The organism is Chryseobacterium sp. C2(2020) (assembly GCF_014218915.1).
GTDB lineage: Bacteria > Bacteroidota > Bacteroidia > Flavobacteriales > Weeksellaceae > Chryseobacterium > Chryseobacterium mucoviscidosis.
Window position 1 is genome coordinate 173,015 of sequence record NZ_JACLCT010000003.1, and the last position, 46,231, is coordinate 219,245.

At 35.4% G+C, this 46,231-nt stretch carries 47 protein-coding genes (1 of these 47 only partly in view); 19 read left to right on the forward strand and 28 right to left on the reverse strand.

The annotated features are described in order from the left end of the window. Together hemH and H6W52_RS03170 are read right to left on the reverse strand one after the other, a co-directional pair. Positions 1 to 82, reverse strand: partial view of a ferrochelatase gene (gene hemH / locus H6W52_RS03165; RefSeq protein WP_116097456.1) — the beginning only. 941 nt of this gene lie to the left of the window's left edge; 82 of the gene's 1,023 nt are visible here — the first part of the coding sequence; the start codon lies at positions 80 to 82; its stop codon lies beyond the left edge, outside the window. Between the two features lie 62 nt (positions 83 to 144). Beyond that, on the reverse strand, positions 145 to 1,023 hold the full coding sequence (locus H6W52_RS03170; RefSeq protein ID WP_116097458.1) for a NifU family protein: 879 nt from the start codon (positions 1,021 to 1,023) through the stop codon (positions 145 to 147). 153 nt (positions 1,024 to 1,176) lie between these two features. Between H6W52_RS03170 and H6W52_RS03175 the strand changes: the two genes are divergently transcribed. Continuing rightward, positions 1,177 to 1,713: a gamma carbonic anhydrase family protein gene (locus H6W52_RS03175; RefSeq protein ID WP_076391009.1), complete on the forward strand. Its 537-nt coding sequence runs from the start codon at positions 1,177 to 1,179 to the stop codon at positions 1,711 to 1,713. A gap of 150 nt (positions 1,714 to 1,863) precedes the next feature. Here H6W52_RS03175 and H6W52_RS03180 read toward each other — a convergent pair whose 3' ends face one another. Next, a complete protein-coding gene (locus tag H6W52_RS03180; RefSeq protein ID WP_116097590.1) occupies positions 1,864 to 2,304 on the reverse strand; it encodes a hypothetical protein in 441 nt (146 codons plus the stop codon). A gap of 82 nt (positions 2,305 to 2,386) precedes the next feature. Here H6W52_RS03180 and H6W52_RS03185 point away from each other — a divergent pair, with 82 nt between their 5' ends. Together H6W52_RS03185 and H6W52_RS03190 are read left to right on the forward strand one after the other, a co-directional pair. After that, positions 2,387 to 4,513, forward strand: a complete 2,127-nt coding sequence (locus tag H6W52_RS03185) for a helix-turn-helix domain-containing protein (RefSeq protein WP_116097460.1) — start codon at positions 2,387 to 2,389, stop codon at positions 4,511 to 4,513. A gap of 131 nt (positions 4,514 to 4,644) precedes the next feature. Continuing rightward, complete coding sequence (locus H6W52_RS03190; protein ID WP_116097462.1) at positions 4,645 to 5,013, forward strand: hypothetical protein; 369 nt, start codon at positions 4,645 to 4,647, stop codon at positions 5,011 to 5,013. A gap of 2 nt (positions 5,014 to 5,015) precedes the next feature. On the opposite strand, the gene H6W52_RS03195 is transcribed toward H6W52_RS03190, so the two are convergent. The 3 genes from H6W52_RS03195 to H6W52_RS03205 form a co-directional block, all read right to left on the reverse strand. Further along, complete coding sequence (locus H6W52_RS03195) at positions 5,016 to 5,705, reverse strand: endonuclease/exonuclease/phosphatase family protein (RefSeq protein WP_157967238.1); 690 nt, start codon at positions 5,703 to 5,705, stop codon at positions 5,016 to 5,018. Continuing rightward, positions 5,702 to 6,157 (reverse strand): hypothetical protein, encoded by a 456-nt coding sequence (locus H6W52_RS03200; protein ID WP_185144402.1) that lies wholly within the window; start codon positions 6,155 to 6,157, stop codon positions 5,702 to 5,704. The genes H6W52_RS03195 and H6W52_RS03200 overlap by 4 nt, the downstream gene beginning before the upstream one ends. A gap of 70 nt (positions 6,158 to 6,227) precedes the next feature. Continuing rightward, positions 6,228 to 6,497: a hypothetical protein gene (locus tag H6W52_RS03205; protein WP_116097466.1), complete on the reverse strand. Its 270-nt coding sequence runs from the start codon at positions 6,495 to 6,497 to the stop codon at positions 6,228 to 6,230. A gap of 416 nt (positions 6,498 to 6,913) precedes the next feature. Between H6W52_RS03205 and H6W52_RS03210 the strand changes: the two genes are divergently transcribed. Both H6W52_RS03210 and ribB read left to right on the forward strand, forming a co-directional pair. Continuing rightward, the gene (locus H6W52_RS03210) at positions 6,914 to 7,918 is read left to right on the forward strand and encodes an LLM class flavin-dependent oxidoreductase (protein WP_116097468.1); all 1,005 of its coding nucleotides are present in this window, start codon (positions 6,914 to 6,916) and stop codon (positions 7,916 to 7,918) included. A gap of 68 nt (positions 7,919 to 7,986) precedes the next feature. Then, the gene (gene ribB / locus H6W52_RS03215; RefSeq protein ID WP_087712355.1) at positions 7,987 to 9,108 is read left to right on the forward strand and encodes a 3,4-dihydroxy-2-butanone-4-phosphate synthase; all 1,122 of its coding nucleotides are present in this window, start codon (positions 7,987 to 7,989) and stop codon (positions 9,106 to 9,108) included. A 114-nt stretch (positions 9,109 to 9,222) separates the two neighbouring features. Here ribB and fmt read toward each other — a convergent pair whose 3' ends face one another. The 5 genes from fmt to folK all read right to left on the reverse strand — a co-directional run bounded on the left by fmt (position 9,223) and on the right by folK (position 15,304). After that, positions 9,223 to 10,170, reverse strand: coding sequence for a methionyl-tRNA formyltransferase (gene fmt / locus H6W52_RS03220; RefSeq protein WP_116097470.1), 948 nt, complete (start codon positions 10,168 to 10,170; stop codon positions 9,223 to 9,225). Between the two features lie 98 nt (positions 10,171 to 10,268). Beyond that, on the reverse strand, positions 10,269 to 12,170 hold the full coding sequence (locus H6W52_RS03225; RefSeq protein WP_116097472.1) for an ATP-dependent DNA helicase RecQ: 1,902 nt from the start codon (positions 12,168 to 12,170) through the stop codon (positions 10,269 to 10,271). 79 nt (positions 12,171 to 12,249) lie between these two features. Next, positions 12,250 to 13,710, reverse strand: coding sequence for an OmpA family protein (locus H6W52_RS03230; protein WP_116097474.1), 1,461 nt, complete (start codon positions 13,708 to 13,710; stop codon positions 12,250 to 12,252). Between the two features lie 41 nt (positions 13,711 to 13,751). Beyond that, the gene (locus H6W52_RS03235) at positions 13,752 to 14,867 is read right to left on the reverse strand and encodes an outer membrane beta-barrel protein (protein WP_087712359.1); all 1,116 of its coding nucleotides are present in this window, start codon (positions 14,865 to 14,867) and stop codon (positions 13,752 to 13,754) included. A gap of 17 nt (positions 14,868 to 14,884) precedes the next feature. After that, on the reverse strand, positions 14,885 to 15,304 hold the full coding sequence (gene folK, locus H6W52_RS03240; RefSeq protein ID WP_116097476.1) for a 2-amino-4-hydroxy-6-hydroxymethyldihydropteridine diphosphokinase: 420 nt from the start codon (positions 15,302 to 15,304) through the stop codon (positions 14,885 to 14,887). Positions 15,305 to 15,323: 19 nt separating this feature from the next. Between folK and sppA the strand changes: the two genes are divergently transcribed. After that, positions 15,324 to 17,081 carry a signal peptide peptidase SppA gene (gene sppA / locus H6W52_RS03245; RefSeq protein WP_116097478.1) on the forward strand — a complete coding sequence of 586 codons (1,758 nt, stop codon included), beginning with the start codon at positions 15,324 to 15,326 and terminating at the stop codon, positions 17,079 to 17,081. Between the two features lie 78 nt (positions 17,082 to 17,159). Here the strand turns inward: sppA and H6W52_RS03250 are convergent, their stop codons facing one another. The 6 genes from H6W52_RS03250 to lnt form a co-directional block, all read right to left on the reverse strand. Further along, on the reverse strand, positions 17,160 to 17,429 hold the full coding sequence (locus H6W52_RS03250; RefSeq protein ID WP_076390923.1) for a GlsB/YeaQ/YmgE family stress response membrane protein: 270 nt from the start codon (positions 17,427 to 17,429) through the stop codon (positions 17,160 to 17,162). Between the two features lie 63 nt (positions 17,430 to 17,492). Continuing rightward, entirely contained in the window at positions 17,493 to 18,446 is a 954-nt protein-coding gene (ftsY, locus tag H6W52_RS03255) for a signal recognition particle-docking protein FtsY (RefSeq protein ID WP_087712363.1), read from the reverse strand. Positions 18,447 to 18,636: 190 nt separating this feature from the next. Further along, on the reverse strand, positions 18,637 to 18,786 hold the full coding sequence (locus H6W52_RS03260) for a DUF4295 family protein (protein ID WP_087712364.1): 150 nt from the start codon (positions 18,784 to 18,786) through the stop codon (positions 18,637 to 18,639). 20 nt (positions 18,787 to 18,806) lie between these two features. Beyond that, the gene (rpmG, locus tag H6W52_RS03265; RefSeq protein WP_027379950.1) at positions 18,807 to 18,989 is read right to left on the reverse strand and encodes a 50S ribosomal protein L33; all 183 of its coding nucleotides are present in this window, start codon (positions 18,987 to 18,989) and stop codon (positions 18,807 to 18,809) included. Between the two features lie 3 nt (positions 18,990 to 18,992). Beyond that, positions 18,993 to 19,235 (reverse strand): 50S ribosomal protein L28, encoded by a 243-nt coding sequence (gene rpmB / locus H6W52_RS03270; RefSeq protein ID WP_002976757.1) that lies wholly within the window; start codon positions 19,233 to 19,235, stop codon positions 18,993 to 18,995. A 190-nt stretch (positions 19,236 to 19,425) separates the two neighbouring features. Next, entirely contained in the window at positions 19,426 to 21,060 is a 1,635-nt protein-coding gene (gene lnt / locus H6W52_RS03275; protein WP_116097480.1) for an apolipoprotein N-acyltransferase, read from the reverse strand. Between the two features lie 55 nt (positions 21,061 to 21,115). Here lnt and H6W52_RS03280 point away from each other — a divergent pair, with 55 nt between their 5' ends. Beyond that, on the forward strand, positions 21,116 to 21,538 hold the full coding sequence (locus tag H6W52_RS03280) for a VanZ family protein (RefSeq protein ID WP_116097482.1): 423 nt from the start codon (positions 21,116 to 21,118) through the stop codon (positions 21,536 to 21,538). Between the two features lie 131 nt (positions 21,539 to 21,669). On the opposite strand, the gene proC is transcribed toward H6W52_RS03280, so the two are convergent. Genes proC through H6W52_RS03310 form a run of 6 tightly spaced genes read right to left on the reverse strand, consistent with a single transcriptional unit; the run spans position 21,670 to position 25,878 of the window. After that, the gene (proC, locus tag H6W52_RS03285; protein WP_116097484.1) at positions 21,670 to 22,473 is read right to left on the reverse strand and encodes a pyrroline-5-carboxylate reductase; all 804 of its coding nucleotides are present in this window, start codon (positions 22,471 to 22,473) and stop codon (positions 21,670 to 21,672) included. Positions 22,474 to 22,526: 53 nt separating this feature from the next. Beyond that, positions 22,527 to 22,796: a hypothetical protein gene (locus H6W52_RS03290; RefSeq protein WP_116097486.1), complete on the reverse strand. Its 270-nt coding sequence runs from the start codon at positions 22,794 to 22,796 to the stop codon at positions 22,527 to 22,529. Between the two features lie 5 nt (positions 22,797 to 22,801). Beyond that, on the reverse strand, positions 22,802 to 23,098 hold the full coding sequence (locus tag H6W52_RS03295) for a hypothetical protein (protein ID WP_116097488.1): 297 nt from the start codon (positions 23,096 to 23,098) through the stop codon (positions 22,802 to 22,804). 60 nt (positions 23,099 to 23,158) lie between these two features. Continuing rightward, the gene (murB, locus tag H6W52_RS03300; protein WP_116097490.1) at positions 23,159 to 24,172 is read right to left on the reverse strand and encodes a UDP-N-acetylmuramate dehydrogenase; all 1,014 of its coding nucleotides are present in this window, start codon (positions 24,170 to 24,172) and stop codon (positions 23,159 to 23,161) included. Positions 24,173 to 24,176: 4 nt separating this feature from the next. Beyond that, positions 24,177 to 24,656, reverse strand: a complete 480-nt coding sequence (locus H6W52_RS03305) for a hypothetical protein (RefSeq protein ID WP_116097492.1) — start codon at positions 24,654 to 24,656, stop codon at positions 24,177 to 24,179. Positions 24,657 to 24,672: 16 nt separating this feature from the next. Further along, positions 24,673 to 25,878: a pyridoxal phosphate-dependent aminotransferase gene (locus H6W52_RS03310; protein WP_076390929.1), complete on the reverse strand. Its 1,206-nt coding sequence runs from the start codon at positions 25,876 to 25,878 to the stop codon at positions 24,673 to 24,675. A gap of 199 nt (positions 25,879 to 26,077) precedes the next feature. On the opposite strand from H6W52_RS03310, the gene H6W52_RS03315 reads away from it, so the two are divergent. Both H6W52_RS03315 and H6W52_RS03320 read left to right on the forward strand, forming a co-directional pair. Next, positions 26,078 to 27,262, forward strand: a complete 1,185-nt coding sequence (locus H6W52_RS03315) for a hypothetical protein (RefSeq protein ID WP_116097494.1) — start codon at positions 26,078 to 26,080, stop codon at positions 27,260 to 27,262. 10 nt (positions 27,263 to 27,272) lie between these two features. Beyond that, the gene (locus tag H6W52_RS03320; protein WP_116097496.1) at positions 27,273 to 28,697 is read left to right on the forward strand and encodes a hypothetical protein; all 1,425 of its coding nucleotides are present in this window, start codon (positions 27,273 to 27,275) and stop codon (positions 28,695 to 28,697) included. 409 nt (positions 28,698 to 29,106) lie between these two features. On the opposite strand, the gene H6W52_RS03325 is transcribed toward H6W52_RS03320, so the two are convergent. Further along, on the reverse strand, positions 29,107 to 30,654 hold the full coding sequence (locus H6W52_RS03325; protein WP_116097498.1) for a T9SS type A sorting domain-containing protein: 1,548 nt from the start codon (positions 30,652 to 30,654) through the stop codon (positions 29,107 to 29,109). A 770-nt stretch (positions 30,655 to 31,424) separates the two neighbouring features. Here H6W52_RS03325 and H6W52_RS03330 point away from each other — a divergent pair. The 3 genes from H6W52_RS03330 to H6W52_RS03340 all read left to right on the forward strand — a co-directional run bounded on the left by H6W52_RS03330 (position 31,425) and on the right by H6W52_RS03340 (position 33,074). Next, positions 31,425 to 31,883: a DUF1801 domain-containing protein gene (locus H6W52_RS03330; RefSeq protein ID WP_116097502.1), complete on the forward strand. Its 459-nt coding sequence runs from the start codon at positions 31,425 to 31,427 to the stop codon at positions 31,881 to 31,883. Further along, entirely contained in the window at positions 31,858 to 32,523 is a 666-nt protein-coding gene (locus tag H6W52_RS03335) for a YiiX/YebB-like N1pC/P60 family cysteine hydrolase (protein ID WP_116097504.1), read from the forward strand. The genes H6W52_RS03330 and H6W52_RS03335 overlap by 26 nt, the downstream gene beginning before the upstream one ends. Before the next feature lie 239 nt (positions 32,524 to 32,762). After that, the gene (locus H6W52_RS03340) at positions 32,763 to 33,074 is read left to right on the forward strand and encodes an NIL domain-containing protein (protein WP_116097506.1); all 312 of its coding nucleotides are present in this window, start codon (positions 32,763 to 32,765) and stop codon (positions 33,072 to 33,074) included. A 360-nt stretch (positions 33,075 to 33,434) separates the two neighbouring features. On the opposite strand, the gene murA is transcribed toward H6W52_RS03340, so the two are convergent. Next, positions 33,435 to 34,742 carry a UDP-N-acetylglucosamine 1-carboxyvinyltransferase gene (murA, locus tag H6W52_RS03345; RefSeq protein WP_116097508.1) on the reverse strand — a complete coding sequence of 436 codons (1,308 nt, stop codon included), beginning with the start codon at positions 34,740 to 34,742 and terminating at the stop codon, positions 33,435 to 33,437. A gap of 2 nt (positions 34,743 to 34,744) precedes the next feature. Beyond that, positions 34,745 to 35,413 (reverse strand): DUF4290 domain-containing protein, encoded by a 669-nt coding sequence (locus H6W52_RS03350; protein ID WP_076390937.1) that lies wholly within the window; start codon positions 35,411 to 35,413, stop codon positions 34,745 to 34,747. A gap of 190 nt (positions 35,414 to 35,603) precedes the next feature. Between H6W52_RS03350 and H6W52_RS03355 the strand changes: the two genes are divergently transcribed. Continuing rightward, on the forward strand, positions 35,604 to 37,040 hold the full coding sequence (locus H6W52_RS03355; RefSeq protein ID WP_116097510.1) for an alpha-amylase: 1,437 nt from the start codon (positions 35,604 to 35,606) through the stop codon (positions 37,038 to 37,040). Between the two features lie 83 nt (positions 37,041 to 37,123). On the opposite strand, the gene H6W52_RS03360 is transcribed toward H6W52_RS03355, so the two are convergent. Further along, the gene (locus H6W52_RS03360; RefSeq protein ID WP_116097512.1) at positions 37,124 to 37,537 is read right to left on the reverse strand and encodes a thiol-disulfide oxidoreductase DCC family protein; all 414 of its coding nucleotides are present in this window, start codon (positions 37,535 to 37,537) and stop codon (positions 37,124 to 37,126) included. 11 nt (positions 37,538 to 37,548) lie between these two features. Beyond that, positions 37,549 to 38,010, reverse strand: a complete 462-nt coding sequence (locus H6W52_RS03365; protein ID WP_087712380.1) for a heme-binding domain-containing protein — start codon at positions 38,008 to 38,010, stop codon at positions 37,549 to 37,551. Positions 38,011 to 38,343: 333 nt separating this feature from the next. On the opposite strand from H6W52_RS03365, the gene katG reads away from it, so the two are divergent. The 6 genes from katG (at position 38,344) to H6W52_RS03395 (ending at position 46,074) form a co-directional block, all read left to right on the forward strand. Then, positions 38,344 to 40,623, forward strand: coding sequence for a catalase/peroxidase HPI (gene katG, locus H6W52_RS03370; protein WP_116097514.1), 2,280 nt, complete (start codon positions 38,344 to 38,346; stop codon positions 40,621 to 40,623). A gap of 134 nt (positions 40,624 to 40,757) precedes the next feature. Next, positions 40,758 to 41,360 carry a hypothetical protein gene (locus H6W52_RS03375; RefSeq protein WP_116097516.1) on the forward strand — a complete coding sequence of 201 codons (603 nt, stop codon included), beginning with the start codon at positions 40,758 to 40,760 and terminating at the stop codon, positions 41,358 to 41,360. Positions 41,361 to 41,609: 249 nt separating this feature from the next. Continuing rightward, the gene (locus tag H6W52_RS03380) at positions 41,610 to 43,085 is read left to right on the forward strand and encodes a tyrosine-type recombinase/integrase (RefSeq protein WP_185216455.1); all 1,476 of its coding nucleotides are present in this window, start codon (positions 41,610 to 41,612) and stop codon (positions 43,083 to 43,085) included. Between the two features lie 13 nt (positions 43,086 to 43,098). Then, positions 43,099 to 44,103: a hypothetical protein gene (locus tag H6W52_RS03385; RefSeq protein ID WP_185216457.1), complete on the forward strand. Its 1,005-nt coding sequence runs from the start codon at positions 43,099 to 43,101 to the stop codon at positions 44,101 to 44,103. Between the two features lie 92 nt (positions 44,104 to 44,195). Beyond that, complete coding sequence (locus tag H6W52_RS03390) at positions 44,196 to 44,489, forward strand: helix-turn-helix transcriptional regulator (protein WP_185216459.1); 294 nt, start codon at positions 44,196 to 44,198, stop codon at positions 44,487 to 44,489. Positions 44,490 to 44,718: 229 nt separating this feature from the next. Beyond that, positions 44,719 to 46,074, forward strand: a complete 1,356-nt coding sequence (locus H6W52_RS03395) for a VapE domain-containing protein (protein WP_228457508.1) — start codon at positions 44,719 to 44,721, stop codon at positions 46,072 to 46,074. Positions 46,075 to 46,231 lie beyond the last annotated feature (157 nt).

Here is a 46,231-nt window from a genome sequence, read left to right on the forward strand (position 1 = left end):
GGAATTCGTCCAGATATTCTCTTACATCATTTACTGCCGTAGATTTCGGCGAACCAAGATTTACTAATAAAATTCCTTTCATAAAATATAAATAATGAGCAATGGGTAACGAGTAATTAAAATATTACTGATTGCTTATGTTTTTTATCCGTTTACAGCTTCTACTTTTTCTACTAAATCCGGAACAAACTGTTTTAAAATATTTTCAATTCCGCCTTTTAGTGTAGCTGTTGAGCTTGGACATCCTGAACAGGCACCCTGTAAAAGCATTTTTGCGGTTTTGTTTTCTTTGTCATATTCCATTAAAGAAATTTTTCCGCCGTCGTTTTCTACTGCAGGAGCTACATATTCATTTAAAATATCTGAGATTTTCTGTTCGTCGTCTGTATATTCTCTGTTGATGATTTTTTCAACAGGATTTTCATGCTTCTGGGCTTCAATATTTGAAATTTCGCCTCCGTTTTGCAGGTATTCTGCAATTAACGCACGAACCGTCATCATTACCTGATGCCATTCTACAGAATTATCTCTCGTAACTGCCACAAAATTATCGGAAATAAAAACTTCCTTCGCAAAATCAAATTCATTGAAAATTGCCTGAGCTAAAGGAATACCTTCCGCCGCGTCTCTTGATTTTACCTCTACAAAACCTTCAAGCAGTAATTTGTTCGAAACAAATTTCATTACATTCGGGTTCGGAGTCATTTCCGCATAGATCTGGTACATTTCTTTCTTCTTCTGAAGATAAATTCTCGGATTTGCAAGCAATTCGTCCTCAATTATATTTTTAAGGCTTTCTGCCACGTGTTCCCATTCTACCGTATCCTGTTTTGCAACTGCCACAAAATTTGCCGTAATGAAAATTCTTTCCACAAACGGATAATTGAAAAGCTCCTGAGCAATCGGAATTTCTGAAATATCTGAATCTCTGTCCAACTCCAAAGATCCCGGAATGAGGTTGTAATCTGCTACAAATTTCATCACTTTCGGGTTTTCGGTTGGCTCTATAAGTATCGTACGCATTTTTTCTTTAAATTTGAGATACAAAAATACGCAATTAGAAATAAGAAGCCGGAAGTTGGGAGTTAGATTTTTGCTATCACTGTAATTTACAATCTATGATTTCAATCGAGCATTTTCAACTTGGCGCATTATAAAATTTTCAAAATAAAAAATATGGCACTTATAAAAGAACTTTTAGGGAAAGCCCCACAAATAGGAGAAAATACATTTTTAGCAGAAACAGCAACAATCATTGGTGATGTTACCATGGGAAAAGACTGCAGCATTTGGTATAATGCGGTGATTAGAGGAGATGTTCATTACATCAAAATGGGGAATAAAGTAAATGTTCAGGACAATGCAATGTTACACTGTACATATCAGAAACATCCTCTGAATATAGGAAACAATGTATCCATCGGTCATAATGCTATTGTTCACGGATGTACCATTAAAGACAATGTGCTTATCGGAATGGGAGCAATTGTAATGGACGACTGTCTTGTGGAAGAAAACTCGATCATTGGAGCAGGATCTGTGGTAACGCAGGGAACACATGTGAAATCAGGAGAAGTTTGGGGCGGTGTTCCGGCAAGAAAAATCAAAGATATCAATTCGCAGCTTCTGGAAGGAGAAGTGAACAGAATTGCAGATAATTACGTGAAATATTCTTCATGGTATAAAGAAAACGTGAAAAACGTTGAAGGATAAACTTTAATTTGATGGTGAATGGTGAATTTTGCTTCGCAAGTAAATTTTTCACAGTAAATTTAAATTCATAAAAATAAAAAGCATTGCTGAAAATCCAGTAATGCTTTTTTGTCCTTAGTGAAATTCCTGATAGAATTTTATAATAGTTTTTTAATAAATCAGTTCGGCTTTACCTTTTATACATTTAATTGCCGTTGGAGGATTTACCATCATACAGTCCGACATAATTCCGTATTTCTGGTTAAATGCTTTTACTTTTTCAGTATAATCATCAATTCTGCTTAGAATACTTTTCTCCATTTTTTTAGGATAGGCAATGTACAGTTGAGGTCCGCCGCAGGATTTTGCGCCCATCGGAGCGAAAGCCCATTCAGTTGCATCGGTACATTTTTCTTTCGTAACTTCAGATTCAATCGAAACCCGAATTCTGTCGAGCTGTGCCTGATCGTATTTCTGGCTGCTTTCATCGGCAGGTCTTTCTGCGATATCCTGAGGAAGATTGGCATTTGCTTCTTTTGCGGTTCCGCAGGAAACAAATAGCACCGAAAAGCTTAATAATACGACAGAAATATAAGAAAGAGGTTTTAGCATAATTACTTTTTTCTGTTTCAAAATTTTCAAAACTTATGCCAAGATAAGGATTTTAAGTTTCATTTCCGTAATTTTGACGACGATGAACAATCATTTTTTTGACTTAATAGAACATACCAACCGAAGCGTATTTTTAACGGGAAAAGCAGGAACAGGAAAGACGACTTTCCTCAACGATTTTGTAAAACGTACCAGAAAAAAACACATCGTTGTTGCTCCTACAGGAATTGCAGCCATTAATGCAGGTGGTGTAACCATTCATTCTATGTTTGGACTGCCGCTGAGAACGTTTTTACCGACCACGGAAAGAATTGATACCAGTCTGGCAAATAATATTGCAGACCTGATGCCTCATTTTAAATACAGAAAAGATAAGCTTAAACTTCTGCGTGAAGTAGAAGTGATTATCATTGATGAGGTTTCCATGCTTCGATCAGATGTTCTGGATATGATGGATTTTTCTCTGAGGTTTATCCGTAGAAATAATCAGCGTTTTGGAGGGGTTCAGATGTTGTTCATCGGGGATTTGTATCAGCTTCCGCCGGTTGTGAGAGATGAGCATATTCTTAAAATGTACTACAATTCGCCTTTCTTTTTTGATAGCCATGCGATTAAGGAAATCCCTTTGATTACCATAGAACTTACCAAAGTTTACCGTCAGTCGGATGAAGATTTTCTTGCCATTCTGAATGCCATCCGTGACGGAGATACTGCGAATATAGATTTTGAAAGGCTAAATGAAAGATATGATCCGGATTTTAATTCCGGGGACGAACCTTATGTTTATCTCTGTTCGCACAATAAAATGGCAGATGATATCAATCAGGAAAAGCTCGACGAAATAAAAGTATCGTCCAAAACCTACGAAGCGAAACTTTTTGGTGAATTTAAAGAGAACCAGTTCCCGAATGAACAGTTTTTAGACCTGAAAATCGGAGCGCAGATCATGTTTATCCGAAATGATATTTCAGGAGAAAAAAGATATTTCAACGGAAAACTGGGCGAAATTTCTGCGTTGGACGAAAATGAAATTAAAGTAATTCTGGATGGAAGCGAAAGGGAAATTACCGTAAAACGTGAAGTCTGGGAACAGAAAAAATATTTTCTGGATACCGATAAAAATATCAAAGAAGAAGTTTTGGGGAGTTTCGAACAGTTTCCGATAAAATTAGCATGGGCGGTTACCATTCATAAAAGTCAGGGTTTAACCTTTGACCGCGTGATTATTGATGCCGGAAAGAGTTTTACAGCAGGGCAGGTGTATGTTGCTTTATCGCGTTGCCGTACTTTGGAAGGGATTGTTCTGAAATCTAAAATTACGCCTGAAGTTATTTTCAAAGATAACAGAATCCTTCATTTTCATTCTGATACAGTTGCCAATGATCAGGTAGAAGGGATTTTAAATAACGAAAAATACGATTACAGCATCAGGAAAGTGCTTCGTGCGGTCGATTCTCAATGGCTTTTAAAAGAAGTTGAAGACTGGAACAATCTTTCAATCGTTACGAAAAGTCTGGATCATCTTAAGACGAAACAATTATATAACCAGTTAAAACCTGAAATCGTTAATCTCGGAAAGATTTTCGAAAAACTGGAAAGGGTTATTTCCCAAAAGGTGAACAATTTCATTGAGCAGAAAGAAGAATGGTCTGAAATTGAAAGCAAAACCAAAGGCGCGGTGAATTTCTTTTTTACCGCAATCAGAGATAAGGTTTTCAGTCCGCTGAAAGATTTTTATGCTGAAATTAAAGGAACAAAAGGTCTGAAACAGTATAACGAAGATTTCCGGGTTTGGCTGGAAGATATTGAGGAATATTTAAACAGTTTAAAGGAAATTCACTTGCTGGAAACCAAGCTTCTGGACGAGATCAACAACAAGGAAGTGAGCATGAAAGTCGCAAAAGTTCCGTCTCAGGTTCTCACGTTCCAGTTGTTTGAGCAGGGAAAAACCATCGGGGAAATCGCTCTGGAAAGAGGTTTGGTGAAAGAAACCGTGATCGGTCATCTCGCGAAATTTGCAGAACAGGGATTGCTCGATATTTCAAGAGTGGTCACTTCAGATAAAATAAAAGCCTTTGAAGATATTTTCTACAAAGATCCCAAAGAAACTTTAACGGAGTGGAAAAATGTTCTCCCGAGTGATTTTGAATTTAATGAAATCCGGATTCTGATCAATCATTTTAATTACCTGAAGGAGAAAAATCAATAAAATATTGCTGATGTATCAGCCACAAACCTCACAGGTTTTTAAAACCTGTGAGGTTTTTTTATCATAATTTTTTTTTTGAAGAATAAATTCAGATGAATTTTTGTATTTTTAGGTCTTAAATCCTCATCACAATGAAATATCTGTTTACTTTTTTGTTTGCGTTTTTACTGAATGCAGATCACGATTCTAAATTCAATTATGATCTCCTCATTGGTTCATGGTCGCAGAAATCCATTGCGAACAGCAATTCTACCGGAATATTCACCTTTAAAAAAGACAGTACGGCAAGTCTTGAAATGATCGATCAGGCTTCCAACGGAATGATTGGCGGAATGACCGGTCCTTATAAAATTGAAAGAACCAAAGGAAATCTGAAAATTACGTTACTGGGAAAAGAAAAGACATTTGAAATTCAGGAACTGAGCAAAGATGTTTTGGTAATTCAGAATAAAATAGAAGGTAAGGAAAAACAGATTTTTAAACGGTACATTGATAAATAGCTTTAATTTAAGATTGTCATAAAAACGCCTTTATGATCACTCACCACATTTTTATCCACAAAAATTCTGCATTCTGTATTGGGTGAAAAGCTTTTCGGAATTACAATATGATCAATATTTTCTTCAATTTCTGAAGTTACAGGAATGATGTTCAGTTCATCAAAAAGATTTTTTAAAGCTTCTGTTGTTTTTAAATTAATTGAAAATTGTTCCTCTCCTTTTCGGAAGGATGTATTAAAATCGCCAACGATAAAAATATTTTTGTTCTCTGCATAAATTTTTCGACAGTCGTGAATGGTATTCTGCAATTCTATATCCACAAAAGGTTTTCGGTTAAACCAAGTTCCGATAATGGTGCAGTAGAATACGATCTTTCCCAATTCTGTTTTAAATTCCAAAGCGAGATTGGTTTTATCATCCGTCACAGCATATTTTTTCGAATAGGGAATTTTAGAGTACAAAACTGTCCGGAAAGCTTTTTCTCCTTTTAAATATTCCGAATAATTGAGATTTTCATAAACGGTGTTCTCAGGAATCGGCGAACAGAGATATTTATACGGGAAATTTTGAAGATCAAGATTGACGGCTTCCGTGAGAATAAGGAAATCTAAATCAAACTGATTGAGAAATTCCGCGGTTCCTGAAGAATTCTTTTTTCTTGCCCAATCGATGTTGAGGGTTGCAATTTTCAATATTCCCTGTTTAAAATTAATTTCCGTTGATTGTTGTCATAATAACTTGCATAACGACTTGTATCTTTGAAGAATATTTCTTCATTTTCTATTTCATTAAATCTTTGCTTATCGGTCTTTATAAAATCAATCAGCGTAAATGTATTTTCATCTAAAACAGTGAAATCAACAAGTTTTAAATATTCAGGAACAGATTTTCTGTCGATCATAATCTTTCCGCCGCCAAGTTGATGTCTGTCCTGTCCATTTTTCTTCACTCCGGAAACCCAATATTCTTCGCCCGTTTCAATATCAAAATGATTGCCCGAAATGCCGGGAATTTTAAGTTTTTTAAGAGCCTTATTATTGAAATATACCGTTTGTCCGGATTTTGAAAATTCAACCCAACCAATCCACGCAGATCCGTGATGACCGGAAGATTTGTTTTCGATATATCTTATTTTTGATTTCATGTTTCAATTACTGATCTTATCTTTTTAATTTCTCAAAGTCATATAAAGTAATGAAATCAATTTTATGACCTCATATTTCATTCATTTTCGCCTTGGGAAAAACTCCTGAAATAGAGGTGTTTTCAAATTCATCCTTGAAATAATATTTTATATCTGCTTTATAGATTAAAGATGTTTTTACATTGCTTTTTAAAGATAAAAGAGATTTCCAGTCTTTATCTTCCTTCCCTTCGTTATAGTAAGCTCCTGTGAAAAAAACTTCAATCGTATTTTCTTTAATATCTTTTGAGAAAATATTCTTCTCCTTACTTAAAGGATAATATTCTTTGTAAGGTTCCATGCTCAAAACGCGGTATTCATATTTATTGCCCTTTTCTTTCAGTTCTAAAATAATTTTTGAACCTAAAGGAAAAGTAAATGTTCCATATTCAGTGGGAAATACAGTAGGAATATTCAGATTTTTTTGAGAAATATTTTTCCTGTAAAAATTAAAATGATAATAAGAAATAAAAGTTTTTTCATGGTTAAATTTTGAATTGAAATCAATACCAAATATACAAAAAGTGATTATTCAAAAAAGCGATTTAATATTAGCCTGATTCCCCATAGTTTTTCCCTGAACCTCACCATTAATCCTATCGATTACAAAAAGTAACTAATGCAGTTTATTAGTCTTATCTTTGTGGTGTAAAAATTTAAAATAATGAAATCGACAAAAGTTTTATAAATGCTTTTGTCTAAACAAAATATCCCGATATGAAAAATTTTGAAATATCAGTATTGGATCTTGCCCCTGTAAAGCAGGGAAAAACTGTTCATGATACTTTTCAGGACAGTTTATCTTTAGCCAGCCATGCTGAACATTTAGATTATAAAAGATTCTGGCTTGCCGAACATCACAATATGGAAAGCATTGCCAGTTCTGCAACCTCCGTTCTGATTGGTTTTATCGCCAACGGAACAAAAAAAATAAGAGTAGGTTCCGGAGGAATTATGCTTCCGAACCACAGTTCATTAGTCATTGCCGAACAATTCGGAACCCTTGAATCTCTTTTTCCCGGAAGGATCGATCTTGGTTTGGGAAGAGCTCCGGGAACGGATGGTTTAACCGCTCAGGCTTTGGGAAGAAATCCTGCAATGATCAATCAGCAGTTTCCAAGACAGATTTTAGAATTACAGAAGTATTTTTCCAAAGAAAACCGTGATGCTTTGGTTCGTGCAATTCCGGGAGAGGGACTGGATATTCCGATGTATATTTTAGGTTCGAGTACAGACAGTGCTTTTTTGGCAGCAGAATTGGGACTTCCGTATGCTTTTGCGGGGCATTTTGCGCCGGAGCAGATGGAAATGGCTTTCAATATTTACAGAGAACATTTTGAACATTCAAAATATTTAGATAAACCTTACATCATTGCCTGTGTCAACGGAGTTGCAGCAGAAACTTCGGAGGAAGCTCATAAAATGTCCACAACATTGTTTCAAGCTTTTATTAATATTATCCGAAACGACAGAAAGCCTTTTTCACCGCCGATTGACGATATGGATGACATCTGGTCGCCCATGGAAAAATCTATGGTTTTGCAGAAACTGAGATATACTTTTATCGGAAATCAGAGTGAAATTGAAGAGAAGCTGAAAAGTTTTCAGGAAAAATTCAATGTGGATGAACTGATGATTAATTCCCACATTTACGATCATCAGAAAAGACTGGAATCATACAGTATTTTCAGAAAAGCCAGAAACTCCGTATTTACCGAATAATAAAGAATTTATAATATTGGGAGATGCATATTTTTATAAGTATCTTTGCACAAATTTAAAAAGTAAAAATGTCTGATATTAAGTTAAATACTATTCCAGAGGCAATAGAAGACCTTAAAAATGGTAAAATAATCATAGTAGTGGATGATGAAGACAGAGAAAATGAAGGCGATTTTCTTTGTGCGGCAGAGCTTACAACACCGGAAATTATCAACTTTATGGCGCTTCACGGAAGAGGGCTTATCTGTATGCCGCTTCCTGAAAAAAGATGTGATGAGCTTGGTCTTGAAGTAATGGTAAGCCGAAGCAGCGATCCGAAAGAAACCGCTTTCACGGTGTCTGTAGACCTTTTAGGAAACGGAACTTCTACCGGAATTTCTGCAAGCGACAGAGCAAAAACCATTCTGGCTTTGATGGATGAAAAATCCAAGCCGACAGATTTTATGCGTCCCGGTCATATTTTCCCATTGAGAGCAAGAAAAGGAGGTGTTCTGAAAAGAGCAGGACACACAGAAGCTGCGATAGATTTAACTTGTCTTGCCGGTCTTAAAGAAGGAGGGGTAATCTGTGAAATCATGAATGAAGACGGTTCTATGTCGCGTTTGCCGGAGCTTTATGCTTTTGCACAGAAACACGATATGAAAATTGTTTCCATTGAAGATCTAATTCATTATCAGCTTAAAAAAGGAAATCTTATTGAGAGAATTGAAGAAAGAAAAGTAAAAACGGCTTACGGAGATTACGATTTCTTCGCTTTCAGAGAAACTTCCAACGATCAGATCCATTTTGCTTTAACCAAAGGTTCTTGGACGGTTGATGAGCCTGTTTTGGTAAGAGTTCAGTCATCAGATTCTTATTTTGATGTGTTAACGAGATTAAATAACGGCGAAAAACCTCAGTTGGAAAAAGTAACCTCAATGGTTAACGAAGCAGGAAAAGGAGCCATTGTTTTCATTAATAATGTTTCAAGCTCTGAAAATACATTAAGAAAGCTTCAGCAGTTCCTGAATTATCAGGACGGACAACAGCAACACCCGACTTTGGCATTCAACTACAGAGATTACGGTATCGGAACTCAAATTCTGAAAAATCTCGGAATTAATAAATTTAAAGTAATCACCCAGAATCCTAATGTAAAACCGCAGGTTGGCGGATATGACGTTGAGGTAACTGAAATGGTACAACTATAATGATGAATAGTCAATTGTGAGTAAACTTTGTTGTCAATTTTTTTGATACATTTTCAATTCACTTGCTAAGCAAATTGACAATTCACATTTCACATAAAAAAATGGCTTGAGAAATCAAGCCATTTTTATTTCGTCGAAATTCCTGAAACCGTTCAGAAAATCTTTGATGTTCATTCTCTTTTTTCCTTCAAGCTGTAGTTCTGATGGAAAATATTCGCCGTCTTTGGTAAAAATCTTAAATCCGTTTTTAGAAATTTCCAGACTTCCGGCTGTTTTTCCATGATCCGAAATTTCAAATTTTCCACCAAAAATTTTAAGTCCTTTTTCTTCTTCGCCTATTTTTAAAGTGGTGAATGCCGCAGGATAAGGAGACATTCCCAAAATAAACTGATGAATTTCTTTCGAATTTTTCGTCCAGTCGATTCTTGTATCTTCTTTAAAAATTTTAAAGGCATTTTTCGGATGCTCAACTTCCGGCTGCGGCTTTTCGGTGATTGAATTTTCTGCCAATCCGTTTAATGTTCTTACCACGAGTTCAGAGCCCATTTCCATGAGTCTGTCGTGAAGGCTTCCTGCGTTTTCGTCCGGTAAAATAGGAAGTTCTTCCTGAAGCAGAATATTTCCTTCATCAATTTTTTCATTGATAAAAAAGGTTGTAGCTCCGGATTTTTCTTCTCCGTTGATAATTGCGTAATTGATGGGTGCTGCTCCTCTGTAATCGGGAAGTAAGGAAGCATGAAGATTGAATGTTCCCATTTTAGGCATTTCAAACAAAACTTTCGGCATCATTCTGAAAGCAACCACCACAAAAACATCGGCTTCCAGTTTTCTCAATTCCTCTAAAAATTCAGGATTTCTCAGTTTTTCCGGCTGAAAAACAGGAAGATTATGTTCTACGGCAAAAACTTTTACCGGAGACTGATTGATTTTCTGTCCGCGTCCGCTCGCTTTGTCCGCAACCGTTACAACGCCTACAACTGCGTGATGAGAATGATGAATCGCTTCCAGAGATGCTTTGGCAAACTCCGGAGTTCCTAAAAATACAACTTTCAATGATTTCATACTGCAAAGATAAGGTCTTTGAGGAAGGATTGAAAGATTTGATTTTAAAATTGAGAGTTAAGATCAGAAAAATGTAATGCTGATCTTACTGAAGTATCTTACGCCAAAGCATACGTTCTGAAGTTCAGCATTTTTACTTTTCCGGTATCCAGTAGAAAAATTAAATTTTCCAGAATATTCTCTTTTGAATGATAGCTGAGCTGGATAGAAAGTTCTTCAATCGTTGCCGGTCTTTTACTCAGCAAATTGAGGATTTGGTGTGAAATATTTTTCCCGAAAATCGACTGTTTGTTTCGTTCACATACCGAACATTGCCCGCAGTTTTTAGCGTTTTTTTCACCGAAATAGTTGAGAATGAGCTTCATTTTACAGTATTTATCATCTTCGATGTAAAATTTCATCTCTTCCCACTTCTGGATTTTATTTTTCTGAATATGTTCAAAAAGTTTCCAGTAAATGGATCCGTTTAATCTTTCGTCTCTTGGTTTTAAAAATTTAATGCTCGATAAAGCACCGTCAATATATTCCACATAGCCTTTTTGCTGAAGTTCTTTTAATCGTTCTTTGATTAATTCTACACTGGATCCGATTTTTCCGCTTACCTGCTGTTCACTGAACATCACTTTATGTGTAGTAATTCCGGAAATCGTACGAAGCATCAGTTCTAAAAAATAAGCCTCTTTTCTGGGCAACTGATCAATTTCATGGGCTTCCATCAATAACTGAAGCGATGAAAGACTTTTATGTTCGTTGAAATAAATTATTTCCTGATTGTGAAGAAAATTGAGAACATTTCTGATCTTCGCATTCGAAAGTTTCGTGAAATTATAAATTCCATTGATATTCAGTTGAAAAACTTTTTCCGGAAGCTCAAATTCGGCAACCTGAAAAATAGAGTAGAGGTAGGTAACGATTTTTAGAAATTCAGCTTTATTGGGAATCTGATTCTTTAAAATCTGATCAAAATTTAAAATTTCCTGCTTATTCCAAAGCAGAAATGCGAAACTTTCTTTTCCGTCTCTTCCGGAACGCCCGATTTCCTGATAATAATTTTCAATGGAAGGAGCAGGAGAGTAGTGAAGTACAAAGCGTACATTGTCTTTATCAATTCCCATCCCGAATGCATTGGTGGAAATTAAGACATGATTATTACTTCTGTTCCAGATTTCCTGTTTTGTATTTTTTTCTTTCGTGGATAAACCAGCGTGAAAATAATCTACATTTTTAAGCTGATTTTTTTTCAGAAATTCACTGAGGAGTTCGGCTTCTTTTCTTGTTCTCACATAAACAATTCCTGCTTCATTCGAGAATTTTAAAATATCATATACTTTCTGAAATTTATCCGAAACTTCTTCCATGAAAATTTTGATGTTGTCTCTTTTAAAACTTTTCTGAAAAACCTGCGGATTTTTTAGTTCCAGTTTTAATTTTATTTCCTCCAAAACTTTTGGCGTAGCAGTTGCCGTTAAAGCCAGACATGGAATTTTAGGATTATTTTTTCTGAATTCTTTGATATTCTGATAACTCGGGCGGAAATCCTGTCCCCATTCTGAGATACAGTGCGCTTCATCTACTGCGATGAAAGACAGTTCGATTTCTTCAATATTCTGGAGAAATTGTTTGTTGGTGATTCGTTCAGGAGAGACATACAGCATTTTTGTCAGTCCTTCTTTGCATCGGTCATAGATATTTTCAGCATCATATTCATCCAGTTCCGAAGACATATATTCTGCTTCGATTCCTCTTGATTTCAATTGGTTAACCTGATCTTTCATCAATGCCAATAAAGGAGAAATGACCAGACAGGTTCCTTCTTTTAATAAAGCGGGAAGCTGATAACAAAGAGATTTTCCGGCTCCTGTAGGCAACAGGACAAGAGTATCTTTTTCATTAATGACAGAATCTATAATTGCTTCCTGAGAATCGCGAAAACCATCATACCCCCAAAAATGTTTCAGGGTTTTAAATTTTAGCTCTTGAAAATCTTGCTGAGAAATCATAGGATAAAAGTAATAAAAGTATTCTGACAAAAAAAGCCACGCAATGCATGGCTTTTATATATTTAATAATAAATTTTTATTATTTAGCTTCGAAGTAAACTCTTCTGTTTGCTCTGTTTTTCCATTCAGGACATTTAGTAGCAGGGTCGCATTCAGGATATTTAAGGTCTTTTTCACCTCTACCTACTGCGTTAAGCTTACCGGACTGAACTCCGTTTTTAATTAAATAATCTTTTACGTTGTTCGCTCTTCTTTCAGAAAGTTTTTGGTTGTATGCATCAGAAGCTCTTGTATCTGTTGCTCCAACTACTGTGTAAGATCCATTAGAAGAATTAATATAATTTACGGCGTTGTTAAGAATTGGAGTGTTAGAAGGTAAAATTCTGTCTGAATTCAGATCAAATTCGATTCCATCTAATTTTGTTTCTTTTTCATCAACTGGTCCAACCGGAGTAGGAGCTGTTGTAGGGCAACCTTGGTTTTCTACTGGTCCCGGAACGGTTACACACTTATCGTATAGATCAATAACACCGTCTAAGTCAGTATCAAGAGCTACACCCGCACCGTCCACTCTTGCTCCTGCAGGAGTATCAAGCTGTCTGTCCCAATCGTCGCAAACACCGTCGTTATCAAGATCTCCTTTCTTACAAACTTCGATATCCTGATTTTTGTTAGCCAAAACATCTAATTTATAGTAGATCTCCTGAAGTGGATCGTGCCACATTAAGTGAGATTCGTGTTTTCCAAGTTTTAAAGAAACCCCTAAAGTAGCGTTGAAGAAGTTATCAGAAACCTGCTCTTCACGTTGGTTGATCGTGCTGTATTTGTCTCCTCCACCGTCAAATTCATCATCACCGGTAACGGCATACATTACTCTACCTTCGATATCGATTCTTCTGTTTACTTTAAATTTCACACCGGCACCTGCCTGAGCAAACATAGATCCAAGTTGGAACGGCTTGATTTCCGTTGCCAATCTTTGTCCTTTATCATCTTTCTGATAAGCTCTGTAGGCTAAAGTTCCGATACCTGCATATCCATGCAAAGCCCATCTGTAAGGAGAATGGTTATCCACTCTTCTGAATAGGTTTGAGAAGTTAATGTCTCCTAATAATGAGATTGCATCATATTGCGTTCTTGCAGCTACACGTTGATACGCTGAAGCGTCAGAAGGCGCAGAATCTTTTGTATTAAACCATCCCTGTCTCGTTTCTCCTCTGTCGTATTGTAAATTAAGACCAAAAGCGTGAGTAATGGCTTTATCAATACTTACATATGCAGAATAACCAAAAAGGTTTTTACCGTTTCCGCTTTTTATAGATGTTAAGTCTGCAGATTGAACTAATGGTACACCAGCACCGAAAGAGATTGCCCAATCGTTAAATCTTTTAGATTTATTGGTAAACGGGGAAACATTTGCAGAGCCCGAAGAAAACGTATTTGGATATTGCCCGTTTGAAACTACTGCAGTTGAGTCCTGTGCAAAGGCAACTGTAGGAACAGTAAGTGCTAATGCAACAATTGCTAAACTTAATTTCATAGTGTATTTTTTATTTAGTTAATTAAATGATTTAGTTATAATTATTTGGCTGTAGTAGGACAACCTTGATTTTCTACCGGTCCGGGAACCGTTACACACTTATCGTATAAATCGATTACGCCATCCAGATCCATATCTAAAGCAACTCCGGCTCCGTCTACTCTTGCTCCTGCAGGAGTATCAAGCTGTCTGTCCCAATCGTCGCATACTCCGTCGTTATCAAGATCACCTTTTTCACATACTACGAGTTCCGTGCTTTTGTTTTCCAGAACATTGGTTCTGTAATATGCTTCCTGTAAAGGATCGTGCCAAGCCAGATGAGAATTGTGTTTTCCTAGTTTGAAAGAAACACCTAAGTTCACTGTCCATGCATTATCAGATCTTCTTTTATCAAGCATATTATACTTTGATACTTTAGAAGTAACATCGTAATCTGCAGGACCTGCATTACCACCACCGTCGAATTCGTCGTCTCCACTGATGATGTACATCGTTCTCGCTTCAATGTCGATAAGTTTTGAAACTTTATATTTCAAACCTGCACCAAGCTGATAATAAATTGAGTTGATGTCTAACTTTTGGTTAATGAATAATGGAATTCTTGCAGGAGTAGTGCTCCATCTGAATTCATTATTATCATATAAAGAAGTATTGAAATTCATTAAACCAACACCGGCATAACCATGCAATGCCCATCTGTAAGGAGAATGATTGTCTACTCTTCTTAAAAGATTAGAAAAGTTTACATCTCCCATTAAAGCAATCTGGTTATATTTCGTTTTGGCTTCTGCCACTCCGGCAGCTACGCCTGCAGCTCCTTCAAGCTGTCCTCTCTGATTTGTTTCTCCTCTCTGATAAATAAGGCTGATTCCTACAACATGGGTAATCTGTTTGTCTAAACTCACATATGAATTGTAGCCCCAGTTGATTTTTTTATCTGTAATAGACTTCAGATCGGAGTGAACCATAAATGCAGCACCCCCACCTACTGATACAGACCAGTCGTTGAATCTTTTTGCTTTTGTGTCGAAAGGTTGAACATTGGCAGAACCTGAAGAAAATGTATTGGGATACTTATCATTTGAAGTAACAGCTATACTATCTTGTGCATAAGCAGCAATAGGCAACGTAGCCAATAATAATAAACCTAATTTCATACAATATGTTTTATGTTTTATTTGATAAAATTTCTTAATAATGTTTTTGAAAATTCTCTTTCAAAAAGATGCTTTTTGTGAGGGATCTCCAATCTTTCTGAGACAAATTTTAGTTCATTATAGGTAACGATATCTATGTCTATTACTCTATCAGAATATCCTCCTGAAGCTTTAGAATCGTTAGCTCTTCCCATTTCTTTTTCAATACTTTTAACAAAATCAAGCAGTTGAATCGGCGAAAGACGAGTAAACATTATCAGTGCAATATTACAAAAAATATTAGAACTGGCAAATTCTACGGGCTCGGATATTAAAAATTCACTTAATTTTAATATTTCATTTCCACCATTTTGCAGTTTTTTTATAGCGGTTTCAAGATTTTTTTTTTGATCTCCAAGATTACTTCCGAGTAACAAAACGACTTTATGTTGCGACATATTGTAAAATGATTGATTTATGAAAAGCTTTTTTAAAAATGTACTGGCAAATATAGTGGCTATTGTCATTTTAGGCGCTGTGTTTTTCTTCTTTTTTATCATCATGCTGGTGTTCAGCGCAATGGGAAGTGAGAAATCTGTGGTTGTAAAGAAAAATTCTGTCCTTACGATTAATTTAAAAACTAATATAATAGACAGTCCTACAGAAGAGCAGAAAGGACTTTTTAATATTAGTGAACAGACAAAAAATGTGTTGATTTATGATGCTATTGAAGCCATCGAAAAAGCAAAAACCGATGATAATATTAAAGGAATAAGCATTGAAGCCGATTATTTAAATGCAGGAATTACTCAGATTGACGATCTCAGAAATGCTATTCAGGATTTTAAAAAGAGCGGAAAATTTGTGTATGCTTATGGAAATACGGTTTCTCAGGCAGCTTATTATTTAGGATCGGTTGCAGATCAGTATTATCTTAATCCTTCGGGAATGATCGAGCTTAAAGGTTTGGCAACGGAAGTCGCTTTTTATAAAGATTTTGCCGACAAATACGGAATCGGGATTGAAGTTATCCGTCACGGAAAATTTAAATCTGCGGTTGAACCTTTTTTAAGAAATGATATTTCTCCGGAAAATAAAGAGCAATTAAGCACACTTTTAAATGATATCTGGAAAAACACTTCTTCAAGAATGGCGGTTTCAAGAAAAATAGATACGGCACAGTTCAGAACGGTGGTCGACAGTTTGTATGGAATGATTCCTGATTTAAGTTTAAAATATAAACTGGCGGACAAATTAATTCAGAAAACAGAATACGATCAATTAATTAAATCGAAGTTAAATTTATCAGGAGACGATAAGTTAAATAAAATTTCTTTAGGTAAATATATTGCTTCTTATTCTGATGATGAAAAATCGGGAGACAGAGTAGCGGTTTTGTATGCTTCAGGTTCCATTAACGGAGGAGACGATTATAATGATATCCATTCCGAGAAATACATTAAATACATCAAGGAACTTCAGGATAACGATAAAGTAAAGGCGGTTGTTTTCAGAATTAATTCTCCGGGAGGAAGCGCAAATGCTTCGGATGAGATTTTATTCGAATTGCAGCAGTTGAAAAAGAAAAAACCATTAATAGTATCTTTTGGAGATTATGCTGCTTCGGGAGGGTATTATATTGCAATGGCTGCAGATAAGATTTATTCTGAACCAAACACGCTTACGGGTTCTATCGGAGTTTTCGGAGTGATTCCTTATTTCAAGGATATTGCGAATAAAAACGGAATCCGTTCCGATATTGTTTCTACGAATGCGAATTCTCAATATTATTCTTCTTTAAACGGAGTTACGCCTTACGGAGTAAGCTTAATTACCAGAAGTGTGGAAGGAACTTATAAAAGATTCGTGCATTTTGTAACGCAGAACAGAAAACAGACTTTCGAACAGATCGACAGTGTAGGTGGAGGAAGAGTATGGAGCGGAACCAGAGCTAAACAGATTGGTCTTGTAGATGAATTGGGAACATTGAATGATGCCGTGAAATTTGCTGCTCAGAAAGCCGGTTTAAAGTCTTACGGAGTTTCTTCTTATCCTAAAAGCATGACGCCTTTCGAGCAGATTTTTAAAGATCTTAATGAAGAAGATATCTCTGCAAGAGTGGTAAAAAACAAAATTGGAAAAGCAAATTATGAACTTTTAGAGCAGATCGTGGAAGAAAGAAAACTACAGTCTGAAGTGAAAATGGAAATGCCTTACCAGATTAAAATCAACTAACTAAATTATATATTGTACAAAGAAACGGCGGATTTGAATTTCAAATCCGCCGTTTTAATTTTTTATGGCTAATCAAACTTAGCTTTTCTTCGTAAGCATTCCGTAAATCCACAGAACGATTAAAGCACCTCCCACTGAAAAAATAATGGGCCAGAAGTGAAACATTCTTTCATCGCTTGCTCCGCCGCCGCCAAATATGGCATTGGCAATAAACCCGCCGACAAAAGCTCCGATGATTCCTAAAATACAGGTCATTAGCCAACCCATATTTTGTTTGCCAGGCATTATCATTTTAGCCAAAGCACCTACAACCAGTCCGAAAATAATCCAAAGAATAAATGTGAACATAATAATTATTTTTTTAAAATTAGTGTTAATAGATACAGCTAATTTATAAAAAAATATGAGCTGTTATCTTTTTTTGAAAAATGAATCTACAAACTCCGTACCATTAAACAACTGCAGGTCCTGCATCTTTTCTCCGACACCTATATATTTCACAGGAATCTGGAACTGATCTGAAATCCCGATCACAACTCCTCCTTTCGCTGTTCCGTCAAGTTTGGTTACCGCTAAAGCATTAACTTCCGTAGCGGCTGTAAACTGTTTTGCCTGTTCAAAAGCATTCTGACCGGTAGAACCGTCAAGAACCAGTAAAATCTCATGAGGCGCATCCGGAATCACCTTCTGCATTACTCTCTTGATTTTAGAAAGTTCATTCATCAAATTAATCTTATTATGAAGTCTTCCTGCCGTATCAATGATAACCACATCTGCATTTTGGGCAACCGCGCTCTGTACCGTGTCAAATGCTACGGAAGCCGGATCTGAACCCATTTCCTGCTTTACAATAGGAACTCCGACTCTCTGGCTCCAGATTACCAGTTGATCCACCGCAGCGGCTCTGAATGTATCTGCCGCTCCTAAAACCACCTTTTTCCCTTCTGAAGTAAACTGATGTGCCAGTTTTCCGATAGTGGTTGTTTTTCCTACCCCGTTTACCCCGACAACCATAATGACGTAAGGCTTTTTGGAAGTGTCGATATTTCCTGTTCCGGCGTGAGGATTTTCAAGCAGAAGACCTGAGATTTCTTCACGAAGGATTTTATCAAGTTCGTTTACACCAACGTATTTGTCTCTTGCAACACGTTCTTCTATTCTTTCTATAATTTTGATGGTGGTAGATGCGCCGACGTCGGATGCAATGAGTACTTCTTCAAGATCATCAAGAACTTCATCATCTACTTTGCTTTTGCCGACTACGGCTTTCGTCATTTTTTCAAAGAAACCCTGGCTGGATTTTTCCAATCCTTTATCTAACGTTTCTTTTTCTTCTTTTTTAAAAATATTCTTAAACCAACTCATCTTATGAATTATGGAATTTTAATGTTTATGATGGAAGTAGGGGGAGACCAGAAGTTTAAAACCTGATTTTTAAGTTTTATGATGAACTTCCGGCATCCAGCTTCCGACTTCCAGATTAGATTAAAAGCAAAGATAACAAAAAAACTACCCAAAATATGAGTAGTTTTTTATATTGTAAATAAAGTGCAGATTATTTTTTCAAATAACCGTCAACTTCGTCTGCATTCATTACTTTTTCTTCGAAAACGTAAGCTCCTGATTTTGGAGACTTCACCATTTTCACCACTTTGGTCATTTTTTTAGACCCGGTTTGTAGGGTTGCTACTACTTTCTTTGCCATGGTAAATTATATTTTATAAATTACTTGATTTCTTTGTGAACTGTAACTTTCTTAAGAACAGGATTGTATTTTTTCAATTCCAATCTCTCTGTAGTGTTCTTTTTATTTTTAGTAGAAATGTATCTTGACATTCCCGGCATACCGCTCTCTTTGTGCTCTGTACATTCAAGGATTACTTGAACTCTATTTCCTTTTTTTGCCATGATTTAGTTCTTTTTTATCAATCCGTTTCTAGTAGCTCTTTCAATAGCTTCCTCGATTCCAATCTTGTTAATCACTCTCAATCCATGAGCTGATACTTTCAGTGTTACGTGCTTATCTTGCTCCGGAAGGTAAAATTTCTTCTCTAATAAGTTAATTTCAAAACGACGCTTCGTTTTGTTATTAGCGTGAGAAACGTTGTTACCAACCATTGCACGCTTTCCTGTTATTTGGCAAATTCTTGACATATCTCGATGTTCTTATTTGTACTATAATATTTGAGTGTGCAAAATAACGAAGAATTTTTCAGATAGACAAATCTTTTACAAAATTATTTATAAATAATATACAGATTATTAATCCCGATTTCTGGTAATATCACTCACAGCACGCACTGGCTTTAAGAATGATCTGTTTTATATTTCGGAAATAATAATTTTAAGCCTTTTGTGTCTTTCTCTGAAACCAGCGGATTAAAAAATAAAACAGCAGAAATCCTAAAGCAAAAATGGAGAATCTTGACAGAAGATCTCCTGATCTCGTATAAAAAGTCATCCCGTCATACAGGTTTATTTTAGAAAATAAAGCGGTTTTATCGCCGTAAAAAGTATCTTCCATGATTTCCCCTTTCGCATTAATATGAGCGGAAATTCCGCTGTTTGCAGCTCTTGCGATTTCTCTTCGGGTTTCAATAGCTCTTAATTTTGCGTAGGAAAGAAGCTGTTTATGCCCTTCTGTAACGCCCCACCATGAATCGTTGGTCATGATGGCTAAAAAATTCGCCCCTTTTTTTACATACTCTCCCGTAAATTCACCATAAATGCTTTCATAACAGATGATCGGAGCCATTTTTCCTTTGTTGAAAGGATTTGAAAAAGCAACCCTTTCTTTATCGGTTCCCAGAGAAGCAACCGTTCCGCCCAGATTAATCATTGCATCGCCCAGAAGTGGCTTTAAATAGTTCATATAAGGGAAGATTTCCACGCCCGGAACCAGCTTTCCTTTGTGGTAGACTTCTACCTTCTGATTCGGAATAACCTGCACCGCCGAATTAAAACTTTCCACCCAAAGTCCCGTATGAATCTGGTAAGCTTCTTTCGGTAGATTTTTTTCACTTGTAAAAAAACGATGCGAAGAAATTCCTGTTGCGAAAACCGAACCCGGATGTTGGGCTAAAAACCCTTTAAGATTATTTAAAATAACACTCTTTTCAAAAGCGGTTTCCGAAATAGAACCTCTTCCCGGAAGCGCAGTTTCGGGCGCAATGTAATAATCTATTTTTGTTTTAGAATTTCTTTCTGCAAGGCTTAGAAGATCGTTTTCAATCGTTAAGCTGTCCTGCGTGTATTTTTCTGCATACGGATCCAGATCAGGCTGAAGCATCAGAACATTAACGCTTCCGATGGGTTTTTCATCAAAATTATTATATTTTACCACAGAAATAATCATCGGAATAATGATTAAAGCGGCAACAATGGAGGTGTTTTTAATAAGTTCTTTTCTTTTTCTCCCTGCTTCCCAAATTCTTACAGTGTAGAAAATCAATACATTAATGAGCAGGATCCAGAAACTTCCGCCGGTTGCTCCTAAAGTATCGTACCATTGGATAAGTTTAGGATAATCGGAAAAAACATTTCCAAGATTCAGCCATGGCCATGTTAATTCCCAGCCTAAATGGAACTTTTCAAAGCTCATCCAGATCGCAATCAGAAATCCTAAACCCCAATAGGTTCCCTGTGCATTTTTGTACCAGTGATAGCATTGGAAAACCAATGAATACAGGAAAGAATTGACCAATACCGGAAATACAACCGCCATCATAGAATGGCTTCCGTCCGGATTTTTTGAACCATAAAGCCATCCTGTTGTTACCACATTCCAAATCACAAAACAAAGGTAGGAAAGTCCGAAAACGACCCAGCTTTTTCTGCTGTAATCTGAAAATTTAGATACTCCGTGTTCCATCATCAAAAGCGGAACCAGCGCAAAAAATATAAAAAACGGAACGCCGTAAGTAGGCCACGAAACGGACAAAAGCATCGCTGAAATGAGCGTAAGTAAAACGTATTTCATTAAATTGATTTAACATACAAATTTAATGTTTTTGAAATGAATAAATTTGCAAACGATGTTAAAGAAATTTTATAAAATCATTATTGTTCCTTATACGCTGTTTTTGCTGTGCCTCATGTTTTTCGGGATGGGCAGAACGCAGATGGAAGATAATCTGTTAACCATAGAGCCGATATTTTCTACCATCAATTTCATTAAAGGATGTATTTCCTGGAAAGAAATCGTGACCATTGTTGTCGGAAATGTGGTGATGTTTATTCCTTTCGGATTTCTCGGCTGGATTTTTCCCAGACTTCAGGATTTACAGAATCTCCTTTTTACGTTTATTTCGGCAATTACCATTGTGGAAGCGATTCAGTACTTTTCCAGAATGGGAATTTTTGAGGTGGATGATATTATTCTGAATACTTTTGGCGTATTTCTAGGCTTTTTAATGAAGAATTTTATCGAAAAACGATTTCCAAACTGGATGGTTTGAAATATTTAAGAATACATCACTGGAAATAGTTTTAGTCCAATTTAATAATAAGAAATAAAATCGGCTTTAGCCAAAACTTAGTATAAATTCAGGCTGAAGTCGATTTTTATTTATCCTCTGAAAAAGTCTGATTATCCATTCAGTTCCTTCGCACGTTTTTCTGCACTCAGAATTCCGCCCTTCAGAATTTCCTTTAAATTATTTTCATTGAAGGATTTCAGGGCAGCTTCAGTGGTTCCGCCTTTGGAAGCCACATCTTTAATGAGTTCTTCCAGACTTTTATCCGAATTGTTGATTAAATGATACGCTCCCAACATCGTCTGTTTCACAAAAAGCTGGGAAAGATTTTCCTCGATTCCCATTTCTACACCCGCTTTTATCATCGCATCGATGATGTAGTAAAAATAAGCAGGTCCGCTTCCCGAAAGCGCCGTAACACTGTCCAACAATTCTTCATTTTCCAGATAAACAGATCTTCCGGTAGAATTTAATAGTCTCTCGATACTAATTAACTGGCTGAAAGAAATTCCTTCCGCAGAAGTGTAGCCTGTAATTCCCATTCCGAGAAGAGTAGGAGAGTTGGGCATGGCTCTTACAACCAATGGATGATTTAATAATTTCTGAATTTTCTCGATTTTAATTCCTGCCATAATCGATAAAACCATCTGGTTTTCTTTTAGCTGAAACCGGAAATTTTCCGCTACGTGCTGAAAATCCTGAGGTTTTACGGCAATGATAATTAAATCTGCATCTAAATCTTTCACTTCATCAAAAGTAGAGATCTTAGACTTTGGAAATTCTTCCGAGATTTTAGAAAATTTAGACTGGTTTCTTGTAATTAAATGAAGGTTTTCAGGCTTTATCAGTTCATATTTCAGAAAAGACTTTGAAAAAGATAAGCCCATATTTCCGGCTCCGAGAATTGCTATTTTCATATTTGTGTGTTTTTAAATAATCAGTTCAATTTATTTTTTTTTAAATAATTAATTCAGCTATTTACTAAATAGTATATTTCATTAATGATACTACTTTCAGCAGAATTTAATTTATAATTTTTTTTATATTTTGATAGTTGTTCTTTTAATAATTTTTTATCAATAGATTTAAACTTATCTAAGGGGTTAATCAAAATTTCTGGATCAAATTTCTCTATAATTTTTTCAATATTATCTAAAGCATTAATTCTAATATTTGGATTCTTTAAATTTCTGTTAAGAAGACTTTTCTTAATTTTAATCTTAATAGTTTTCCATTCCATACAACTTAATTAGCCCAAGTACTTTTTTTTGGTTTTTTACCTAAAGAAGCCTTTTTAACGGTATCGGTAGATTTATCAGTTTCTAATGTTATGTTGATATCATCCAAATAAATAACCCATCGATTATTATTTGTGCCAGTTAGAGTTTCCGGATTAGCTTTAGATTCATTGTAAATTACATCAAAGACTTTCATACCAATTAATGAAGATAATTGTTTTTCTTCTCCGTTAATTGATGTAAATTTCCCTTCTTGACAGCTTATTACAACTGCTAAGCTCAACAGGATAAAGTATTTTTTCATGATTATTTGAATTTCAAACCTTAATTTAATTCTATTAAATTAAAAAATAATTTATGATAATTAAATAATATTCACCTCCCTTTCCAGTTCAATCCCGAATTTTTCTTTCACGGAATTAATAATTTCTGTTGAAAAATCAAAAATTTCCTTTCCGGTTGCGTTTCCTGTTGCGTTAACGATGACCAGAGCCTGTAATTTATGTGAGGCAGCATTTCCTATTTGTTTTCCTTTCCAGCCGGATTGTTCAATCAGCCATCCTGCAGGAACTTTTACAGAATTTCCGTTCGGATAGCCCGGGATATTTTCAAATTTCTGCTGTAATGTTTCAAACTGAGCCAAAGGAATCGTGGGATTTTTAAAGAAACTTCCCGCATTTCCTGTTTCTTTCGGATCAGGTAATTTGCTTTGCCGAATATTGATAACCGCTCTGGAAACATCCTGAATCGTAGGATTTTCAATACCTGAACTTTCAAGTTCAGACTGTATTGCGCCGTACTCTGTTTTGATCTTATGATTTCGGAAGGTAAGTCGGAACGAAACTTCTAAAATCACATATTTACCTTTTCCTTCCTGTTTAAAAATTGAGTCTCTGTACCCGAATCTGCATTTTTCAAGATCAAAAGTTTCAATTTCCAGAGTTTCAAGATTTAAAACCTTACAGTCATAAAAAACATCTTTAATTTCAGTTCCGTAAGCTCCGATATTCTGCATCGGCGAAGTTCCTACGTTCCCCGGAATTAAGGAAAGATTTTCCAGTCCGCCAAAATTCTTATCCAGACAGAACATCACGAATTCGTGCCAGTTTTCGCCTGCTTTTGCGGTAACCAGAACTTCATATTCATTTACAGGCTGCACGGAAATTCCTTTCAGGTTTAATTTAATCACCAATCCGTCAAAATCTTTTGTAAATAAAACATTGCTTCCGCCTCCTAAAAATAAAGTATTAAGCGAATGAGAGCCGGAGAAACTAATGGCTTCTTTCAGTTCTTCAACGGTATTTATTTCGGTGAAATATCTTGCTTTTACATCTACCCCGAAAGTATTGTATGGCTTTAGTGAATAATTTTCGTGCATTATTTTAGTTATATTCTGTTGGAAGAAGGGCGTTAATCTGGTCTTTTAATTTCTGAAGCTGTTGATAATAAATAGTATCCGAATACGAATTTACATAAACGTGGTATTTTTTCGGCGTTCTGATCTGGAAAGTTTCATCAAAACCGTCAACCGGCTGTTTGCTGGGAGAACTTTTTATTTTGTCTAACGTTTTTACATTAAGAGACGCCGTTACTCTTTTCCAGATTTGCGGGGTTATTGCAGATTTCCATTCTTTGTGGATTTTCTTTGCTGAAACTCCCTGTTCTGCAAAAACAGAATCCTTGTTAATTTTTACGATTTTGTAATTTCCGAGATCTCCACCGATATCCGAATAGCTTATCGAAATAATTTCGTTGGCGTTTCCGGAATAATTTTCTTCTTTCTTGCTGTTACATGAAAAAAATATCAGCAATAAAATAAATAGTGAGAACAATTTCAAACTATGATATTTTATTGCTGACATATTATGTTAGTTTAAATTAAAGACTGAATTCTGATTTGTATTTTTCAAGAGCATCTTTAAGGATTGCTGCGCTTCTTCTTAAATCTTCCTCTTTCAGAACGTAAGCAATTCTTACCTGCTTTTTCCCCAGTTCCGGATTGCTGTAGAATCCTCCTGCAGGAGCCACCATAATGGTTTCGTTATTGTGGGAATAGCTTTCCAGAAGCCACTGAGCAAACTTTTCAGTATCGTCTACCGGAAGTTCCGCAACGCAGTAGAATGCGCCTTTCGGTTTTGGGCAGATTACTCCCGGAATGGCGTTCAGTAAATCTACCAGAACATTTCTTCTGTGCGTATATTCTTCTCTTACCGCTCTGATGTAAGCTCCGTCATTTTGGTGAGCCGCCGTTGCCGCGATCTGTCCCAGTAAAACAGGGCTTAATCTTGCCTGTGCAAAAAGCATTGCCGCATCGTGGATTTTTTTAGAACGCGTAATCATACATCCGATTCTTACGCCGCACATTGAGTAACGTTTGGATTCTGAATCGATAATGATACAGTTCTCTGCCAGTTCAGGAAAAGCCAGCATAGAAACCTGCTGTTTTCCGTCGTAAACATACTCTCTGTATACCTCGTCTGAAATAACTACGATGTCATATTTTAAAGCAATTTCCGCCAGTTTCTGAAGTTCTTCACGGGTGTAAAGATAACCGGTAGGATTTCCGGGGTTGCAGATAACGATAGCTCTTGTTTTTTCGGTGATTTTTTTCTCAAATTCTTCAACCGGAGGAAGCGCAAAACCAGTATCAATGGTAGAAGGAATCGCTACTACATTTACATTGAACGTACTTGTAAATCCGTTATAATTGGCATAATAAGGTTCAGGAATGATTACTTCATCACCATCATCGCACAAAGTAGAAATGGCGAAATTTAAAGCTTCTGATCCTCCGTTGGTTACAATGAAATTATCCGGTGTAAGATCTGTGAAATCCAATGAATGATAATATTCTGTAAGTGCTTTTCTGTAGTCGATATTTCCTTCAGAAAGAGCATATTCCAATACTTTTAAATCAATATTCTTTAAAGCATTCAGTGCCGTTTCCGGAGTTTCAATATCCGGTTGCCCGATATTAAGATGATAAACTTTTGTCCCTTTCTGCTTCGCTTTTAGGGCGAAAGGAACCAATTTTCTTACCGGCGATGGCGGCATGTGGAGTGCTCTGTTTGAAATATTCGGCATTGTTCAAAAAATTTGTATGGCAAAAATAAGATATAATTTCTCAATAATAAAATAAAGCTTATAAAGAAAGAATTTTAACGGGTTAAGTTGAATGATTTGCTTTAAGAACCCCTTTAAAGTGAATATTTCCTTAATAATAGATACAGAAAGTGTTTTATTAATAATTTATTTTACTTTTGCCCGGAATTTAAATAGATATATGAAGAAATTAGATTTACTTTTTCCGGTTGTTTTGTTTTCGGTTCAGTCTGTTTTCGGGCAGAGAATTGATAAAGAAACCATCAGTTTTCAGTTGTTGAAAGAGCCTGTTTTTACAACAGATCTTGCCAACAGAAATTACACCATCACGGTAAAATCCCCTTATAATATTACGAAAGATGATGTTTTAAGGATGTCTAAAGAAGAGCATCAGAATCAGGTAAATAATTATCAGACGAATGTAGAAACCGCAAAGATCGAACATCAGGAAAGGCTGAAAGATTATGAAGCGGAAGTAAAAAAGCTTCAGGAAAAATTCAAGCTTGAATCTGCCGAGTACAATAAATTATCTGCTGTCGAAAAAATTGCCGCTGTAAACGGAGCGCCAATTTTAAGACTGCCTTCAAGACCTGTCCTCAATATTCCGCCGATGCCGGTTTACAGACAGCCCGACCTTAAAGATGCTTTAATTGTCGATAATAAAATTCTCGCTTCTCAGATGGATGTTGCCGGATTTTCAAAAGGAGGGAATCATCTTGATGTGCTTGTTGAAATGGAAAGAACGAATTTTCAGGACAATCAGGGGAAAACATTCGCCAATCAGCCGGTGAGAATTGTCGGAAAACAGAACGGAGTGGTTAAATTAGATAAAACGTACTTTTCAGACTTTGCCGAGATCGCAAGTGTACCTACAAATGAAATCAACCTCAATGTCCACGAAAAAAGATATCTGCAGAGAACAATGGACCGTACAAGAAATATCATCAATGATCATTTCGGATATCAGACCATCCATTCATCGGTTACTTTAGAAACGGTAAAAAATAAAGGGGATTACGACGATCTGGAAAAAGCATATATCTATGTAACGACAAATCTTAAAAAACTTCAGGCAAAATCCGATTACGCTCCCAATAAAATTGCCATGGAAAATATGCAGAAGGGAATTGAGATGTGGAAAGCTGCGCTTGGAAAAGTTAATTACAACGATAAAAAAGCACTGTACAACCAAAAAATAGGAGAGTATCTGTATTTCAATTTAATAAGGCTGAATCTTGCTTTGGGAAATTACACAGAAGCGGAAAAATATTTAAACGAACTTCAGGAACATTTGGTAGACATCAAACTGTCTTACGATGCGAACCTCGAATTAAAAAGATTAGAAGAAAAAATTTATAATAACTAAAGAAAATAATATGATTAAACAGATTATTGCCTCTGTAATGATTACCGCTTCTGTATGCGCATTTGCTCAGGTAAAAGTGGTGGAGGGAACAAAATTTACAACCGATGCCAATCTTGAAACCGACGAAAAACTGATTTTGGCAGACGATTACAATTCTTATATGTTCAGCGCGATTAATATCGACGGATTGATGAGAAACGTATTTCCGCACAAAAAGCTGCTGATGAGAAAACTCGATCAGAACGGAAGTCTTGTAGATACTTACATTCAGGATTACGCGAATAAAACCAACGGTGTTCTTCACAATTATCTGGGTTCTCAGCAGATAGATGAAGACCGTTTTGTGGCATTTACGGAAGAATATTTCGGAAAAGAAAACAGAAAAGAGGTTTTTCAGCACGTCTTCAGCAAAAAATCGGGAACGTTTACCACAAAAAGTATCGCAAAATATACGATTGAATCTACCAACAAATCGGGAACGACCTACGTGGTTTTTTCTGAGAACGGAAAATATGTAGCCGTTTTCAACGACCGATATGCCACGAAAAAAACAGACAACATCAATGATGCTCTGGTTCTCGATTTAAGAACATTAACGCCGCTTTGGAACAAAGAAATTTCTTTAAGCAGCGATTATGTGGAAAAATCATTAACCTTAACCAACTCCGGAAAAATTGTGTTGCTTCGTAAAGCTGCAGGCTGGAAAGAATCTTATAAAATAGAGATGGTTTCCAACACGGAAGATAAAGATCTGCCTTTTGATGATAAATATATTCCTGAAAAATTATACGCGATCAGCAAAAACGACAGCGATTATCTGGTAACTTTCGGAAGAAAAAATCAGGCAGTTACGATGGGTGGAAGTACATTCGGAACAGTAATGTTCTACGACATCAAATCCGGAAAAGCCGTAATCAGCAATACCAATCTTGCGGGAGCGAAAGATATGAACGATGTGAAAGTAATTAAAACCATTGTGAAAGGCGATGAAGTTTTAATGGTGGTTCAGCAGGAAAAGATCTCAAGACCGATGCCGACTGCGGTGAACCGTTTTCCCGATCCTGTGTATACGCTTGATGTTGGCGTTTTAATGAAATTCAATAAAGAAGGAGAAGTAAAGCAGTTTGTAGCGCTTGGAAGCAATCCTTCGGGAAGAAGAGTTCAGGTAATTGAATCCGGAGACAATCTGTATGTTTCTGCATTCTATCCGAAAGGAGCATTCGGAAATACAGGTTTCTCCATGAAATCTTTCGATTTTGGCACTCTGGCTCCGAAAGAACTTACACTCGATTATAAAGGAAGAAACTTCTTTCAGAATTATGGTTTCACAGACGGAAACTTAGTACAGTTTGTTCCGGCAAACAATAAATTGTTGTTTCTGGACAAAAACGGGAAAGACGTCCAGATGTTCAGCGTTTACAATTTTGTAAAATAATTTAATCAAAATAATATTAAAAGAATCAGCCTTAAATTTTTAGGGCTGATTTTTTTATCAGGATGGTTTTCGTAATTTGTCATATATAATAAACATTGCCTTGGTAGCCCTGCTTCAACTTTATTTAGATAAATATTTCATAAATAGTCATATTATGAATAGAATTTTATGGTTTCGCCAGATTTATAATGACGGAGAAAATTACAAATGTCCATGTTGTTTTACTGCTAAAAAAATTGTAAAGGATGATAAAGTTGCGTAATCACCTATTAAATTAGGACAAGTAAGAAAATTTCACTTTATAATGTAATAATTTGGAATTATTAAAAAAAATTACTTCCCCATTTATCGCAAAAAAGACTACCTTACTTTTGGGGTAGTCTTTTTTTGTATAATGATTTATTAGCAATTATTTTATAATCAATTTTTTTGTAATGTTTTTTAGATGTACATAGTAAATTCCTGAACTTAAATCTGATACCTCAATTTTCGTGTCGTTTAATTTAATAAACACGGTTTTTATAATTCTTCCAGCTTCATCAAATATTTCAACTTTTTCAACTTTTTCATTTATTCCAGATTTTGAGATCGTAAAATAATCAGTTGTTGGATTTGGATATATCGTGAATATATTTTTCTCATCTATTTCCGATGTATTTAAGTAAGACTGGTTAAAAAGTCTTGCTAATGATGCTGCAGAGGGATAATTGTAACTACCTGCAAGTAGCACTTTCCCATCTGGTTGTATAGACACAGAATTACCATAATTATAGGACGCACCAAAACTTACCAAAACTTTACCATCATAACTAAAGCTTGTATTTAAAGTTCCATTGTTATTGAAGTTGAGGATATAAAAATAAGAAATACCTCCAGTTTCAGTCTTGCCTACCGCATAAATTTTTCCAGTATTATCAATGTCTAGATCAGCAATTATACCATCCGAACTGGAGCTGTCAAGATCTACGATTATCTTGCCGTTATTCCCGAATCCTGTATCCAATGCTCCATTTAGAGAAACTTTGTAAAGTGCTGCGTCACCATTATTTCCAGAAGTGTAACCTCCTATGAGAACTGAATTGTCAGGAAGGAAATAGAAAGTTCCAAAATAAAAATTACCGTCTGTTGTGAATGTCTTTTTTCCTCCAGTTCCGAAAACAGAATCCAGTGATCCGTCAGGTTGTAACAGACACCATGCACCATCTCTATAATATGTTTTACCACCAATAAGTATTTTGGAATCATTTAAAATTTTTATCTTGTGTGCTTCATCATCATTAATTGTAGAAGTGTAAGTAAAACCTATTAATGTCTTTCCATCATTGCTAAAATCGGAATCCAGTGATCCGTCGATATTAAGTCTTGCAACAGCAAAATCTGTTGATGGACTATTGTAATAGGTTCCGGCTACAACAATTTTACCGTCTGGCTGTAAAGCGATATCTTTTATTTGATTCAGAGTAGAACTATAAGAACTCATTGAAAAAATACTTTTTCCCTGGTTTCCAAAAGTAGTATCTGCAGTTCCGTTTACATTCAGTCTGAGTACCCCAAAATAGTAATTGTCTCCGGCATTATTCTGAGCAACGGCACCTCCCAGAATTATTTTTCCATCTGGTTGCAATTCAACAGTTTTTGCGAAGTTATTATAACCTAAGCCACTCATATCTAAACTGACGAATCCATTAGATCCAAAGCTTGTGTCAATACCTCCATTAGAATTAAATCTTACCGCATAAAACTTATTATTACTGGAAGTACCAGTTGTAGATGCACCCACTGCAACGATTTTTCCATCGGGTTGGGTGGCGGTGTCATAAATAATCTGAGTTGAAAAATAATTGGACGTTACTTTGCCTCCGATACCGAAGTTAGAATCAAGGGTTCCCGCAGTTTGACTTTGAAAATATCCACAAAATACCAATAGAACGCCTAGGAAAGTAATTTTTTTATTCATTTATATTAATTTTAGGCTGCAAATATAACAAAAACAGTAAAAAGAAAATTTTTGTAGGAGAATTTATTGTTTAATTTTATTGACTATTTTAGAAAAGATTAAAAAAAACTGAAAAATATGCAGATTTAATCCGTTTCCGAAGATGATTATACGTCCCAGATTTTCTTGGAAAAGTAAAAAGAGTAAAATTCTCAAACCCGGCAATCGCCTTTTCAGAGCCACCGCCGAAAGGAGGAAGCCTTCGGGAACTGCCGAAACCATCTCGCCAAGAGGAGTAAATTTTCGTAACTCTCCGAGGGTATTCCGCCCAAGGCTACATACTAGCGGGAACTGCCGAAATCATCTCGCCAAAAGGAATATGATTTCGGAAACCTCCGAAGCTAAAACGCCGGAGTGAGCATATTTTAGGAACTTCTTTAAATTAATTTCGGAATTAACCGCAAAAGATGCAAAAGATAATGATAAAGCGAATTTCCAGAATAATCAAAGCGCTCAAAAGAATAAAAATCAAAGATTTTTAAAAACTATTGTGATCTTTTTTATTTATAATCGCCAGCTTTAAATAAACAATTAGTTCATCTTTTACGACTTTTGCGGTTAAATAAAATGTGTAAACAGATTTCATAACTAAAAATCCTTCGTGAGCTTTGTGTTCAATTAAGCATCAAGGTTAAAACCTGCGAATCAAAAAAGTTAAAACAAACTTATACATTTAAAATCCTGTTCCGCTAAATTTTTGTTAATTTGGAGAATTATTAAAACTGAAAAATATGCAGATTCCATCCGTTTCCGTTGATGATTATATTTCCCAGATTCCCGAAGAAAGACAGGAAATATTCAGAAAAATGTATCAGACAATTAATGATAATTTACCCGAAGGTTTTACGCAGGGTTCAAGCTACGGAATGATCGGTTGGGCAGTTCCTCTGGAAACATATCCCGATGGTTATCACTGTACACCGGGATCGCCTTTGCCTTTTATCAGCATTGCCTCCCAGAAAAATTTCGTCGCATTGTATCACATGGGAATGTATGCGAAACCCGAACTGCTGAACTGGTTTGTAGAAGAATTTCCGAAACATTCCAAAAAGAAGCTAGATATGGGCAAATCCTGTGTGCGCTTCAAAAAAATGGAAGATATTCCGATGGAATTGTTGGCAGAAATGAGCCGGAAAATGACTGTTGAAGAATGGATTGATATTTATGAAACCAATTTTAGAAAGAAATAATTTTTTACTGAAAGTTTTTACGGCTTTTTCCCTTTTTGTCCTGATAATGGGGTGTAAAAACTCACAGATTTCAGGTTTGAAGAATGGAGATTTGCTTTTTGTGACCGCAAAACAAACGGGACTTTCAGGAGCCATTAATAATGTCACCCAAAAGCAGGAAAATGCTTCGTTCGACCACATCGGTATTGTGGAAAAAGGTAAGGACGGAATTTTCGTACTTCACGCCGCTCCAAAAGGCGGTTCGCAGAAGCAGGAAATGAAGGATTTCCTGAAAGACCAGTCGGAAGAAGGACAGCGGATTATAGTTTACCGTCTGAAATCCGAATACCAGAAATCGATTCCTTCCGCGCTTAAAAAGGCAGAATCGATGGTAGGTAAACCTTACAATTTCAATTATATTCTGGACGAAAACTCGTATTACTGTTCAGATTTTATAGAAAGAGCTTTTCGGGAAGATCATATTTTTAAGCTGGAACCAATGACCTTCATCGATCCGGAAACAGGAAAAACAAATGTTTTTTGGGAAGAATTCTATCAAAAGAAAAACTTGAAAGTTCCTGAAGGAGAGTTAGGCTGTAATCCAAATGGTCTGGCTGCTTCTCAAAAACTGGAAAGAGTGATGGAACTAAATAAAAAATAAATTATATTAAGATTCAATAGGAACGGGCTTAGCCCGTTTTTTTTATGAAAAAAATCAAATGGTTTTAACCGAAAAATAAACATCAGAGAAAAAATTTGATTAAAATTAAAAAAATATTACCCTACTAATTTAGTAGACTATTATTTTTTTATATTTTTGTCAGACAATTAGCACAGAGCAACAGAATATTAAATCTGAAAAAAGTTTTCTCTGAAAGTTTAACCCTAAAATGTTGAGTTATGATAACACCAAATCCGGGACTACAGGTTTTACAAAATCAATTAAACCTGCCCAAAAAAGAATGGATACTGGAAGTAGAGCTGAATGGTAAAATGAAATTCGAACATTTAATGAATACCATTTACCATCAGTTCGGGATTTGTCATAAAGTGTTATCGGCTAACGTAGAATATGTAGACGGAAGAAGTTTCGGTGCAGTTCAGCTTTATATTAATGTAAGCTCAGAAGATTTTAAGCAATTAGAATTTTATCTGGAAAAAAATAAGCTTTTGAGTACCACGGTAGAATATACCTGTAGAAAATATACTTAAGAAATTCATATAGTTTTAATTACAACAAACGACCGTTACATTTTTTGTGACCGGTCGTTTTTATTTTTTGTTGAAATTAAGAACCTTTTTAAATTTTTATAATTATTTTTTTTGGTGCAGGGTTTAATTCATTTTTTTACATCTTATTTTCAGAAAGCAAAGTCAAATAAAACTTGCTTCATGAAACCTGAAAACGCCGTTTGATCAAATCAACTTTTTGATTACTCTTTGTTTGCTTTATAATTAGTAATGTAAATATAATTTTGGAATGATGATTTTTGAATATTTAATCAAATTTAAACAGTTTCTAAAGCTAAAAAAAGACCACTCAAAAAGTGGTCTCAATATTTTAAATAAAAATTAAATTCTTTCAATATCCGCTCCGATTGCTTTCAGTCTTCCGTCGATATTTTCATAACCTCTGTCGATCTGTTCGATATTGTGGATAATAGATTTTCCTTCTGCGGAAAGGGCAGCAATTAAAAGAGCATTTCCTGCTCTGATGTCAGGAGAAACCATCGTCGTTCCTCTCAGCGGAGTTTCCTGATTTAGCCCGATTACCGTTGCTCTGTGCGGATCGCAAAGAATGATCTGCGCTCCCATATCGATCAGTTTATCTACGAAGAATAATCTGGATTCAAACATTTTCTGGTGAACCAGAAGACTTCCTTTTGCCTGAGTTGCCACCACTAAAATAATGGATAGCAAATCCGGAGTAAATCCTGGCCAAGGTGCATCGGAAATCGTTAAAATAGATCCGTCGATAAATTTTTGAATTCTGTAATTTTCCTGCGCCGGAATAAAAATATCGTCATTGCTCTGCTCAAGCTGAATGCCCAGTTTTCTGAACGTATTCGGAATAACACCAAGCTGATTCCAGTTTACGTTTTTAATGGTAATTTCAGATTTTGTCATTGCAGCAAGACCAATCCATGAACCGATTTCCACCATATCCGGAAGCATTGTATGCTCCGTTCCGTGTAGATGTGAAACCCCTTCGATGGTTAATAAATTGGATCCAATTCCTGAAATATTGGCTCCCATTCTGTTCAGCATTTTGCAAAGCTGCTGAAGATACGGTTCGCACGCCGCGTTATAAATTCTGGTTTTTCCTTTTGCCAAAGCTGCAGCCATCACGATGTTGGCTGTTCCTGTTACAGAAGCCTCTTCAAGCAGGATAAACTTACCGTTGAGTTCTTTCGCTTTTAATGAATAGAAGAATTCTTCCTCATCATAATGAAATTCAGCACCCAGTTCTACAAGTCCCTGAAAGTGAGTATCTAATCTTCTTCTTCCTATTTTATCGCCTCCCGGAGTCGGCATATACGCTTCACCGTATCTCGCCAACATTGGTCCCATCAACATGATCGAACCTCTCAGTTTTGCGCCGTCTTTTTTAAATTCGTTTGATTTTATATAATCAAAATTTACTTTATCAGCTTTGAAAGTATAATCGCCGTGTCCGTTTTTGGTAACCTGTACACCAAAGTCGCCCAGAATCTCAATTAATCGATTAACGTCGTGGATATCGGGAATATTTTTAATTCTTACTTCCTCATCTGTCAACAAAACAGCACAAAGAATCTGAAGAGCTTCGTTCTTAGCTCCCTGTGGAGTAATTTCACCTTGCAGTCTTTTTCCTCCTCTTATTTGAAATGTTCCACTCATGTCTACTTTCTTTTATTATGATTGTTGTTGTTATTGTTGTTGTGCCTTCTTTTGTTGTTCTGGTTGTTTCGGTTGTTATTCCTGTTGTTATTGTTGTTATTTCGGTTATTATTATTGGTCGTGTAATAGATTTTGCTCTTCTCAAGAGAATCTATTCCGGTAAGATCCAGCCTGTTTTCCGAAAGTTCTTTCAGGTGACGGAAGATTACATCGTCCGTTACGTGTTCTTTATTATAGACATTGTAAGATTTCTTCATATTGTTGGCAATCACCTCGATCAAAGCTTCTTTTTCGTCGCCCTGTTCAAGTTCGATGGCTTTTTCAATTAACTGAAGAATACTTTTCCCGTAAAATTTAAAATCACCCTGAAGTTTTGGATATTCCATTCTCTTCGGTTTTTCTTCAAGTTCTTCTTTCGTAGGAAAAGGGTAGGGAGAATCTACATCCAATTCATGATTGGCTAAAATATAAAGATGATCCCAAAGTTTATGTTTATAATTTTCTTCGTCTCGCAGCTGCGGGTTTCTCTGACCCATAAAATCAATGATCGCCATTGCCATTTCGCTTCTCTCTTCTTTTGTAGGAAGCTCTTTACAACGTTCAACCAACTGTTGTATAATTCTGCCGTATTCCGGCAAATGAAGCTGAGTTTTTTGGGTATTGTATTCCATAGTCTGCAAATATATGGAATAATGGAAAAATTGTACCGAAAATCTTAAAAGTTTATGATTTTTTAATGAATCCTCCGAATAACGATTTGAAGAGATTTGTTAGATAAAATTAAAATTATTTCACTTGGTTTAGAATTTATTTCAATAAAATTGTAATTTAGTTGATACTTTAATAATTTAAATTTTTAACATGAAAAAAACACACTTTTTACTTTCATTGCTGGCTTTAGGTATTGTAAGTTCCTGCCAGAACAATGATGAAACAATCAGCGAAAGCTCAAAACAGTTAGAAATTCATGATAAAATTGTGAATGTTACCAATCATGACGGGCGACCTTTCAGTACAGGAGCGGGAGTTTCTTCCACCTCAAAATTTGTTGCCGGACCGGGTGGAAGTGTCCTTATGCAGGGATTTTACTGGGATGTTCCGGATGGAGGAAGCTGGTGGAATACCGTAAAAACCAAAGTAACCGATTGGTCGAATGCAGGAATTGGAGCGATATGGCTTCCTCCGGCTTCAAAAGCCCAGAACGGAGCCTATTCTATGGGGTACGATCCCACGGATTATTACGATTTCGGAAATTTTAACCAGAACGGAAGTGTGGAAACACGTTTCGGATCAAGAGCGGAACTGGAAGCTCTGATTACAAAAGCTCATGACGAAAATATGCAGGTGTACGCCGATATTGTCATCAATCACAACAGTGGTGGTCAGTCGGAAGCGAATCCTTACACAGGAACCAGTACCTGGACCAATTTTTCGGGGGTAGCATCAGGAAAATTTCCAAGAAATTACAACGATTTTTACAAAAATTCTTACGGCAATAATGATGAAGGTGCTTTTGGCGGTTTTCCGGATCTTTGCCACGCCAATCCTTATGTGCAAAGCTGGCTTTGGGAAAGGGATGATTCTGTTGCTAAGTATTACAAAAACGTCATGAAGTTTGACGGATGGAGATTCGATTATGTAAAAGGTTTCGGACCATGGGTGGTTAATAAATGGAATGCAAACGTAGGTGGATTTTCTGTGGGAGAATTATGGGATTCTAATGTAAATACGCTGGAATGGTGGGCAAATAATGCCAACAGTTCGGTTTTTGATTTTGCAGCCTATTATAAAATGGATGAAGCATTTGATAACAATAATTTAAATGCTCTGAATGATGATATGATGTGGAAAAGAAATCCTTTTAAAGCGGTGACTTTTGTTGCCAATCACGATACAGACATCATTTACAATAAAATGTTGGCGTATGCTTATATTTTAACGCACGAAGGATATCCTACGATTTTCTACAGAGATTATGAAGAATGGCTGAACAAAGAGCGATTAAACAACCTGATCTGGATTCACAATAACAAAGCTACCGGAACAACTTCTATTTTATATACGGATAACGACGAATACATTGCAAGAAGAAACGGCTACAACGGAAATCCGGGATTGGTAGTTTACATCAATAACTCTTCAACGTGGCAGGAAAGATGGATTCAGACGAACTGGGCAAGTCAGCAGATTAAAGATTTTACAGGAAGTTCAGGCTGGTATCCTACAACGCAGGGCGACAAATGGGTAAAAATTCAATGCGCTCCGAAATCTTATTCTGTATGGTCTTTGAACCAGTAGAAGAACAGGATTTAATAAACATAAGACTGCTTTATAGTAAGGCAGTCTTTGTTTATTCGTGATAAAAGTAACTTAAATACAAATCAAACTTCTATAAATTTTTTTCTTTCATCCGGAGTCGGCAGATAACATTTCTGATTTGCCAGTTTCATTCTGTTTTTTGAAATCAGATCATAGATTCTATCACTTAAAAATCGGGGAATTATTTTTCCGATGGCTGAAAGCTGATAAATTCCGCCTAAAATATTGGCAATTTGCAGAACCGCGTTGGATTTTTCAAGATAATAATGATTTGGTTTCCACAAATAGAGCGTGTTGAAGACTTCCGTATTTAGTTTTCTTTCGGTTAAAAACTGTTGTCCGAAATCCGATTGCAGGGAGGCAAAAAGAAATCTGTTGTTGTGATCCCTTTTAAGAATCCACTGTACCCAGAAATTGCAGACTCCGCAATCGCCGTCAAAAAATACAATATGTTTCCCCATCCATTTTTCCTCCATGATTTTTGGTTTTAAAGAGCCATTTTCCTTTCGGTTTCCGCTTTTTCTTTTTTGAAGTAATCTACTAATATTTTTCTTTGTGCATCGGTAAGTTTCGCATCCTGATGTCCGATATAATACGATTCCAGAGGCATTTCTTTCTTTTCGACCATCTCTATGCATTCATCAAGTTTATGAACCTGCTGTTTGGGAAGATAGGTTGCAAAAGTAGAGAAATTAAGCTCTTTTCTTCCTTCATCAATATGGTTTTTCAGAATCCATGAAGCAGGAGCAATATTAGAATACCACGGATATCTGGATTCGTTGGAATGGCAGTCATAGCAGGAATTATTAATCAGTTGTGCCACTTCGGGCTGTGTGTTTTTGATCTTTAAAAAATCCATTCCGGGAGTCGGAGCCGGATTGGTTTTATCAATTGGGAAAAACTGGATGATGATAAAAGCGACAAGAATGACAACCAATATTTTTTTCATTGCTAAAATTTTATGTTTTCTGAATAGATAAAGGTACTTAAATTTCAGATAAATAAAAAGGATAAAATTCAGGAAATCTCACCACTGTCTTGAATTGTTCTAAATATGATTTTTAACGGCTGAAGATTATTTAAATTAAAGTAAAAAATGCTTAACTTAATTGAATGATTAATTATTTCAAATTTTAAATAACTGCAAAACAGTAATTTGGTGTAAATTATTGTTTTTAACTATCGTAAAAATTTTTTCAATAGATTGTATTTATATTGTAACATTGGTAAGTTTGCATTGTTCATTCAGTAAAACGTAAAACAACATAAAAATTTAAACAATATGGAAAATACTTCAGGAGACATCAGCAAATGCCCTTTTCACAACGGAACGATGAAAAAAGAAAATGTAGCAGGAGGTGGTACTAAAAATATAGATTGGTGGCCGGATCAGTTAAGAGTAGATATTCTTCGTCAGCATTCTGATCTGTCTAACCCGATGGAGAAAGATTTCAATTATGCAGAAGCTTTTAAAAGTCTGGATCTGGAAGAAGTAAAAAAAGATCTTCATGCTCTAATGACGGATTCTCAGGATTGGTGGCCTGCAGATTTCGGACATTACGGACCTTTGTTCATCCGTATGGCTTGGCACAGTGCAGGAACATATCGAGTAGGTGACGGAAGAGGAGGAGCCGGAGCAGGACAGCAGCGTTTTGCCCCTTTGAACAGTTGGCCGGACAACGTAAGTCTGGATAAAGCGAGAAGACTTCTTTGGCCGATTAAACAAAAATATGGAAAGAAAATTTCCTGGGCAGATTTAATGATCCTTACCGGAAATATTGCCTTAGAATCGATGGGATTCAAAACGTTCGGATTTGCGGGAGGTCGTGAAGATGTTTGGGAACCGGATCAGGATGTGTACTGGGGAACAGAGAAAACATGGTTGGGCGGAGATCTTCGCTATGCACATGGCTCAGACGGAGTGGTAGAAAACAGAGGAGTTCTTCCTACTGATGATAATGCAGACGGAGATATCCATACAAGAAATTTAGAAAAACCGTTGGCTGCGGTACAGATGGGACTTATTTATGTAAATCCTGAAGGTCCGGACGGAAATCCTGATCCTATTGCAGCAGCAAAAGATATTCGCGATACGTTTGGAAGAATGGCAATGAATGATGAAGAAACCGTTGCTTTAATTGCGGGAGGTCACACATTTGGTAAAACGCACGGAGCAGGACCTGCAGATCATGTAGGAGAAGAGCCGGAAGCAGCAGGAATTGAAGCACAGGGATTCGGGTGGAACAGTACCTATAAATCCGGAAAAGGGCCGGATGCTATTTCCAGCGGACTGGAAGTAACCTGGACGGAAACTCCGACGGAATGGAGCAATTATTTCTTTAAAAACCTTTTCGAAAACGAATGGGAACTTACCAAAAGTCCTGCAGGAGCGCATCAGTGGGTTGCCAAAAATGGGGAAGAAATTATTCCGGATGCTTTTGATCCTGATAAAAAACACAGACCGACAATGCTTACAACGGATCTTTCGTTGAGGTTTGATCCTGTTTATGAGAAAATTTCAAGAAGATTTTATGAAAATCCGGATGCTTTTGCGGATGCATTTGCAAGAGCGTGGTATAAACTGACACACAGAGATATGGGACCTAAAGCCCGTTATTTGGGACCGGATGTTCCTGCGGAAGAATTAATATGGCAGGATCCGATTCCGGAAGTGGATCACGCGTTAATCAATAATTCAGACGTTGAAGCTTTAAAATCAAAAATTTTAGATTCAGGTTTAAGTGTTTCCGAATTGGTTTCTACAGCCTGGGCATCGGCTTCTACATTCAGAGGAAGTGATAAAAGAGGAGGCGCAAACGGGGCGAGAATTCGTCTGGCTCCACAAAAAGACTGGGAAGTAAATAATCCGGCACAGCTTCAGAAAGTTTTAAGTACTCTTGAAAATATTCAGAAAGAATTTAACGAAAATCAGACAGGCGGTAAAAAAGTTTCTTTAGCAGACCTTATTGTTCTTGCAGGAAGTGCTGCTGTTGAAAAAGCGGCAAAAGACGGAGGTTATCCGGTAATTGTTCCTTTTGCTCCGGGAAGAATGGATGCTTTACAGGAACAGACGGATGTAGAATCTATGGGATATCTTGAGCCTGCAGCAGATGGATTCAGAAATTATTTAAAGAAAAAATTCTCGGTTTCCACAGAATCATTACTGATTGATAAAGCGCAATTATTAAATCTTACAGCTCCTGAACTTACTGTATTAATTGGAGGAATGAGATCTCTTAATGCGAATTTCGACGGTTCTTCTCACGGTATTTTTACGCAGAATCCGGGAGTGCTTTCCAATGATTTCTTTGTTAATTTACTGGATATGAGTACTCAGTGGAAATCGGCTTCTGATGATAATGAATTGTATGAAGGGACAGACCGAAAAACCGGAGAGAGAAAATGGACAGCCACGAGAGCGGATCTTGTTTTTGGATCAAATTCTGAATTAAGAGCTATTGCAGAAGTGTACGCAAGTTCTGATGCTAAGGAAAAATTTGTGAAAGATTTTGTTTCAGCATGGGTAAAAGTGATGAATCTTGATCGGTTTGATTTAAAATAATTTAATTATTTAACATAATATTTAAAAAGACAGCCGATATGGTTGTCTTTTTGTATTTTAAATGTAATTTTATTGGTTTAAAATTAGGATTTGTGTAATAAAGATATATTTTTGTTAAAAAAACAAATTCTAACATGATAAGAAAATTATTTCCTGCCTTACTATTGGTAGGTTCTTTTAGTTACGCTCAAATCGGCATCAACGGTGAAAGTCCAAATGCCACATTGGATGTTATTGGCAATCCGGGAGATCCATTCAAATTTGACGGGATAATTGCCCCGAGAATTACAGGAGATCAATTGAGAGCAAAAAATTATACTGCATCACAAAACGGAGCAATTGTTTTCGTTACACAGGAAGATACAGCTCCTGCAGGACAAACCATAGATGTTACGGCTTCCGGATATTACTATTTTGATGGAAGTTTCGGGAAATGGATCAAACTGATTTCTGCTGCAGCTTCACAAAAAATCAGGACATTATCAACCGGAACTGTTGCAGACGACGATTATACCGTTTTAATATCGGGAGATGTTACTTTACCATCTGCCACTTCGTCGAACAGAGGAAAGGTCTATCAACTCATCAACGATACTGCAGGAAATGTAACGGTAAGTGGATTATTTAGGATCAACGGAGGTACTTTTTCTAACTATGGATTAAATAACAGCAATCTGGGAAGAGGAATTGTAGTGCAGAGTACGGGATCGGCTTGGGTAATTACTTCAAGATATTAATTGAGGAAAGTTATGTAAACAAAAAACCGTTAATTTGATAATTAACGGTTTTTGTAGACCCACAGGTTATACCACTTGTGAATTTTAATTAATAATGAATGATTTTTGTTAATTGTAAGTTGTTGTTAATCATTATTTTATTGTTAATTGGGATTAATTGAAATTAACCGATATTCAATATTTTCCTTGACCTGTACCTTGACCTTTGGTTTGATTTTTGCTTATTTATGACGGACAATTACATTCAAAATGGAAGAAGAATTTAACAGTGAATTAGGTACAGTTCGATATTATTTAAAAAATAAAAATTCTGTAGAAGCTACTTTATTAAAAGGAGCTTATTTGTTTAAAAATTATAATATTGGTTTTAGTACAGGAATTAAAGTGATTCCAGTTAAAGAATGGAACGAAAATGAAAAGATTGTAATTTCAGGAAAAAACAAAAGAGATTACAACGATAAACTGAGTAAATTCAAATTATCTGTTATTCAGTCCCACAAAAATTTTAACGAAACATACAATAGAATCCCCACAAAAGAGGAATTAAAAGGTATTGTAAAATCAGCAATCGAGGGAAGCGGGACAAAAGCTATCAGAAAGCAAAAGAAAAATTTTGAAGAAATTTATCAGGAGGTTTTAGAAATTATTGAAACCAGACAAAACAATGCTTTAGAAGCCATCAAGAGGGGAGAATCTGTTAAAACCCTTCATAAAAGCTATGTTTCCTCTTACAAGGTTGCATATAGGGAGCTAAAGGAATTTGCTAAGGAGAAAGGATTGATTTTAGACATTGATACATTTGATGAACAAATATGTTTAAATTTTCAAAGCTGGCTTATAAAAGTTAAAAAATTGAAACAGGTTACTATCAAGACTAGAATTAAAAGAATCAGTTTGATTTTGAAAAGAGCCTTTGAAAAAGGATATACAGACAAACGAGCTTATTTATTAGATGAATTTAAAATAAAAGTTCCGCCTACTGTTTCAACAAGTTTAACAGAAAAAGAAATTACTTTATTGTATGAGTTTGATTTTACCAAAAATAAAAGATTGGAAAGAATAAGGGATTTATTTGTGTTAGCCTGTCATACTTCATTAAGGTTTAGTGATATTACAAGGCTACAAACGGATCATATCAGTATTGACGAAGAAAGAATCAATATGATTTCTCAAAAAACAAGCACAAGTAGCCACTACAAAAATTTGAGCTTTTCATTTCATGGCTATACCAAAGAAATTTTAGAAAAATATAGCTATGATATTCGACAGTTGGCAATATCTAACCAAAAAACAAATGAGTACTTAAAAGAGCTGTTAAAAGAAATACCCTATTTTCAGGAAAAAATTTTAAGAATTGAAACTTTATCTGGAAAAGGGATAAAGTTTACCGATATAGATTTTATCAAGACAATAGATTTTCATACAAGCCGTAGAAGTTTCTGTACCAATCGTTATTGTGAGGGGTGGGAATTGTTGGAAATATGGGATTACACAGGACATTCCAACGAATCAACATTTAAAACCTATTTCAGACCAACCGCAGAACATGAAAAGGTAAGACGTAATAATATCAAGAAAAGAAATGAAAAAATGAAAACTATTGATTTTAAAGAAAAAGAATTGGAACAATTAAAAAATCAAATGCAGAAAATTTTAGAACTTCATGAAAAGGGGGATTTAGAAAATATGGGCAAAATAATTGAGCTGAATCACAAAATTTCATAGTATTTTTGAATGCATGATACCTCCAGTCTTAAAAAATATCACTCACATTGATTTTATTGTTTCCGATATTTTCCAATTAGATAAAATAATACAGAATTACGGAAAAATTATATACTATACTCCAGAAGTTGTATTTGGTTTTCCAAATATTGACAAGGATTTGTATTTGATAACAGATTTAGAAATGACAACGGAAAAAGGAGAAAATCTGTATATAATTCAAAGGGATCCAAACAGTATAGGAAAGTTGAAAAATCCTAAAACAGATTATGATTATAAAATAGCTGTTACAGATTATGATTTATTTTCTAAAAGTTTTGATTTAGAATCTTTGCCCTCATTTATGGATGAAATGACTGAAAAATATCATCCTGAATTTCTTGAGTCTCTTAAATTGCAATTAGTTGATGCAAAAACTGAAACAGCCTGTAAAATTATATATCAAGATTTGCTTTTACATATTGAAGAATCTAATACCTTTTTGAAAGATAATTTAAATTTTGGTTTTGGCACTATCTTATCTCAGGAAGTTCAAAAAGCTGTTTGTTATTGGCTTTTAAAGTATAATGAATACCTTTTATCTGATGTTCAGCAGTATTTTAAAACTATTTTCCCCAATGATATTAAACCGATTGAGGAGAATGTGACCCAAATCGTTACCAACAAAGCAGATAAACAAAAAGAAAAGCTACGAAACAGTAATGTGTATAGAATTTTGCTACTTTTTGCGGATGGAACTATTTCGTTTGAGAAAATGACAGCTATGTACGACAATAAGAGGTATGATAGCATAAACGAATTGGCAGAAATTATTGCTCAAGATCATAAAATTTCTAAAGTTTCCCTACAACCCTACCTTAACCAAACGATAAAAGAGGTAAACTCAGATAAAAATCTGTTTGATATTTCAAAATTAAAATATCTGCAACTCATTGCAGAAGATTTCCACTCACAACAAAAGAAATTGTCACCTTTTTTCTCTGGCAAAATAGAAAAATTAACCTCAATTAATGAGTAAAATCAAATTATACTGATGTTATACGGTATAAGATTTAGTATAGTATGTGCAGGTTATAATTTAGCACCATAATAATTAAACAAAGAAATATTATGGCAACTAAAGAACATTCAATTTTAATTCAGGCAAGTCCTGAATACTTATCTGAACTAATTGTATCAGGAATCAGAGAGGAATTAAGAAAAATTCAACTTCATTTTTCTGAAAAATCTCAAAATGAAGAACTTATGACTAAAAAGCAGGTTTGCAATTTTCTGAATTGTTCCTCTGTAAGTTTGTGGAATTGGGAAAATAAGGGAATGCTAAATCCTGTAAGACTTGGTAGAAGCATTAGATACAAAAAAAGTGATGTTGAACAGTTTATTAATAGTAGAAAAGCTGAATAAAAAACGTCATTATTCTACATTCACTGTCATTGAAATTTAATTCTTTTCTATAACAAGATATTGAGCTCTATTCTTGTTGTTTCTTCAGGTGACAGTTTTGTTTGATGGTTTTCTCTGTCAAACACTAAAAACACTCTTAAAACCTCTTTAATTTAATCGTAAACCAATATTTGATCATAGCAATATGCTAAGGAAGGATATTCTATGTCAAATTTTAAAAAATAAAGAAATGAATACAAAAGAAATAAACTTATTTGAAAGATGCATTCAAGAAGTACAAAAGAAAAATGCATTTGTAGATGGACAAAAGGAAAACTATGTGAAAGCTTTGGCTAACCTTTGTAATAGAAACGGAATATCAATTGAGGATGCCAAAATATCTGTAAAGCAAAAGTTTAATTTTAATGATGAAATAGTTACTAAAATTATTAATAAAGAGTACCTGGATAAAAAGAATTTTGGAATAGATCAAAAGAAATCAATAGAGGATTTTCTTAATGAAAACTATGATTTTAGATATAATGAAGTTGTAGAAAAAGTAGAATACAAAATCAAAAAAGATCGGAATTATTTACCAATGACTGATTATAAAATAAACTCTATTTGTAGAGAGTTGGAGAAAATTGGGCATAAATCTGTAAGTGATTCAAAAATTCATAAATTATTGATTTCAGACTTTGTTTTAAAGTATAACCCTTTTGTAGAATATTTTAATAACCTTCCTGTTTGGGATGGACATGATTATATTTCAGAATTGGCAGATTTTGTTAAAACAGATGATCCTGAGTTTTGGAAAGAAGCTCTGAAAAGATGGCTTGTTGCTATGGTAGCTTGTTCGATAACAAATAATGTTACGAATCATTCTGTGATTATATTCAGAGGTGGTCAAGGAATTGGGAAGAGTACATTTATTGATAAAATACTTCCTCCAGAGTTAAAAACTTACAAATATTCAGGAACAATTAATCCTTACAGTAAAGACAGTTTGATATTATTATCTGAAAATATTTTGATTGACTTGGATGAGCTTGGATCACTAAACAGAAAGGATGAAAAAGCAATGAAAGAAATCATTACTAAATCAGAAATCAAACTCAGAAGACCATATGGTAGAATTAATGAATTATTGCCTAGACGAGCATCTTTTATAGGTTCTGTAAATGATAAAGAATTTCTAATGGATATGTCTGGCAGCCGTCGATTTTTATGTTTTGAAGTGTTTAAAATTGCTTATGATGCTGAAATAAATCACAAAGGTATTTATTCACAAGTCATAAGTTTATTAAAATCAGGGTTTAAATATTGGTTTGATGGTAAAGATATTGAGCTAATTAATGAAAAAAATGAACGATTCCGAATAAAAGATCCGATTGAAGAAATGATTTTGGTAAAATATAAACCTTGTGAAAAGAATAAAACAACAATTTTTCTTTCTTCTACTGATATTTTGAATGAGTTGAATGAAACCCACAGGATTTCTCTGGATTCAACAAATAGTATTATGGTTGGGAAAATATTAAATAAATATAATTTTCAGAAAAAGAAAAATGGGGGTATTAGTAAATATGCAGTCCAATATATCTAATTTGTGGGTGGGGGTAGGTGGAGTGAATTATAACAAATAAGAGTTTTTATAATTTATTATATATAAATATTGTTTAAAGTGACACTATCCCGTAAAGTGTGTAAGTAGAAAAGTTAGGCTTGGATTTTATAATCTGAGCCTTTTTTCAAAAATAAGC

Coding starts and splice junctions, on each gene's coding strand:
- H6W52_RS03170 (WP_116097458.1), bottom strand. CDS start 1,023: ATGCGTACGATACTTATAGAGCCAACCGAAAACCCGAAAGTGATGAAA.
- H6W52_RS03175 (WP_076391009.1), top strand. CDS start 1,177: ATGGCACTTATAAAAGAACTTTTAGGGAAAGCCCCACAAATAGGAGAA.
- H6W52_RS03180 (WP_116097590.1), bottom strand. CDS start 2,304: ATGCTAAAACCTCTTTCTTATATTTCTGTCGTATTATTAAGCTTTTCG.
- H6W52_RS03185 (WP_116097460.1), top strand. CDS start 2,387: ATGAACAATCATTTTTTTGACTTAATAGAACATACCAACCGAAGCGTA.
- H6W52_RS03190 (WP_116097462.1), top strand. CDS start 4,645: ATGAAATATCTGTTTACTTTTTTGTTTGCGTTTTTACTGAATGCAGAT.
- H6W52_RS03200 (WP_185144402.1), bottom strand. CDS start 6,157: ATGAAATCAAAAATAAGATATATCGAAAACAAATCTTCCGGTCATCAC.
- H6W52_RS03205 (WP_116097466.1), bottom strand. CDS start 6,497: ATGGAACCTTACAAAGAATATTATCCTTTAAGTAAGGAGAAGAATATT.
- H6W52_RS03210 (WP_116097468.1), top strand. CDS start 6,914: ATGAAAAATTTTGAAATATCAGTATTGGATCTTGCCCCTGTAAAGCAG.
- ribB (WP_087712355.1), top strand. CDS start 7,987: ATGTCTGATATTAAGTTAAATACTATTCCAGAGGCAATAGAAGACCTT.
- fmt (WP_116097470.1), bottom strand. CDS start 10,170: ATGAAATCATTGAAAGTTGTATTTTTAGGAACTCCGGAGTTTGCCAAA.
- H6W52_RS03225 (WP_116097472.1), bottom strand. CDS start 12,170: ATGATTTCTCAGCAAGATTTTCAAGAGCTAAAATTTAAAACCCTGAAA.
- H6W52_RS03230 (WP_116097474.1), bottom strand. CDS start 13,710: ATGAAATTAAGTTTAGCAATTGTTGCATTAGCACTTACTGTTCCTACA.
- H6W52_RS03235 (WP_087712359.1), bottom strand. CDS start 14,867: ATGAAATTAGGTTTATTATTATTGGCTACGTTGCCTATTGCTGCTTAT.
- folK (WP_116097476.1), bottom strand. CDS start 15,304: ATGTCGCAACATAAAGTCGTTTTGTTACTCGGAAGTAATCTTGGAGAT.
- sppA (WP_116097478.1), top strand. CDS start 15,324: ATGAAAAGCTTTTTTAAAAATGTACTGGCAAATATAGTGGCTATTGTC.
- H6W52_RS03250 (WP_076390923.1), bottom strand. CDS start 17,429: ATGTTCACATTTATTCTTTGGATTATTTTCGGACTGGTTGTAGGTGCT.
- ftsY (WP_087712363.1), bottom strand. CDS start 18,446: ATGAGTTGGTTTAAGAATATTTTTAAAAAAGAAGAAAAAGAAACGTTA.
- H6W52_RS03260 (WP_087712364.1), bottom strand. CDS start 18,786: ATGGCAAAGAAAGTAGTAGCAACCCTACAAACCGGGTCTAAAAAAATG.
- rpmG (WP_027379950.1), bottom strand. CDS start 18,989: ATGGCAAAAAAAGGAAATAGAGTTCAAGTAATCCTTGAATGTACAGAG.
- rpmB (WP_002976757.1), bottom strand. CDS start 19,235: ATGTCAAGAATTTGCCAAATAACAGGAAAGCGTGCAATGGTTGGTAAC.
- lnt (WP_116097480.1), bottom strand. CDS start 21,060: ATGAAATACGTTTTACTTACGCTCATTTCAGCGATGCTTTTGTCCGTT.
- H6W52_RS03280 (WP_116097482.1), top strand. CDS start 21,116: ATGTTAAAGAAATTTTATAAAATCATTATTGTTCCTTATACGCTGTTT.
- proC (WP_116097484.1), bottom strand. CDS start 22,473: ATGAAAATAGCAATTCTCGGAGCCGGAAATATGGGCTTATCTTTTTCA.
- H6W52_RS03290 (WP_116097486.1), bottom strand. CDS start 22,796: ATGGAATGGAAAACTATTAAGATTAAAATTAAGAAAAGTCTTCTTAAC.
- H6W52_RS03295 (WP_116097488.1), bottom strand. CDS start 23,098: ATGAAAAAATACTTTATCCTGTTGAGCTTAGCAGTTGTAATAAGCTGT.
- murB (WP_116097490.1), bottom strand. CDS start 24,172: ATGCACGAAAATTATTCACTAAAGCCATACAATACTTTCGGGGTAGAT.
- H6W52_RS03305 (WP_116097492.1), bottom strand. CDS start 24,656: ATGTCAGCAATAAAATATCATAGTTTGAAATTGTTCTCACTATTTATT.
- H6W52_RS03310 (WP_076390929.1), bottom strand. CDS start 25,878: ATGCCGAATATTTCAAACAGAGCACTCCACATGCCGCCATCGCCGGTA.
- H6W52_RS03315 (WP_116097494.1), top strand. CDS start 26,078: ATGAAGAAATTAGATTTACTTTTTCCGGTTGTTTTGTTTTCGGTTCAG.
- H6W52_RS03320 (WP_116097496.1), top strand. CDS start 27,273: ATGATTAAACAGATTATTGCCTCTGTAATGATTACCGCTTCTGTATGC.
- H6W52_RS03325 (WP_116097498.1), bottom strand. CDS start 30,654: ATGAATAAAAAAATTACTTTCCTAGGCGTTCTATTGGTATTTTGTGGA.
- H6W52_RS03330 (WP_116097502.1), top strand. CDS start 31,425: ATGCAGATTCCATCCGTTTCCGTTGATGATTATATTTCCCAGATTCCC.
- H6W52_RS03335 (WP_116097504.1), top strand. CDS start 31,858: ATGAAACCAATTTTAGAAAGAAATAATTTTTTACTGAAAGTTTTTACG.
- H6W52_RS03340 (WP_116097506.1), top strand. CDS start 32,763: ATGATAACACCAAATCCGGGACTACAGGTTTTACAAAATCAATTAAAC.
- murA (WP_116097508.1), bottom strand. CDS start 34,742: ATGAGTGGAACATTTCAAATAAGAGGAGGAAAAAGACTGCAAGGTGAA.
- H6W52_RS03350 (WP_076390937.1), bottom strand. CDS start 35,413: ATGGAATACAATACCCAAAAAACTCAGCTTCATTTGCCGGAATACGGC.
- H6W52_RS03355 (WP_116097510.1), top strand. CDS start 35,604: ATGAAAAAAACACACTTTTTACTTTCATTGCTGGCTTTAGGTATTGTA.
- H6W52_RS03360 (WP_116097512.1), bottom strand. CDS start 37,537: ATGGAGGAAAAATGGATGGGGAAACATATTGTATTTTTTGACGGCGAT.
- H6W52_RS03365 (WP_087712380.1), bottom strand. CDS start 38,010: ATGAAAAAAATATTGGTTGTCATTCTTGTCGCTTTTATCATCATCCAG.
- katG (WP_116097514.1), top strand. CDS start 38,344: ATGGAAAATACTTCAGGAGACATCAGCAAATGCCCTTTTCACAACGGA.
- H6W52_RS03375 (WP_116097516.1), top strand. CDS start 40,758: ATGATAAGAAAATTATTTCCTGCCTTACTATTGGTAGGTTCTTTTAGT.
- H6W52_RS03380 (WP_185216455.1), top strand. CDS start 41,610: ATGGAAGAAGAATTTAACAGTGAATTAGGTACAGTTCGATATTATTTA.
- H6W52_RS03385 (WP_185216457.1), top strand. CDS start 43,099: ATGATACCTCCAGTCTTAAAAAATATCACTCACATTGATTTTATTGTT.
- H6W52_RS03390 (WP_185216459.1), top strand. CDS start 44,196: ATGGCAACTAAAGAACATTCAATTTTAATTCAGGCAAGTCCTGAATAC.
- H6W52_RS03395 (WP_228457508.1), top strand. CDS start 44,719: ATGAATACAAAAGAAATAAACTTATTTGAAAGATGCATTCAAGAAGTA.